Source organism: Polaromonas sp. P1_H6 (assembly GCF_056405195.1).
The window spans coordinates 221,710-272,231 of record NZ_JBFUCN010000004.1 but is presented as its reverse complement, the minus strand read 5'-3'; the positions used below and the strand labels follow the sequence as shown (position 1 = coordinate 272,231).

Below are 50,522 nucleotides of genomic sequence, written 5' to 3'. Positions count from 1 at the left end.
AACTTCAACAAGGATGCGGCAACTGACGTCTCCATCAACATCAGCTACGGCACTTCTGAAAGCGAAAGCAAAAGCAGCAGCCAAAGCAACAGCGCCGCCGGCAGCACCGTCGCTGCAGGCAAGAACCTGACCATCGTCGCCACAGGCGCAGGCCAGGCCAGCAACCTGACGGCGCAAGGCGCAAACCTGACCGCCGGCAACAACGTCACCCTGCTCGCAGACAACAAGGTCAACCTGCTGGCCAGCCAGAGCAGTGCCAGCCAGGAAAGCAGCAACAGCTCAAGCTCCAGCAGCGTGGGCGTGAGCTACGGCCTCATCTCGCAGAGTTTCAGCTTCAGCGCGAGCGCAAGCCAAAGCCAGGGCAACAGCAGCGGCAGCGACACCCGCTACACCAACACCCAGGTCAATGCCGGCAACACCGCCAGCATCATCAGCGGCGGCGATACCAACCTGATAGGCGCGGTGGTGGCAGCCAACACCGTCAAGGCCAACGTAGGCGGAAACCTCAACATCGCCTCCTTGCAAGACACCAGCACCTACACCAGCAAGCAAAGCTCAAGTGGCGCAAGTATCAGCTTTGGAAAGGATAGTGCGAGCGGTGGCAGCGTCACCGGCGGCGGCATCAGCGCCAGCAAGAGCAACATCGACAGCAGCTACGCCTCGGTCGTGCAGCAAAGCGGGGTCAAGGCGGGGGATGGCGGCTTCCAGGTCAATGTGGCGGGCAACACTGACCTCAAGGGCGCGGTCATTGCCAGCACGCAAGCGGCGGTGGATGGCAACAAGAATAGCTTCAGCACCGGCGGCACGCTCAGCATCAGCGATATTCAGAACAGTGCGGAGTACAAAGGCAGTGGTTACAGCGTTTCGGTGAGCGCGGGCTCTGGTCAAGATGCGAAGGGCAACACCATTTACACGCCCGGTGGCGGATTCGGCATTGGTAGTACCCAAGACAGCGTCAGCAGCACTTCTTCATCTGGCATCTCGGGTATCGCAGGAAACGCCGCAGTCAGAACGGGCGACGCCGAAACCGGCATCCAGAAGATCTTTGATTCCGAAAGAGTGCGAAAAGAGATCGATGCACAAGTGGCCATCACGGCCGAATTTGGGCAGCAGGCCTCCAGTGCCTGGGGCAAGTATGCCAACCAGAAGATGGTGGATGCCACGGATGAAGAAGAGCGGGCATGCTGGAGCGCGAACGGCCCTTGCCGCATAGCAGGGCATTCGATCATTGGTGCGTTGGGCGGTGGCGTTGAGGGTGCTTTAGGCGCGACAGGAAGCACGGCCTTGGCGCCTTACCTGAGCAAAGCAATCGATGACCTTGGCATTACGGGGCCGGCGCGAGACGCGCTGATCGCCGGCCTGAGTTCGACTATTGGTGGGGTGCTGGGCGGGACGGCTGGTGCCGCAGGGGCATTCAACGAAGTCACCAATAATTACCTGACGAGCAAACAGTGGGAGGAATTTGCAAACGAAATTGCCAACTGCAAGGCCAAACGCGGCGGTTGCACGTCGAGTCAGACGCAGGAAATCCGCGCCAAGTACCAAAAAATCAGCGATAAACAAAACATCGCGCTCGCCAATTGTGATGTCACAAAAAATTGTGCCGAACTTGGAAAAGATGTTGCAACCGGAACGGAGACGATGGTCCAGCTGATCAGCAGCAACAGCCTTCCAATTGGCGGTGCTGACAGGACGGACCTTGGTCAATTCTTGGGCCAACGCCTGGCCGGGGATCCCGCCTACCGAGCGCAAGTTAGCGGTGCTTTGCAGGTTGCTGCGTTTTGTAATGCCAAGCCGGATCAATGCACCGCTACGGCGATCAAAGCCGCAGCACTGGTGCTGGCCCCTGTTATTGGTGTCGCGTACGGTGCAGTGGCCATCGAACTGTTGGTATCTGCCGGGCGGCTCACCATCGCGGAGGCAGCCTTGCTCGTGAATCTGGGTGGCCCCGCGGGGTACTGCAACCTCAAACCTGACACCTGCCTGCTGATTGCAGATGTAGCCGCTGGGCTGGCGAGCGGCAGCGTGGCTCCTAGTGTTTTGCCGCCTGGTTCGATCAAAGCCGTCGCAACGATGGGCGAGGCTCTTGGTGGCAAAGCAGCTAGCAGCACTGTTAGCGGATATATCAGTGGAGCTAAAGTCTGCGAGAGCGCGTGTGCCATCTCGGGATTGACCAAGCAAGAGCAACTGATGGCCAACCTCATCAGGGACAGCTCTGATAACCAGGGTGTACTGACGGAGAAACTGTTGGAGTCGGTTGCCACCCGTACAGGTATGACCGTGTTGTCTGGTGGAAAATACGGTAGCAACAATGGCTTTGATCTTGTGCTTCAGGGCAAGGATGGTACCGTAACTATCATTATGGATGGCAAGCAGTTGGCTGAGAGCGGTGCGGTAAAACTAAGCACTGCGGGGGCAGGTGGGACTAATCAGATGTCAAGTGATTGGGTTAGGGAAGTAATTGAAAGAATTCGAGCAAAGAACCCCAATTCACCGGCCATTGCGGCGATCGAGGTAGCTAGAGACGGAGGCACCTTAATGACTGCTATCGGTGGAGTGAATCGCAGCACCGGACAACTACTTGTGTTTCCCGTGCTTGTATCTAACAAATCGCCATCTAATGTTTCACTAATTCCCAAGTAAGGTTTTCTATGCTCCAGCAATACACGTCCGACCAGGCAACCGTTTTGAATAATCTCGAAATTTCGATTCGGAATATTGGCGGACATGATGGAATTCCAAGAGGTGCAAAACTAATTGCTGAAAATCAAGGCAGCCGCCAAGGATGCCTGCAAGGTTTACGTAGCTTCCACGAATACAAGTCGATTCATGCATGGTTTTCACAGCAAGACATTGAAAGCCTCAAACGCCATGCCTACATCGCTACCAAGCTGTTTTACATTCACAGTAAGGAATTTGAGCCCCGCGGCATGACGAGAGAGAGTGAATATTTCTACGCTTTAGTGAGTGACCACGCGCCTTTGATTGATTGGTTCATGCGCCTGGAACCTACCTCTCCAGATGGGCTAAAAATGATCAACAATCTCGACGATCATTTCTATCGCCATTTTCAAATGACATTGGCCTTGCAAGGTCGCTGGAAGGACTTGACTGAAAGAGCCGAGCGATTTCTACGAGATATTCCGGTAAAAATGAAGTTGTTCGCAGTTGATCAGCGCTTCTATCTCGCACTTGCACAGGGAAATATAGAAGGTATGCGAGAAGCACTGATCGAACTAACCAGCCCTAAAGGTGCAAAAGCGCGAAACAAAGTTGAAGCGCAGAGCTTCGCTTTTCCCTGCGCCTTTATTGGGTGCTACGCCACCATGTACGCCAAGATCGCATGGCGGCATGGTTATGCACTTGAGCTTGATACGCCGCTCATTCCAAGAGAATGGTTGCCGACTCGACCGCTGGAAAAATATGAAGACCTGTATCCCTTCATGCGGGAATACGACACCGATAGCGCGTTGCCGCCACCAGGCAACGAGTAATCGATTCAACATTTGACCTGAACCTGTGGGGTGCCATCGAAATCTGAGCCGGGTTGAGACCGAATTTCCATCCAAACCTGAACCAAGCAGTCCCTGCTCTGTTAGTTTAAAAGCAGGGAAATCCAGAAGCGAAAACTACATCGTGACCAAAGAGTACGGATCAGGAGTTGAGGGAAAGATTGGATCAGGCTTCAACGCAATTCAACAAGTCACGGACACCGTGAAGATCGATTTCTTAACCGCTAGCCAATTGGCGACCGCATTCCTTGAGCGGCTATCTGTCGAGCCGGAGGGGGTGCCGTATGTTCTGCTCGACTCCTTTATCCGAGAAGATGATGAAGGGTGGTACTTTCCCTATCAGTCTGCTAGCTTTGTGTTGAATGGAAATTTTGGCGATTCCCTTATTGGAAATTGGCCGATATTCGTGAGTCGAAGCGGCGACTATGTCGGGCCTCGCCGACCTGGAATGCAGTGGGCGTAGGGGATTTGTGACATTCAGTTAGTGCGTCGGCTCCAGGTGACGCGCCTCATAAAGTCTTTCGCTGAGGCTGCGTCCTAAAGCGTAGACCCTATTCGGGCTGAAATACGCCGCGCAGGGGTCGCTTCATGATGGCCCGACTTCTCTATTTATAGGAGGCGCCGCAGCCCCCCGCCCTCCTGACAAACGTCACAAACTGTTCAAGCCGGGCCGCACGCCCGAAAGGCAGTATCAATCACCTTGTCAAAGCCATTAGCGAGGCGTATCTTGCAGTGCAAACACGCACCGCAGGGAGACAACGGTGATGAAGATGCTGAGCTTTCACGCCAGGTCGATTCGGGCCCACCTGTTCTGGACTTACGCCGCGCTTGTCACGGTGCTGGTGGTGGCGCTGATGGCGCTGGCGGAGCTGGCGGCCAGCCGCATCGTGTTTGACGGCGCGCAGCGCGAGCTGGAGCAGCTGGGCCGGCGCACGCAGGAGCAGCTGCTGCGTTTCCAGGAGCCGGCGCGCGCCTGGCTGGAGGCGACGGCGAACGACCCGCATGCGGGGCTGGAAGGCGACAACGATATTTCGGTGCTGCGCATGCAGATGTCGATGCAGCAGCGCTATCCGCAGATCGGCTCGCTGGTGTTCGGCTACCCGGACGGCAGTTTCCAGCAAAGCATGGTGCTGCGCACCGCGCGTGATCGGGCCTGGGCCAAGTCGCTGCCGGAGGCGCGTTTCGCGCTGCAGACCATACGTGTGGACGAGAAACAAAAGCGTGTCGAGCAATGGGTGTTCTACGACCAGCAGATGACGGCGATCGCGAGCGAGCGGCGGCCCTGGGGCGAGCGCTACGACCCGCGCGAGCGGCCCTGGTACCACGGGGCGAGCGACCTCAACCTGGGCACTTTCCAGGCGACCGATCCTTTTGTGCTGAAGGTGCCGGAGGAGTTCGGCATGGCGCTGTCGCGACCGCTGAGTGGCCCCCGGGGCGGTGTGGCGGCGGCGATGTTCACGGTCGGGGGTTTGTCGGATTTTTTGCGCGCGCGGGGTGAGGAAAGCCGGGCCGAGCTGATTTTGTTCGACGCGCAGGGCCGTGTCTGGGGATGGTCGCAGGCAGACCGGCTGCGCCGCCTGCTGGGTTCGGGCACGCCGGTGAGCCTGTCGGCTTTGAGCGACCCCTTGTACGGCTCGCTGCACAAGCTGGTGGAGCAGGGGGCGCCGCAGGACACACCCATCCATTCGGTCGAAGGCGCGGGGGGCCAGCGTTTCGCGGCGGTGGTGATGCCGATGGAAGGCGTGTTCAGCCACAAAGCCTATGTGGCGCTGGTGTCGGACCAGAACCTGCTGCTGGCACAGGTGCGGCGTATGCGCTGGATGCTGCTGGGGGTGGGCGTGGCCGGGCTGCTGCTGCTGCTGCCCATGCTGTTCTGGATGGCGAACCGGCTGGCGATGCCCTTGAGGAATCTGGTGCGGTCGGCCAAGCACATCCGGGAGTTCGAGTTCGACAGCGACATCCCGCAGGACAGTGACATTTCCGAAGTGCGCCGCCTGCAGGAATCGCTGGCGCTGGCGCGCATCGCGCTGCAGGGTTTCTCGCGCTACGTGCCGCGGCCGCTGGTGAAACATTTCATCGCCAACCGGCTGACGCCGCAAGCCGGCGTGGAGCAGCGCGAGCTGGCGGTGCTGTGCGCGGCGCTGGACGAGCACCACGCGACGGCGGTGACCTGGTCGCCGCATGCCGAGCATTATTTGCAGATATTCGCGGTGGAGGTGGCGCAGGGCAAGGGCATGATGGACCGCTATGAAAGCTGCACGGCGGTGGCGCTGTGGAACACGCCGCTGAATGTTTCCAACCCGGCGGGCTATGCCTGCGAGGCGGCTTTGCGGGCAGTGGATGCCATGCAGGCGCTGGCCGAGGGACTGAATGCGGCGGTGAAGCCGCCGTGCTTCGGCCTGGATTTCGGCAATGCCACGGTGGGCAACTTCGGCACCTGGGACCACCTGACTTTCACGGCGGTGGGCGCGCCGCTGGACAACGCGCGCGCGTTGGCACGGCAGGCGAACGCGCTGGGCCTGAGTGTCGCGGCCAGCCGATCGGTGGCGCTGGCCGCGGCGCGCTATTTTCGCTTCCGGCTGGCGGCGACGGTCCCGCTGGGCCCGCGCGGCGAGCTGCAGGAAGTGTATGAACTGGTGGAGCGGGTGGTGCACGAACCGGACACCAAACCGGGCCGGCTGGGTGCGGCGGTGGCGGAGGCATAGGCCTCGTCGCCGTTCTTGTTCTTCAGGCTGAAAGAGAGGTCTCCCATGAACGGTGGATCATCGATGTCGACGCGCAGGCACTGGCTGCGCCGGGGCGCGGGCCTGGCCGCCTCGCTCGGGGTGGCGACTATCGGGAGCATGGCGCGCGCCCAGGCCGGCAGGCCGTTCACCATGTCTTACGGCTGGGTGCCCTGGGCGGCGGGCAACTCACCGGTTACGCAGTACATGATAGGCAAGCGGCTGATTGAAAAACACGCGGCGGAGTTCGGCTACGACCTGACGGTGGACTACCGCAGCTACCCGGCGGCCGCGCCGCAGGTGGAGGCCCTGGCCGCGGGCCAGCTCGACATGGCGATGTGGGGCAACACGCCGACGATACGCGCCATCGTGGCGCAGCATCCTTTCAGCCTGGTGTCGGTGGCGGAGGGGCGGCTGCGCTTTTTGCTGTGCACGCGCAAGGATTCGCCCATCCGCAATGTGCAGGACCTCAAGGGCAAGACGGTGGGCACGCTGATGGGCGCTGACCCGTACAACGCGTTCACGCAGATCCTGCGTTACGAGCTGGGCAACCCGGACCCGGCTGCCCACGGCATCCGCATGGTGCACATATCGACGCTGCCCGAGGCGGCGCAGGTGCCATCGGGAATGGATGCAACGCTGGCCGTCTACCCGGCCTTTTTGAAGGCGCAGGCGACGGGCACGGTGGCGATCATGAATTCCTACGGGTATACGGAGTCGCATTACGACGGGCCGGAAGGCAAGGGCGCGGGCATCCTGCTGCCTTCGGTGAAGAACTCGCCTTTTTATCCGGACGGCTACTACCTGCACCGATCATTTCGCATCGTGCACAACAGCCTGCTGGAAAGACACCCGAACCTCGTGCTGGCTTTTTTGCTGGCGCAGCAGGAGGCGGTGGGCGTACTCAGCGAGTCGGAGCCGGCGGCCGTATCACAGCTGGTGAAGTCCTACTGGGGGCTTTCCCCGGCGGACGGCGCCAAGGTGGTCCGCGACGAGGTGGTGTTTCGCCGCGGCTGGGCCTGGTCGACCGAAGGCGATGCGCTGTCTTTGCTGGCGACGTCCAAGATGATTGCCGGCGCCAAGATCATCGCGGAGCCGCTGAGCTGGGCGCAGGTCAAGGGCGTGTTTGTCAAGACCGCGCCGCTGGTCAAGCAGGCCTATGACAGGCTGGGCGCGAAACCCGTGCTCGCGGAATTCCAGAGCGCCAAGGTCGGTGACCTGCGGGGCCTGCCTTCGTGGGAGCTGGGACGCTGGAAGGACAGGGTCTAGCGGTCGCCTGTTTTTTCGGAAGGCGAAAAAAAGCCCCTGCAGAAGAGGTCACTGCAGGGGCTTGAACTGCCTGAGGCAGCCTTGTCTGGGATGAGAACAAGGAACGCCAGAGCGTCCCGGCCATTGTAAAAATCAGGCCGGACCGGGCAAGCCGGTAATGTGTTTCTGCGGACATTTGTTGTTGATCAGCATGGCGATTCCTGTAGGGGCGCCTTTATGCAAACGCTCGCTTCACCCAGTCACCCGAAGACTCCCCCTGGCCGTTGCGCGGCAAGACATAAATAGAGAGCATTTCCAGCAAGCTTTGCCCGTGCGCAGACAAAGTCGGCTTTACATCCTGGCGTTCTCGCAGACACTGCGGCGACGTTGCCCGGTGATGCCGCTCACATCCTGTGAGCCCGCACCCGGCCTCGGCGAAGCAGGGGACCCCTTATGAGTGCCAGAGATTCTTTTGAATTCAATGCCTTGCACAGAGGAATTGGTGTTCGCGTGCTGTTGGTGGATTTCCACGAACTCGTCGTCGAGGACTTTCGAAGCCGCCTGAAAATGCTGTCCGCCTCGAGGCTGGTTACGCGTGTGGACAGCACGGCGCTGATGGGCGCGCCATGGGTGCTTGAGACCTTCCGGCATCGCGTGGTGTTTGTCTGCCTGCGCGAACGGCACACGCACGGCGAACGCGGCAAGGCCATGGAGAACTTCCTGGCGCAATTGGCCGCCTTCCCTGCTACCTTGGTGATACCGGTCATCAGCCAGCGGGCTGTGCTTGACCATTTCCGCCACCATCTTTCCCGCGTCAGCCCGATGTACCTTGGCACTTCTTTTCTGCAGGAAGACCTGCTGCATGTCCTGGGTGCATGCGCTTTCCCAAGGACCGTTGTCCGGCGCGAGACTTCCCTGCCGCAAGCCGGTGAGGAGTCGGGCTTCGCCAGGCGCGCCATCGAAATCTGAGGCCGGTGCGGGGCCACCCCGGCGGTTCTTGACTCAACCCCAGCGCAAAAAAGGCGGCTTGGCAAGATGCTTAATACCCTATAAAGTCAATTTAAATATCTCATTAATATATTTATATCTTGAGAATTTAAATCCTTTGTTTTAAGAATCGCTGTCCCCACCTCTCCGTCGTCACGCTTTTGTCTGGCCGCCACTGCTTTCCAGGGCTGCTGCTGGAGCCTGGTACACCTGTCACTTCCGATGGCTGAAGACGTAAGCTCATCCCACTGAACCTCACTGGACCTTTCACAGGCCTGCAACATGAAAAACATGAAACGAATCAAGGTAATTGACTCCCACACCGGTGGCGAACCGACCCGGCTGGTGGTGGATGGCTTTCCCGACCTGGGCGCCGGCGGGATGGCCGAGCGGCGCGAACTGCTGGCACGGCAATACGACGACTGGCGCGCCGCCGCTGTGCTGGAGCCGCGCGGTAGCGACGTGGTGGTGGGCGCCTTGTTGTGCAAGCCGGTGGACCCGGCCAGCGCAGCCGGTGTAATCTTCTTCAATAACACCGGCTATCTGGGCATGTGCGGCCACGGCACCATAGGACTGGTGGCCTCGCTGGCCTACCTGGGCCGGATCGCGCCCGGCGCGCACCGTATTGAAACGCCGGTCGGCACGGTCACGGCCACGCTGCATGAGGACGGCTCGGTGAGCGTGCGCAATGTGCCCGCCTGGCGGCACCTGCACCAGGTGGCCGTCGACGTGCCGGGCCACGGCGTGGTGCACGGCGATGTGGCTTGGGGCGGAAACTGGTTTTTCCTGGCGAGCGAACACGGCCAGCGGGTGGCCAGCGACAAGCTGGAGGCCCTGACCGCCTACAGCGTGTCGCTGCGCGAAGCACTCGCGGCACAGGGCATCACCGGTGCCGGCGGCGCGGAGATCGACCACATCGAGCTGTTCGCGGACGACGATGAGGGCGCCGACAGCCGCAACTTCGTGCTGTGCCCCGGCAAGGCCTACGATCGTTCGCCCTGCGGCACCGGCACCAGCGCGAAGATCGCCTGCCTGGCGGCCGACGGCAAGCTCGCGCCCGGTGAGATCTGGCGCCAGGCCAGCATCATCGGCAGCCGCTTCGAGGCTAGCTATTCCCTGGAGGACGGCCAAGTCATCCCAACTTTGCGTGGACGCGCCCACATGAGCGCCGAAGCAACCCTGCTGGTCGAGGACGGCGATCCTTTCGCCTGGGGCATACGCCCGTGAGTGCCGATTGCGCCTTCACCACCTGCGGCACCTTGTGCCTGGCCATCGGCCATGAAAGCCCAGGTGTCACCACGGCCCCGGCCACGGACCGCCTGCTGGCGACACAACTGAATGGCGCAACCTTGCCCTTCGATGCCGCGCCCTACGGCATGCAGCGCTTTCTGGCGGCTGCATGAATGCCGCGGCGGGCGCTCCTGAGACAGCCTGCAGCATACGGCCCCATCTTCGCGATACCTTCCATCCCCGCAAGAGGCGCGGCCTGGCCTGTTCACCGCCAACGATCAGGCGCAAGCCCGTCGATCGCGGGACGTCAATTTTCAAAAACCCACGGAGATTGCCTTCCTGCGGACAATGTTTCGCCCAATTGTTTTTGAGCGGCCTATGCTTGATTGTTCACCTCCCGGTGATCGCCATCGATGGCTGCCGATGGCTGCATGTGAACCGGCCAGCCTTTCAGGGAGATCGCTATCCATGATGTACTTTATTGAACTCAATCAATTCCTGCCGGATGACGATGCGGTGGTCCAGGCACTCAGGGCGCAGATGGGTCCCCGCAAAGGCGACACCATACATTGGGCCGAGTGGCGGGCCGACGGCTCCAATACCCGGTCCTGCCCAGATATGGCCCTCATCAACGCGGCGCGCCTGGACTGGAGGCAGCTCAAATCCCTGGTTGACGAGTGCAACGCTGAAACCATTGTGCTCACGGGGCGGCGGGATCCGGTGCTTTCCTTGCCGCTGCTGCCGCGTGTGACGGCTCTGAATGAGCTGTTGCGTTTCATGCCCGGCCGCGCATCCGCAACGCCGCAAAAAAGCCGCGCTCCCCAATATCGCTCCGTGACATGGGTCGATACGACGCCCATGCCTCCTTTGCCGACCAAGGCACTGTTCTGATCCGTGTTCTGTGTGAAACCAAAAAGCCGCAAAGTGCTTTGCCGGGACTGCCCGGTGTTAAAGGGGTAGGAATGTCTGGCGCCTATATTTATCAGTTGCTGACGGGCCTGGGCATTGGCGAGCGCTGCGCGCTTCAAATGCTGTCCCGCGTGAAAATGACCGCATTCGATGCCGGCGATGTCATCTGGCCGAAGGGCGGCCAGGTCGCCGCCTGGACCTATATCGTCTCCGGCCTGGTGGGGGCCAGCGTGCCCTTGCAAGAGGGTGGCTGCATCCAGGTCAACATTTACGGCCCGCGCACCTGGTTTGGCGAAGAGCCCATGCTCAACCGCTATCCCTCGTGCCTGGACTATGTGTGCCTCACCCCGGTTCGTGCGGTGTGTGTGCCGGCCACCGATGCGCTCGGGGCATTCCAGGATGAACCGGAGTTTTCCCGCTACATTGCCCTGCTGATGGCATGGCGCAGCCGGCAGCATTCGGAAATGATCGTGCTCATGAAGCAGGGCAGCCCGCCGCTGCGGGTGGTCATGGGCCTGGCGCTGTTTGCTGAAGCGCTGTATTACAACTCCTCGCGGCCCCCCACGCACGGGCTCGAAGGAACGTCCGTGGAGATTCCGGTCAAACAAACCGTCATCGCGTCCGTCTGCGGTGTGTCGCGCAGCGTTTTCTCGGAAGCCGTGCACCACCTTGTGGCGGCCGGCTGGTTGCGTGTCAACTACGGCATGCTGGAGTTGCGTTCGCTGGAGACCTGGTTGCGCTTTTCCCGCAAGCACCGCCAGGCCCGCATGAACATCACCAAGCCCACGCTGGAAGAGCTCATCATGCTGATACAGGACGCCGCCTTGCCCTGAGGCTTTCCTGGCTTCGGCGCCAACACGGGTACCGGGTCACGCGGCTTTCCGCCGCGGCATTGCCTCCCCGCGAACGGATGCGCGCGCGGGGTTTCTCCTTTTCCATGCACTTGACCGCATCCGGCCGCGAGGGCGTTCCTCATTCCCGACCGGCCGGCATTCGACAGGCGAAAACGACGCGTAGAAAACGTAAGAAAACGTCATAAAACTGCCCGCAAGAAGACAATCCCGCGCCGAATTTTTCTGTCCCACTACTAAGCTTGACCCGGCGAAAAGTACAAGCAAAAAACTATTCACCTGAGGTGAATCGACCATTTGGTTTGTGAAATAACAAGAAAACCTGAGAGAAGCAAAACCCTTAGGTTGCAGCCGACTCAAGTGCGACGAGGCACGGGGCGTTGAATCGACGGAGTGCTAGCCAACGGCACGAAAAATTGGGCAGTCAATGGACACATTTACGACAGTTTCGCCATCGGGCGAACCGCAGCCCGGGGCTTCAGGGCAGGGCATGGAACTGCAGGCATCCGCGTCGCTGGACACCGGGCTCGCTTGCCTCGTGATGCTTTCCCAGTTTCACGCAGTGGCGGCGGATCCGGAAAAACTGCGCCACGAATTCAGCCGCGACGGTCGGGCCCTGGACATTGTCGACCTTCTCAATGTCGCCAAAAGCCTGGGCCTGTCGGCCGCGCGCAGGCGCCCCTCTCCCGACCGCTTGGCAATGGCCGTCCTGCCGGCCATCGCTGCCGGAAAGGACGGCGGGTTTTTCATCATCGCGCGGATCGATGAGGACAAGGCCCTGATCCAGGATCCCGCGGCCCAAGGGCCGCAAGTTGTCGACAGGGCGGCACTTGATGAGCGCTGGTCGGGCGACCTGATCCAGGTGACCTCCCGCGCCTCGCTGGCGGGCGAACTTGCCAAATTCGACTTCAGCTGGTTCATTCCCGCTGTCGTCAAATACCGGCGCCCCTTGCTTGAAGTGCTGCTCGTATCTTTTGTGCTCCAGTTTTTCATGCTCGTCACGCCCTTGTTTTTCCAGGTGGTGATGGACAAGGTGCTGGTGCATAACGGCTTGACCACCCTGCACGTCGTCTGCATAGGCCTGCTGGTCATCTCGGTGTTCGACGTGGTGCTCACCGGCTTGCGCAGCTATGTGTTTGCTCACACCTCCAGCCGCATCGACGTGGAACTGGGTGCCCGCCTTTTCAGGCATTTGATCGGCCTTCCCATGGCCTACTTCACCGCCAGGCGCGTGGGTGATTCCGTCGCCCGCATCCGTGAACTGGAAACCATACGCTCATTCCTGACCGGGAACGCCATCACGGTGGTGCTCGATTTGATGTTTTCCGTGGTGTTCCTCGCGGTCATGCTGTATTACAGCGTCTGGCTGACGCTGGTGGTGGCGGTGTCGCTGCCCTGCTATGCGCTGCTTTCGGTGCTGTTCACGCCGCTCCTGCGTACGCGGCTTAACGAAAAATTCAACCGTGGCGCCGAAAACCAGGCCTTCCTGGTCGAAACCATAGGCGGCATAGATACCGTCAAGTCGATGGCCGTGCAACCGCAATGGTCTCAAAAATGGGACAGGCAGCTCGCCGCCTATGTCTCCGCTGGTTTTCGCACCGCCACCATAGGCACCCTGGCCAACAACGGCGTGTCGCTGGTCAGCAAGCTGGTCACCGTGGCCACCATCTGGCTGGGCGCCCAACTGGTCATGGAAGGCAAGCTTTCAGTCGGGCAGCTCATCGCCTTCAACATGCTTGCAGGTTACGTCGCGTCGCCCGTGATCCGCCTCGCGCAGCTGTGGACGGAATTCCAGCAGGTCGGCATCTCCATGCAGCGCCTGGGCGATATCCTGAACACCCGGCCCGAGATCGCCGGCAACAAAAGCGCCATGCCCGCCATCGAAGGCACCATCGAATTCGACGCCGTGACCTTCCGCTACCGCCCCGATGCGCCACAGGTGCTGCGCGGCATCAGCTTTCGCGCCGCCGCGGGCGAAGTCATCGGCATCGTCGGCCGCTCGGGCTCCGGCAAGAGCACGTTGACCAAGCTGGTACAGCGCATGTATCTGCCCGACCAGGGGCGTGTGCTGATAGACGGTGTGGATCTTGCCACCACCGACGCCACCACCATACGCCGCCAGCTCGGCGTGGTGCTGCAGGAGAACATGCTGTTCAACCGCAGCATCCGCGACAACATCGCGCTGGTCAACACCGGGCTTCCGCTGGAGGCCGTCATTGACGCCGCCAAACTCGCAGGCGCCCATGAATTCATCATCGAACTGCCCGAAGCCTACGACACCCTGGTGGGCGAGCACGGTGCCACTCTGTCGGGCGGCCAACGCCAGCGCATCGCCATCGCTCGCGCACTCATCAGCAACCCGCGCATCCTGATTTTTGACGAAGCCACCAGTGCGCTGGACTATGAGTCCGAACGCATCCTCAAGGACAACATGCGGGCGATTTGCGCCGGCCGCACGGTGCTCGTTATCGCCCATCGCCTCTCCACCGTGCGCGATGCCGACCGCATCATCGTCGTCGACAAAGGGCAGATCGTCGAGCAGGGCTCGCACGAAGAACTGCTGACCGTTCCGGGCGGGCAGTACGCGCATCTGCATGCGATGCAGGGAGCATGAGTATGAACATCCTTAAGCAGCATTTGGGAGCGATCAGCGAGCTGCTGGGCCGCTACCGAAGCATTTTCGCCCTCGCCTGGAAAGACCGCAAACTGTCGGACGCCCGCGGCTACAGCGCCGCCGAGGCACAATTCCTGCCCGCCGTGCTCGCGGTGCAGGAAACACCCACGCCCCCCGCGCCGCGTGTCTTCATGTGGCTGCTGATCGCTTTCGCCTTTCTCTCCGTGATCTGGAGCGTGTTCGGGAAAGTCGACATCGTGGCGGTCGCCAGCGGCAAGATCGTTCCCAGCGGCTACACCAAGGTGGTACAGCCGCTCAGCGCGGCCGTGGTCAAGGCCATTCATGTGCGCGACGGTCAGGCCGTGAAGGCCGGCGACCTGTTGGTCGAACTCGATGCCGCCACCGAGGATGCCGACATCGAGCGTGCCCGAGCCGAACTCGAGGCGGCGTTGTTGCAGTCCGCGCGCGCCGGCGCCTTGCTCGATGCGATGACCCGCGGCGTGACACCCCTCCTGGCGTCACAGCCCGGGGTGCCGGCTGATCGGCTGCGCGAGGCGGTGCGCATGCTGGAGGGGCAGTACGGCGAATACGCGACAAAGCTGGCGCGCAGCGAGTCGGAAACCGCCACCCGCGAGGCCGAGCTGCGCGCCAGCCGGGAGCAGGTGCTCAAGCTCGAGGCCACACTTCCTTTGATGCGAAAACGCTCAGAAGACCTGGATGGCCTGGCTCGGGACGGCTATGTCTCGCGACACAATTTTCTCGAACGCCGGCAAGCTTACCTTGACCAGTCCGGCGAACTGTCGGTCCAGCGTGAGCGCGTGCGGCAACTGCAGGCCTCCGTGACTGAGAGCCGGCGCCAGCGCGAGGCATTTCAGGCCGAGGTCCGCCGTGCCACGCTCGACAGTCTCAAAGAAGCCCAGCAGCGCACCGCCACACTGGAGCAGGAACTGAACAAAGCCCAGTCTCGCGGCACCCTGACCCGGCTGCTCGCGCCTATCAGTGGCACGGTGCAGCAGCTTGCTTTGCACACCGTGGGCGGCGTCGTTACGCCTGCCCAGCAGCTGATGGTCGTTGTTCCTCGGGAGCACCCTCTCGAAGTGGAGGCCATGCTGGAGAACAAGGACATCGGTTTTGTGCGCCCCGGCCAGGAGGTCGTCGTCAAGCTCGAAACCTTTCCCTTCACCCTCTACGGAGCCATTCCGGGCGTGGTCACCGATGTCTCGCGGGATGCCATCGCAGACGAAAAGCGCGGCCTGCTCTATGCCGTGCGTGTGCAGCTCTCGCGCACCCGCATCACGGTGGACGGGGCCGAGGTTCCGCTAGGCTCCGGCATGGTGGCCCATGCCGAAATCAAGACCGGCCGTCGCCGCGTGATCTCCTTCTTCCTGAGCCCCTTGTTGCAGGGCGTGCAGGAGGGATTGCGCGAGCGCTAGGCGCGGTCAAACGGCAGAAGCGCAGAAATGCGCGAGTAAGTCTGCAGCGAGCCGGGTTACGACCTTGCGCTATCAAGAAACTCTACGCCCGAGATGCCCAGACGCAGGGTTAAGGGCTTGCCTCCAAAACCGTAACGCCGATTCGCACGAACGTTCCCATGGCGTTCCCATGACCCACGGTTGATTCAAAGCCTGCGTGCGGTCCCGATTCCGGATGGCCGGCACACATTTGCAGCGACCCATGCATGGCGCCTCGATGTTGATCGATTTTCAAAGTAATCAACAAAGATTGTCCGTAGAAAGACTATGTCGGAAAAACTTCGTAACCGCTATCGATAAGCTGAAACCTGCTTTGACTTTCTCGCTTGCTTCCCTGGATTTTGTCGCTGTATGCAACACATGTTTCCAGGATTTGCGCGCGATGGGTCTATTCGGGAAGTGCGTTTGTATTTCAGGTTTTCGTTTAGTGGGACGGTCATTGTGAAAAAAATATCTGAGAAAAAAATCCTGACGGGAATGGCCAATTTCGCAGATGGCGCCTCCAGCATGAAGTGCAACAGCCTGGCAGTGGCCGGCAACGTCCATGTACGCCGCTGACCAATTCACCTGTCCATCTCGCCGCGTGTCCCGCATGAAAGCACTGCTCGCCCTTGCGCTGCTGCCTTTGGCTCTCTGCGTTTCCGCGCATGCACAGAACGAAGCCGTCTCACCGGCATCCAGGGCCACCGACACGGCAGGTATCCAGCTTTCAATGACGGCGCTTTGCGCCACCTGCGGCGTCCTGCACGCCCAGGTCGATCAAGCCGTCCCCGCTTCGCCAAGCAACGAAAGCCTGGGCTTGCGCCAGCTGTTGCAGATGGCCGTCGAGACGCATCCCAGCATCGCCAGCGCGCGCTTTGATCAGCAGTCCGCGCAAAGCATGATCGAAGCCGCGCGCCAGCAGTTCCTGCCTGCCCCCGGCGTGCAGACGGATTCATTGTCCGGGCGCAGCGCCACCACTTTTCGCCTCACCCAGCCTTTGTGGACGGGCGGCAGGCTCACCGCCGACCTGCGGCTTTCCGAGCTGCGCGAACTGCGTGCCCGCGAAGCCATTTCAGATGCGCAGGTCACGCTGGCCACACGCGTGGCAGGCATCGCCCAGTCCTATCTGCTAAATGCCGGTCGCCGCATCGCCCAGGAGCGCAACGTCGAAACACTGAACGGCCTGCTGCGCATGATTGAGAGGCGCAGCCAGGCGGAAGTCTCCGCCACGTCGGACGTCAACATGGTGCGGACGCGTCTTGCGCAGGCCCAGGCCGATCTCGAATCCTTCCGTGCCCTCGAAAACTCCGCCCTGGCGCAGCTGGGCAGCGCGGTAGGGCGGCCCCTGGCGCCAGGTTCGCTCGAGCTGCCGCCCGCACCGCCCCGCTCACCCATGCTTGCGCGCCTGCTTGAGCGCGCCGTGCAAGACAACCCCCATCTGCGTCTCGCTGAAATCGACACACGCCTGGCCGCCATCGAGATAGACCGCACGCGTTCCGCCATGTGGCCAACGGTGTCCTTGCGACTTGAGCGCCAGGTGGGTGAATACCTGGGTTCCGCTGCGGCCGGCAACCGTGTTTTTGTGTCTGTGCAATACGCCCCAGGCTCCGGTCTGTCGCTGGGCTCCCAGATCGAGGCCGCGGAGCAGCGCCTGTCGGCGGTCCAGCGCGCAGCTGAAGCCGGCCGGCGGGATGTCACCGAGCGTGTGGAGGCCGAATGGCGCGACCTTGAATCCACGCAGAGGCGCCTGCCCGAGTTGCAACGCAGCCGCGAAGGCGCCGTCGAGGTGCTCGCCTCCAACCGCCGCCTCTTCGTCACCGGCCGCCGCAGCTGGATCGACCTGCTCAATTCCGTGCGCGAGATCGCGCAGGCCGAGCAGGCTGAAGCTGAAGCCCGGGCCGGCGGCGTAGGCGCCTATTACCGCCTGGGCCTGCTGCTCGGCATCCCGATGTGGTCCCCAGAAAGCGAGCTCCCGTGAACACTCCGCCCCCGGTCAATACGCCATCGTCCGCCGCGCAGAGCGTGCTCTGGCTGGCCCGCCGCCTGCCCGACATCGTCAAGGACTTGCGACCCCTGCAATCGCACATGATGGTCGAACTTGGAAGCCGTCTGGCCGGCGCTCAGGAACACGGCCTCACACGCGACGGCCTGAAGGGCTGCGTTGACTATGCCTTTGCATCCATGGGTGCGCGTTCGCAGCCCTGGGGCGAGGGCAGCGCGGCGGCCAGGCTGCCCGCCGTCGCCGTGCACCCCGACGTCGGCGTCTTCATCCTGCACCAGCACACGCCTGCCGGTGGCTGGTTGCTCGAAGACGCTTCCGGCAACCGCCACGTCACGGTGCTTCCTCCAGGGGCGCTGTACACCGAAATCCAGGCAAGCCACGCCACAGGCCACGGCCTCTACCGCACGGCGGGCGAACTGTTTCGCGGCGCACTGCGCGACAACCGGCGCTACTTTATCCACGCGGCCATCGCTTCCGTCCTTATCAACCTCTTCGGCCTGCTGACCTCTCTGTACAGCATGCAGGTCTACGACCGCGTGATTCCCACGCAAGGACTGTCCACGCTTTATGCGCTGACGGCCGGTATCGCGGTGGGCATCCTGCTGGAGCTGATCGCCAAATTTGCGCGCGCCACCATCACCGAGCATTCCGTCCGCTCCATGGACCTTAACCTTTCACACAGCATCTTCGAGCGCTTGCTGCGTGTGCGCATGGATCAGTTTCCCGCCAGCGTTGGAACCCTGTCTGCCCAGCTGCGCAGTTACGAAATGATCCGTTCCTTCGCTTCCTCGGTCACGCTGTACCTGTTGGTCGATACGCCCTTTGCCATCCTTTTCCTGGCCGTGATCTACCTGCTGGGCGGTCCCCTGGTCGCCGCGGTGCCAGTGGTGTTCTTCATCGTGGCGTTGACCGTCGGCTTTCTTTTTCGCAGCGGCATGGAGCGCCATGCTCTCTCAGGCCAGGCTGCGTCCAACCGCAAGCTGGGCTTGCTGGTCGAGGCGGTCGAAGGCGCGGAATCCATCAAGGCCAGCGGCGCGGGCTGGCAGTTTCTGGCCCGCTGGAACGGCTTGACCCGCATCAATATTGACGAAGACATGCGCTTGCGCCACTTGGGCGACTCGGCCACCTACTACGCCGGCTTCCTGCAGCAGATCAGCTACGTGCTGCTGGTCGCCACCGGCGCTTATGTCGCTTCCACGTCAACTTCTCTCACCTCCGGCGGCATCATCGCCTGCTCCATCATTTCAGGCCGCGTGCTCACACCGGCGGGCATGTTGCCCGGCCTCATGGTCCAGTGGGCCAACGCCAAGTCAGCCATGCGCAGCCTCTCGCACATCTTCACCCTGGAGCAAGACAACCACGCCGTTGAGCGCCCCCTGGCCATAGACCGCCTGCGCGGTGAAGTCACCGTGCAGAATCTCGAATTCGGCTACCGCGGCCATGCCACCGTGCTGCAGCTGGAGAACCTGCTCATCAAACCCGGCGAGAAAGTCGGCCTGCTCGGCCCCGTCGGCAGCGGAAAAAGCACGTTGCTCAAGCTGCTGTCCGGCATGTACATGCCCTCCAAGGGCCGCGTCTCCCTCGACGGCATCGACCTGCAGCACATCTCCCGACCTCACCTTAGCGACCGGCTGGGTTACCTCCCGCAAGACGTGCGCCTCTTCGCCGGCACCCTGCGCGACAACCTCACCACCGGCGTTCTCGGAAAAACCGAGCAGCACCTGCTTGCCGCCTGCGAACTCACGGGGCTGCGGCAGGTGATTGCCGCGCACCCCAAAGGTTTCGACATGCCCATCGCCGAAGGCGGAACCGGCGTATCGGGCGGGCAAAAGCAGTTAATCGCTCTCACGCGCATGGTGCTGGCCGCATCCGATGTGTGGTTGCTCGACGAGCCCACGGCGTCCATGGACGAAACCCTCGAAGCGCGCACCATCGCCGCATTGCGCGCCAGCGTGCAGGTCGACCAGACGCTCATCCTCGTGACCCACAAACCTGCGCTGCTTCAGCTGGTGGAACGTCTGGTCATTCTCTCGCCCACCGGCGTCGTCCTGGACGGCCCCAAGGCGCTGGTGCTGCAGCAGCTTGCCGCCCGATCCCGCCCCACGCCCGCGCCCGGCGGCCGTCCCGGTGCGCCACTGGAGGCCGTTGCATGAAATCCGCCTACCCCACGCCACCGGCCCTGCGCTCGGCACAGCGCCTCATTGCCCTGCTTATCCTCATCATCGGGTGTTTTTTGGCGTGGAGCTTGTGGTTCGATGTCGAGCAAATCGCGCGCAGCACCGGCCAGGTGATCGCCAGCTCACGCACCCAGCTGGTGCAGGCCGCCAACGACGGCGTCATCGAAAAATTCCTGGTGCGCGAAGGCAGCCACGTCAAGAAGGGCGACGTTCTTGTCATGCTCGAGCGCGAGCAGGGGCAGGCCTCACTCAGCGACAGCCGCGCCAAGGTCGCCGCCCTCAAGGCCGCGCTGGTGCGCCTGCATGCCGAAGTCCTGGGCCGGTCGCTGGTGTTCCCACCCGAGGTGCAGGCATTCCCGGCTTTTGTCAGCAACCAGACCGAACTCTTCCAGCGCCGCCAGCGCGCCGTCAACCAGGAAGCCGCCGCCCTGCAGTCCATGCTGGCATCCACACGCGACGAGCTTTCCATCAGTGAGCCCCTGCTCAAGAGCGGCGACATCTCTCGCGTTGAAATCATCCGCCTGCAAAAGCAGGTCGCCGAACTCGAAGGCCAGATCACCAACCGGCGCAACAAATACTTCCAGGATGCCCAGGCCGAGATGACCAAGGCCGAAGAGGACCTCGCCACGCAAGAGCAGGTGCTTGCCGATCGCGCCACCACCTTTGAGCGCACCGAAATCCGCGCGCCCGCCCATGCCACCGTGCGCAACATCCGCTTCACCACACTTGGCTCGCGCGTCAAGGCCGGTGTCGGCCAGCCCGGAGAGCATCGCGCTCTGGCATGAACGCATGACCCGCTTTTGTCATGCACCCATGCCGCGTTCCGTCAAGGGCGTGACACGGGGCCGCGCGGTGCGGCAGCTGGGCCTGGTCTGGAGCGGCTCCAACGCGCAGGCCATGGCGCAACGCCGCAACATATGCCTGGCCGACCTGGAGCCTTTGCTCTCGGTGCGCGGTGTGCAGTGGCACAGCCTGCAGCTGGGTCCGCCGGCGGCCGAAATCGCCACCTCGGCCTGGCAGGGCTCCATGGTCGACTGGAGCCACCACCTGGCGGATTTTGGCGACACGGCGGGTCTGATGAGTTGCCTTGACGGCGTGGTGAGCGTGGACACGGCCTGCGTGCACCTGGCGGCCAGCCTGGGCCGCCCGACCTGGATGCTCTCGCGCTTTGACGCCTGCTGGCGCTGGATGGCGCCGCGCGAGGACAGCCCCTGGTACCCGAGCCTGAAGATATTCAACCAGGAGACCCCGGGCGAATGGGCCCCGGTGGTGCGGGCCTTGGGCGCCCATTTGAGCGCGGCAGCTTGAAAGTGCCGGCTGGCTTTGATCTGAAAACTGAAGGAGAGTCTCCATGAACAAAATCGATGGTGAAGACAACTGGATTCTTTTTGTCATTGGCGCCGCATTCGCGGTCTTCGTGGCCTGCAAGTTCTCCGGCTATTTCGGGCTGAGCCGGGAAGTAGCGGGGTCGGTGTTCTCCTGGATAGCCGTGCTGATCGTGCTCGGCCGTCTTTCCATGGCGGTGAAAGGCGATTTCCCAAGGCTGCGGCCGGAAAACACCTGGCCCATCCTGATGGGGCTGATCTGGGTATGCTGGTGGCCGGCCATGGACTACCGGGTGGCCCACAGCATGGCGCAATCGGGGGGGCTCGCACAGGATTTTCCGTGGTGGGTGACCCGGTACGCCAAGTGGGGAGGGCTGGTGGGCATTGTTACCCTGGGCTATCTGGCCAGGAAGTTATTTCGCCGCTTTTGACGCATCCCGCGGCGGCCAGGGATGCCCGGTGCTGCCGCGGACGCTGGCTTATTTTCTGAAAAACATCTCGTCGAACCTTCTTTTGTGCAGGGTTCGCTGTTCCTGCTGCCAGCGCAGGCGGAATTTTTCCGCCTGGATTTCAAACTCGGCCGCGCGCAGGCGGTGCGACCTGGCGAGGCTGTTCAGCTTGATGTAGCAAGCCTGCCAGTAGGTGGCTTGCCCGGCTTCGGATTTGCACTGCCTCTTCATGAGCCGCCAGCCGACGATGGCGATGACCGCGTACAGCGCGAGCGGCAGATAAATCGACAATCCGTTTCCTGCGTTGATGGCTTCCATGTTATTCACCCCATGATGTTTTCCCCGGCGTCGCGGCTGTCTTGCGGCGACGGGTTTTGACTTCCGCCTGCTTGTGTATCGAACTCCACGTGGATCGCGCCAATGCCCGGGTCCACATGGTCTGGAGACTGGGCAAGGGGCTTGCGGCGCTGCGGGTCGTGCCCTGAATGTCGCGCGTACAGCCCTGGTTTTCTGTAGCTTTGATGATCTCGCAATGTCGCCAGAAAGACATTGTTTGCTCATGCTTTTTTTGCATCGCTTGCTGTGTTGCCTGCATCGCGCCAATCCAGCGCGTGCCACCGAGGCAGCCCGCCGCGGACACATCCACGTCATAAAACCGGGCGAAGCTGGTTTCCTCCTCCTATTGGAGGATTGATCAGGCCGATTTGGCTGCGCACAATGCCTGCAGGCCTGACGCACCCGCGCATTCGCGCGCACAAACGGGGGAGCTGCCTGGGAAGCTTCACCACACGGAGGACATTCCATGGACATCCTGAGCAGCCAGAACAACTACGCCAGCCTTTCCGTGCGCGACCTGCTGGACGCGCGCAACCAGTTCCATGTGCACATGCTCAACAAGCGCAACGTCGTGGGCACGGCGGTGGGCTTGTACCTGATACGGCACAGCGATCCCTGGCCGGACGCGAAGAACCCGCTCAAAAAATCCACGGCGAAGAAAAAAGTGGAGCGTACCTTCGCCAACTCCGAGGTACGCCCCTATTCCTGGCCCTGCATCCTGGTGATGGTCGATGAGTGGGTAGAAGAGAAAGCCTTCGCCAGCAGCAAGCTGCATCCGCAGGACATGGTGCCCAAGATCCTGTATCTGCCCGATGGCCGTGTCGTTCCGGTCTGCGTCGTCAAGGTCGAGCCGCAGGCGCCGGGACGCAAGCAACTGCCCTCGTGGATCTGGCCGGAAGCGGCCATAGGCGGGGGCTTTCCGCTGTTGATCCGCAACCAGGGCCTGCTGCGCACGGCCAGCGCCGGCTGCCTGGTCAGCGACGGCCACACGATTTTTGCGCTGACCAACCGCCATGTCTGCGGCGAGCCAGGCGAACCCGTTCATGCGCGCCTGCGCGGCGAGGAAGTCGAGGTCGGCCATGCCTCCGAACGCCAGCTGACGCGTTTGCCCTTCACCGAGGTCTATCCGTCGTTTGCCGGCAAGCAGACCTACCTGAACCTGGACGTCGGCCTGGTCGAGGTCGACGACGCCAGGGACTGGACCAGCAGCGTCTACGGCCTCGGCGAGGTGGGTGCTCTCGCGGACCTCAACGAGCAGAACCTGGGTTTGCAACTGATAGACCACCCGGTGTCCGCCTTCGGCGCAGCCTCGGGCCACCTGGAGGGGCGCATCAAGGCGCTGTTTTACCGTTACAAATCCGTCGGCGGCTATGACTATGTGGCCGACCTGCTGATCGCGCCGCAGGATGCCAATCACCAGACACAGCCGGGCGATTCGGGGACGGTCTGGCACCTCAAAGTCGAGGCGGGCAAAGACGGCGAGGCGGAAAACGGCAAGCCCACTTACCGCCCGCTGGCCGTGGAATGGGGCGCACAGACCTTCAGCGTCGACGGCGGCGCCTACAACTTCGCGCTGGCGACCAACCTCAGCAATGTCTGCAAGCTGCTGGACGTGGAACTGGTGTCGGCCCACAACACGGCGGCCCAGCCTTACTGGGGAGCGACCGGCCACTACAGCATAGGCAATGTCGCGGTCGGCCAGGTCAAGGACAAAAAGCTCGCCAAGCTGCTTGCGGCCAACGCGCTGCGCGTCAGCTTTGACCGCGCCGACATCGCGCCCGGCAAGATCAACGAGGCGCTGAAAGACACGACGGGTTTTATCGCCCTGGCGGACGTGCCCGACGTGATCTGGAAAAAGCAGCCCGGCAAGGTCAAGGGCGGGCGCGACACCGGCTTCAACAGCGGGCCGGAACACCCGACGCACTACGCCGACATCGACGTGCCCGGCCCTGATGACGGGCCCACGCTGCGCGAGCTGTGCATGCAAAACAGTGACAGGGTGACGGTGGAATACTGGCAGGGCTTTTACGACAGCGTGGGCTCTACCGCCTCCAAGTCGCGCGGTTGCCTCCCCTTCCGCGTCTGGCAGTTCTATGACGCCATGGTCGCTTACGTCGAAAAAAAGGACTACGCGAGTTATGTGGCCGCGGCGGGGCTGCTGGCGCACTATGTGGGCGACGCCTGCCAGCCGCTGCACGGCTCCTTCCTGGCCGATGGCTACCAGGACCAGGTGACGGAAGGAGTCACCAGCACCGGCAAGCCCAAAAAGGAATGGCCCGCCAAGGGCGTGCATTCGGTCTATGAGACCAAGATGATTGACGCCAAGGCGGAAGAATTGTTCGAAGCCATCGACAAGGTGCTGGGTAAACCGGCCGTCAAGCTGGCGAAGATCGACGAAGGCCGCAAGGCCGCGATCGCCACCGTCAAGCTCATGGACGACGTCGCCAGGCTGATCGCGCCTGCGGAGATCTGCGACGCTTACGTCGAACTCGGCGAGGGCGCCTCGCGCTCGGTGATAGACGGCCTGTGGGAGCAGTTCGGCGGCAACACCGCCAAGGTCATGGCCCTGGGCATACGTAACCTGGCGCATATTTGGGAAAGCGCCTGGATCGCCGGCGGAGGTGAAAGCGCCAAGAGTTCGGACATGGTGGAGTTCTCCGAGGCCGACATCCGCAAGCGCTACGTCAACCCCAAGTTCGTTCCCTCGCTGGACCTGGACGGCCTGGCTACGGTACTTTAATCAGCGTCAGGCAGCGGAGAGGCGCGGTTCCTGCGTCAGGCTGTAGCAGGTGAACACGCGGTTCAGCGCCGGCAGGGGCGCGACTTCCATCTCGCCGGCGGCCGGCTCCATGATGACCATGGCCACGGTGGCCGAGAGGTTGTCGTGGCTGCCCAGGCGCGGCGGGCGGCAGACGGAATAGGGCAGGCCGAAGTCGTCGAAAAAAGCGTTCTTCAAATCCTGGCGGCTGAGTTTGTCGTGGGTGTTCAGCAGCTTGCGCACGCGCCAGTCGCGGTAATGGCTGTCGGGCGACTGGGAAATGCCCAGGTCCACGAGTTTGCTGAGCGCGACCGGGCTCATCCAGTGGTTGGCATGCACGATGAGGTTGTCGGCGCCGGGGTAAATCGGAAACGATTCATTCGTCGTGCATTCGAAGTCGATGCCGAAACCCTGGGCCATGCCCAGCATGATGTTGTTGGAGCAGGACTTGGGCGTGGCCGCGACGGCTTTCATGGCCAGTGAAAAAATCTCCTGCTCCAGCACCTTGCGGCGTATCAGCGACAGCGGCACGCCCAGCTGTTTGAAGTCGCGGTCCGATTCAAGGTAATTGGCGGTGATGGACACACCCGCGCTGTTGAAGCCGCTGCGGGCCAGCCCGCCGGCCTCGACAAAGGTCAAAAAATCGGGGCCGTTGTCATTGCGCACGCGCAGCACAACGGAGGTCTCGACACACTCGGCGCGCCAGTCCCAGTTCTGCCCGTGCAGCAGGTTTCCGTTGGCGGACCGCTCGGGCAGGATCAGGGCGCCCGTGCAGCCGTCGCCCGGTTCCGCGTCGGCTTGTTTGACTTTTTCGGCGCGCGCCTTGGCCAGAACCTCGGTGCGGGCGTTGATCATCACGATGTCCTGGAAGTCGACGCCCGCACCCTCGGCGATGCCGCGCATCTCGTCGATGTAGTGGGGGGCGAAGTCGCCGATTTCCTTGGCGAAGAAGTCGATCAGCCGCGCGCGCGCTTGCTCGCTGTAGCCCAGGTTGACCAGCGTCTGGCCATACAGGCGCGCGCTGCCGCGCACCCGGCCTGCGGCCTGGCGGCCGTACTGCAGGCCGCGCTCATGCGGGCTGCCGGAAACCGAAATAAAGGGGAATTGCTCGATGTTTGCCATGTTCTGTGCTGCCGTAAAAAGTGCCGGGAAGTTAAATGACGGCCGCCGCAAGGCGTACCTGTCCCTGCCTTGTGCGCTGCGCGCGCATCAAGGCCATTGAGAAAAGGGAAACGCCGAACGCTTACTTGGCGGCCAGCTTCGTATTCCAGAGCAGCGGTTTGCCTTCCCACACCGTGAAGCCGGCCACGCGCTTGCGCACGGCCCAGGAATCGGTCACGTTGTAGAGGATGACCAGCGGCGTCCTGGCGATCATCATCGCGTGCAACTGGTCGAACAGGGCCTGGCGCTTCTTCGGGTCGGCTTCGGTGAAGCTCTGGTCGATCAGCTTTTGCGCGGCCGGGTCGTCCCAGACCTTGCGCGGCTGCTTGGCCTTGGGGCCCGAGAACTGCTCATAGCTCAGGGCCGGGTCCAGGCGCGAGGAATAGGTGAAGGAGCTCAGCTGGTAGTTGCCGCTGTTGTAGCGGTCCAGCTGCGTCGCCCATTCCAGCACCTCGATCTGCGCGTTGATGCCCACGGCCTGCATCATGGCCTGGCTCATCACCGCAACCGAGAAGCTCGGCACATGGGCGCGCTTGTTGGCCTGGATCACGATGGGCTGTCCCTTGTAGCCGGCTTCCTTCAGCAGCTGTTTGGCCTTGGCCGGGTCGTGGCGGTAGCCCTTTTTTTGCGCGGCAGTGTAGAAGGCCGAAGTGTCCTGGATGGCCGAGTTGTTGACGCGGGCCAGGCCTTCGGACGCGGCCGCGACGAGCTGGTTCATGTCCAGCGACAAAGCGATGGCCTGGCGGATGCGCTCGTCCTTGAGCAGCGGGTCGTTGGTCTGCATCAGCAGCGTGTTCTTGCCGGCATCGACGGCGGCGACCACGTTGAGGTTTTTGTTCGCCTTGAGTTCCTGCACGTCGGAAGAGGTGATCTGGCCGGCATCGATGGCACCGGACTGCAGGCCGGCCTTGGAGGTCGACATGTCGGGCACGGTCAGGAACTTGACCTGCTGGACCAGCGGCTTCTTGAGGCCGAGATAGCCGTCGGGCTTGGTTCCGGGGGGCGACTGGTAGTCGGCGAAGGCGCTCAGGGTCACGTACTCGCCGCGCTTCCATTCCTCGAACTTGAAAGGGCCGGTGCCTATCGGCTTGTCCCAGCTGCCGTCTTCCTTGACGGATTTTTTGTTCAGGATGGCCGTCATGCCGCAGTCGGTGCGCGCCAGGTTGTCGAGGAAGACGGCCGAGGGTTTGTCCAGCTGCATGACCACCGTCTGCGCATCGGGCGCGGTGACGGAAGTGACTTTGACGCCGGAGCGGCCGTCAAATTCGCTGAGGCAGCGCCAGTCGGTCTTGGGATCGGTGTAGCGCTTCCAGCTCCACAGCACGTCGGCCGAGGTCATGGGCTCGCCGTTGTGGAATTTCACGTTGGTGCGCAGTTTGAAGATGTAGGTCAGGCCGTCGGGGCTGGTGACGATGGAGCGCGCCAGCAGCGGGCCGACCGTGCCGTTCTCGTGGTACGCGACCAGGCCTTCGACGATATTGAGCACCACGCCGTCAGTGGTGTTGTCGCGGTTCACGCCGGGATTGGTCGAGCGGATGTCGGCCGGCTGCGCAACCACGATTTGCGCCGTCTGGGCCTGCGCCGCGGAACAGGCCGCCAGCACGGCGGCACTCAGGAATTTCAATCGCAGGGAAAGCATGGGAGGCTCCTTAAAAATCAGGCTGGAAGCGGATGTATGGGGTTGATGGCGCCTGCCGGCGCATCGGGTTCGTCAAAACGCCACTTGAGCTGCATGCCGCCCTGGCCGGTGGGCGTCAGCGCGGGAATCGCCGACAGCAGCTTGCGGGTGTAGGCGTGCTGCGGGTTATCGAAAACCTCGTCGCGGCTGCCTTGTTCGATGATCTGGCCGGCCTGCATCACGATCACGCGATCCGCCACCTGCTCGACCACACCGAGGTCGTGGCTGATAAAGAGGCAGGCAAAGCCGTGGCGCTCCTGCAGCTCGGCCAGCAGCGCCAGCACCTGGGCGCGCACGGTCACGTCGAGCGCCGACACCGGCTCGTCGGCGATCACAAAGGCCGGTTCACGTATCAGCGCGCGGGCAATCGCCACGCGCTGGCGCTGCCCACCCGAGAGTTCATGCGCATAACGCTGCGCGTGCTGCGGCTGCAGCCCGACTTCGTCCAGCATCTTCGCCACGCGCGACTGCCGCTCAGTGGATGAAAGACCGAGCACCAGCCGCAGGCCTTCGCCGACCAGCTGTCCAATGCTCATGCGCGGGTTCAGCGAGGAATACGGGTCCTGGAACACCATCTGGCAATTGAGCCGGTAATCGAGCCAGCCCGCATCGCTGCGCGCAATCGAACGGCCGCGAAAGCGGATGTCGCCTTCGGTGGGCTTGATCAGCCCGGCAATCGCGCGGCCCAGCGTGGTCTTACCCGAGCCCGAGCCACCCACCACCGCGACGATTTCGCGCGGCCGCACCACCAGGTCTATGCCGTGCAGCACGCGCTTGGCGGTGGACTTGGCAAAGAGGCGGCGCTTGCCGGGGTAGTCGAAAACCAGCTTGCGCACTTCGATGACGGGCTGCTCGTCGGCAATCGTGCGCGCGGCCTGCCGGCGCGGGATGGCCTCCAGCAGCTTGCGCGTGTAGTCCTGCTTGGGGCCGGCCAGCAGGGCGGCGGTGTCGCCGGCTTCGACGACCTCGCCCTGCTGCATGACGATCATGCGCTGGGTGTAGCGCGCGACCATGGGCAGGTCGTGGCTGATCAGCAGCACGGCGGTGTTGTGTTCGCGCGTGAGGCCGACCATGAGCTCCAGCACGTCGCGCTGCACCAGCGCATCCAGGGCCGTGGTCGGCTCGTCGGCGATCAGCAGTGCGGGCTCCAGCAGCATGACCGAGGCCAGCATCATGCGCTGGCGCATGCCGCCCGAAAATTCATGCGGCCAGGCGGCCAGCGCGGCCTGCGGGTCGGTGATGCCAACGCGCGTGAGCATGGCCAAGGCCTTGTCGCGGCGCGCGGCCGGCGAGAGTTCGGGCCGGTGCAGGGCCAGGCCTTCGTCGAGCTGCCTGCCTATGGTCATCGACGGGTTGAGCGAAGTCATGGGCTCCTGGAACACCATGCCTATGCGCGCGCCGCGCAGCTTGCGCAGACGCGCGTCGCCGGCCGCCGCCATGTCTTCGCCTTCAAACAGGATGCGGCCCGCGCTGCGCACCAGCGGCGGCGGCGTGAGGCCCATGATGGCGCGCGCCGCCTGGGTCTTGCCGCTGCCGGATTCGCCGACGATGCCGACGATTTCGCCGGGTGCGACGGTGAAGGACACATTGCGTACGATTTCACGGCCGCCCTTGCCGATGGAAAGGCTCAGGCCGGAGACATCCACCAGGTTTGTCATTCGATGCCCCTCATGCGCGGATCGAGCAGGTCGCGCACCGCGTCGCCCAGGAAGTTGATGCCCAGCAGCGTGAGCGCGATGCACAGGCCCGGGAAGATGGAAAGATAAGTCGCCTGCGCCATGAAGGGCCGGGCCGCGGCCAGCATATTGCCCCAGGTCGGCGCCGGCGGCGGCACGCCCAGGCCGAGGAAGGACAGCGAGCTTTCCGCCAGGATGACCCAGCCGAACATCGAGGTGGCCAGCACCGTGAGCGGTGCCACGCAATTGGGCAGCACGTGGCGGAACATGGTGTAGAGCTCGGAGTTGCCCAGCACGCGTGAAGATTCGATGAACTCCTTTTCGCGCAGCGACATCACCGTGCCGCGCACGATGCGGGTGACGGAGGGCGTGTAGGCCAGGCCCAGCGCCAGGATGATGCCGTACTTGTTGGCGCCGAAGACGGCCAGCAGCGCCAGCGCCAGCAACAGGCCGGGGAAGGCCAGCAGGGCGTTGATGAAGGCCATGATGATGCGGTCGGTCCAGCCGCGCACAAAGCCGGTCAGCACGCCGATCGCCGTACCTGCGGTGATGGAGAGCAGCACCGTCAGGAAACTGATCCACACGCTGTTGGAGGCGCCGGCCATCAGGCGCGAAAGCTCGTCACGGCCGAACTCGTCGGTGCCCAGCCAGTAAGTGGCGCTGGGCGGCTTCAGGCGCGCCAGGAAGTTGATCTTGAGCGGCTCGTGCGGCGTCCAGAAGAAGGCCAGCACGGCGGCCGCGAGGATCAGGCCCACGATGAAGAGGCCTATCAGGGCCTGCGGGGTGAGAAACTTTTTCATTCCGCGAGCACCCTGGGGTCGAAGATCGGATAGCAGAGATCGATCACCAGGTTGGTGACGACGTAAATCACGGCGACCAGCAGCAGGCAGCCCTGGATGACGGGGTAGTCGCGCGCGAAGATGGCGTCAACCAGCAGGCGGCCCAGGCCGGGAATCGTGAACACGGTCTCGACCACGGCCACCCCGCCCAGCAGGTTGCCCAGCACCAGGCCGATCAGCGTCCAGGTCGGGCCGAAGGAGTTGCGGAACGCATGGTGCACCAACACCGCGCGCTCCGACAGGCCCTTGGCGCGCGCATGCGTGATGTAGTCCAGCCGCAGCACTTCCAGCGTGCTGGCCCTGGCCATGCGGATCAGCACGCCGATCTCATGCAGGAACAGCGTGAGGATGGGCATCAGCAGATACAGCAGGCCGGATTTCCAGTCGCTCATGATGGAGACATAACCGACCACCGGCAGCCATTCAAGCTTCAGGCCGAAGAACAGCAGCAGCAACAGGCCCAGCCAGAAGGTGGGAATCGACACCAGCAGGGTGGCTGTGCCGACCAGCATCAGGTCGGGCAGGCGGTTTTGTTTCCAGGCCGCGATCATGCCGGCCGGCACCGCGACCAGGGTGGCGAAAAGCACCGCGACCAGCACGATTTGCGCGCTGACCAGGAAGCGGCTCAGCACCAGCTGCAGCACGGGTTCGCCGGTGTTGATGGAAACGCCGAGGTCGCCGCCCAGCACGTGGCGGCCCCAGATGCCGAACTGCACCGGCCAGCTTTTGTCGAGGCCGAGCTGGGCGCGCAGGTCGGCCAGGCGCACCGGGTCGGCGAGGTCGCCGAGCAGCAGCTGGGCCGGGTCGCCGGGGATCAGCCGTATCAGCACAAACACCGCGACCGCCACGATCAGCAGGGTCGGTATCGCCATCATGAGGCGGGCCAGCGCGAAACGTAGCATGGTCGGGCTTTCAGGGCTGGGGTGTGGAGGGCATCAGGCTGTGCGCATGTCGGCCAGTACGCCCGCGAGGAAGTCCTGCACCGTGTCGACGCAGGCCAGGCCGTTGTGGGGGACGTTGTCGACCAGGTCCAGGGTGACGCTGACGCCGGCCTGCGCAAAGGACTGGCGCAGGGTTTCCAGCCGCTCGGGCCGCGTGCGCCCGGCGTCGTTGGCGCCGGCCATGTAGAACTTGCCGCCTTCGCGGTGGGTGATCTCCCAGGTTTCCATGTCGGCCTTGCCGACCACCATGTGCACCGGCAGCGCCCTGAGCGCGGGCAGGTTCAGGGGCTTGCCGAAACGCTTTTCGAAATCGCGCACGCCCACCCACCAGTCCTGCTGGAAGTCCAGCAGCGTGACCGAGCCCGGCGCGCCTATGGACAGGGCCCAGAGGCGTTCGGGATGCAGCAGGCCGAAGCGGTTGACGAACTGGCCGCCGCCGGAATAGCCAAAGAGCGCGAATTTGGAAAAATCGCAGCCGAACTTGACAGCCACCTCGTGGACCATGCTCAGCAGGATCTGGTCGTAGCGGATGTCGGCTTCACGCAGGTGCTTGAAGCCGTCGCGGTTGCCGTCGCCCTGCGGGCCGGCCGGGAACAGCGGGCACAGCACGATGCAGTCGTTCCACTTGGCGAAGGCGGCGAAGGCGTCGCGGTATTCGGTGAAAGCGCGGCCCGTGCCGTGCACCACGACCACCAGCTGCATGGGCTGCTTCGAATTGCCCAGGTGCGGCGGAACATAGGTGCAGTAGGAAAAGCGCGGGTCGGTACGCGACGCAAAAATCGTGCTGTGGCCCAGGTCGTAGATCGCGGCGGCACGCTTGTCGCCGAAAGACGGGCTTGACGCCGCTGCGGCATTCGAGGAGAGCACTTCAGACATAAATCACCACCCACAAAAAGAGATTTAAAGCGGCCTGCTGGCCAAGGGTGATGCGCCGTGATGGAGGAGGGCATGAGTCCGTCACACAACCCTGTTAAGGCGGATTGTTCTCCATCCAGTTTAAAAAATATATCTATATTATGTTGTGAGATGATAAAGTTATTCTTTTGTATTGAAGCGAGTCGCGCGTGAGCACCATCCGCTTTTTGAGGACCTTTCTCGCCGTGGCGCAAGGCGGTTCTTTCGCCGCGGCGTCCGACCGCGTCGCGCTCACGCAGGCCGCGGTCGGGCTGCAGATGCGCGCGCTGGAGACCGAACTCAAAGCGGTGCTGTTCGAGCGCTCCGGGCGCGGCGTCGTGCTGTCGGACGCCGGCCGCGCGCTGATCGCCCATGCCGAAAAAATCATCGGCTACTACGACCAGATGCGCGAGGGCCTGGAAGGCGAGGGTGAGATCGCCGGCACGGTGACGGTGGGCTCCATCGTCACGGCCATGGGGCTGCTGTCCAACACGGTGGTCCGCATGAAGCCGCTGTACCCGCGCCTGAATGTGCGGCTGGTCATGCAGGAGTCCAGCGGCCTGGCGCGCAGTGTGCAAAGCGGTGAACTCGATGCGGCCATCTTCGTCGACGACTCGCCGCAGGAGCGCAGGGGCATGCGCTGGACGCCGCTGTACACCGAGCCGCTGACGGTGGTGGCGAGCTCACAGGTCGCGCCGCCGGGCAGCGATTTCAAAAAACTGCTGCGTGAGCAGCCCTTCCTGCGCTTCGACAGGCGCACGCCCAGCGGCATACGCATAGAGCAGACCCTGCGCAAGCTGGGCCTGGCACCGCAGGACTTCCTGGAGCTCAGCTCGCTGTCGGCCATCATCGAGCTGGTGCGCCAGAACGTGGGCATCACCATCGTGCCGCACGTCAAGAACGCCGACTGGGCCAATGACGCGCTGCTGCGCGTGCTGCCGCTGCCGGGCCGGCCCCCGACGCGGCTGATCGGCATGCTGGAGCAGGGCCAACGCGAGCACATCACCTCGGTGATACGCCAGCACCTGGTGCAGCTGCTGGCCGAGAAAAGCGCGGCGCCGGCCGCAAGCCCTTCACTAGCTTCGGCCAGGCCGCGTCAGAAACTTGCGCAACCGCGCTGAACTTTTTCACGGCAGGCCTCTCAGACTCCCTTTTAACGGAGGGAATCCCATGGCTTTTGCCCAGAACGACCAGCTGACTTCACGCGCACTGTCGGTGCTTCGCATTGTTTCCGCTTATTTGCTGATTCAGCACGGCACAGCCAAGCTGCTGGGCTTTCCCCACGTGGCCTATTTCGACGGGCTGCAGGTGATGTCGCTGATTGGCTTTGCCGGCATCCTGGAACTCTTTGGCGGTGCGCTGTTGCTGATCGGCCTCTTCACGCGTCCCGTGGCCTTTGTGCTGTCGGGCCTCCTGGCATTTGCTTATTTCATGGGCCATGCGTCCAAAGGCTTTGTGGCATCGCCCATGCTGAATGGCGGCGAGTCGGCTGTGTTGTTCTGCTTTGTCTTCCTGTTCTTTGCCGCTGCCGGCGGCGGCGCCTGGAGCGTGGACGCGCTCCGTTCGCGGAAGTAAGACACCGGCGCAAGCCGGGGCTGCTTCACGAGGCCTTGTCTGCTGTTTGTCTGATCGCTGGCGAGCCTGAACCCGCGGTCTGCCGCGAGGTCAGCAGGCATAGCGCGGGCGCTATGGTGAAAACGGCGAACAGCCATTGAGCCGCGCCGGCCGTCCCCGGCAAACCGCCGGGGCTGCTCAGCCCGCCCAGGTTGGCCAACATGCCGGCCAGCGCCGCGCCCATGGCCGTGGCAAACAGCTCCACCGTCATGATGGAAGAGGCCGCAAGGTCTTCTTCGCCCTGCGGCGCGATCTGCAGCACACGGGTGCTCAGGTGCGGCCAGGCGATGCCCACGGCAAAGCCCACGGCCACCATGGCGATGCAGATCGGGGCCAGCACTTGCCAGCTGCCGTCGCTGGGCGAGGGCATCAGCACCGCCATGCCCACCAGGCCCGCGAGTGCCAGCACCGGTGCGACGCGGATCGCCAGCCTGGCCCGGCTGCCGGTAGCGCTGGAGCTGATGAGTGAACCCAAGGTCCAGCCCGCCGACATGATGGCGGCGAGGTAGCCGGAGGCGAGCGGCGTCTGCGCATGCAGCACCTGGAAAAACAGCGGCGAAAAAATCTCCGTGGACGTGACCATCATGGCCAGCAGCGCCATTGCGAGGTAGAGCGCGCCCAGCGTTCCGGGGCGAAAGGCGTCTTTAGGCAGCAAACGCTTGGCGGCGCGCTTGTCGACCATGACCAGCAAGGTACTGAGCGCTATCGCGACTGCCACGCCCCCGGCATTCCAGGCCACCTGCGGGCTGACGCTGCCGGCGGACACCGCAAACACCGCGCCGGCCAGCAAAAAGAGCTGCGCCCAAGGCACCGGCGATGCCGGGCTGCTGGGGGTGTTGCGCCGCGGAATCACGCTGACGGCCAGCAGCGTGAACAGCGCCGCCGCCGGAATCAGCGCGCCAAAGGCCATGCGCCAGGCGTCCATCTGGGCAAACACACCGCCTATGGCCGGCCCGACCAGTGTGGCCACGCCCCACATGCCCGACAGCAGGCCAATCGCCCGGGACCACAAGGCTTCGTCATACAGCAGGCGGATCATGGCGTAGGGCAGGGCCAGCAGCAGGCCGCCGCCAAAGCCCTGCACCACGCGCCCGCCCAGCATGACGGGCATGGACGGCGCCAGCGCGCAAGCCAGCGAGCCCAGGGCAAAGATCGCGGCGCCGAGCACATAGGCAAAGCGCGGCCCGAGCTTGCCCAGCACCTGCGTCGCCATGGCGGCGCTGATGATGGAGGCCACCACAAACAGCGCTGTGTTCCAGGCATAGAACTCGAGCCCGCCGATGTCGCGCACGACGGACGGGAGAATGGTGGTGCCTATGTAGAGGTTGATGGCATGCAGGGCCACGCCACCGACCAGGGCCAGCGTGCGCACGGCGTTGACGCCGGTCAGCAGGGCTGCCCAGCCCGTGGGTGGGCTGTTCATGCCAGCGCTTCAGGCCCGAAATGCAGGCCGTCGAGCTTGTCGGGGTTGCGCATGATGTAGATGTTGGTGGCCTTGCCTTCGTCGTTGTAGGCGAAGGTGATGGCCGCGGCGATTTCGCCGTCGTTCGCGCGCAGCTGGATGGCGCGGCCGCCGTTGATCTCGCAGGGCAGCCACTCGTAGGCGGCCCAGTAGCGCGCCAGCTGGGTGGCGATGAGGGTGAGCACGCTGCCCTTGCCCTGAAACACGCCGTCGATGGAGCTGACCTTGCCGCCGCTGTCGGCGCACACGGCGATGTCGTCAGACAGCAGCCCGGCGAGTGCCTCGGTGCTGCCGGCGCTGATGGCTTCACGGAAAGCGCTGAGCAGGTCGTCCTGCACCTTGGGCGGCGTCACGTGCCGCACCTTGCCCTGGGCGATGTTGGTGCTGGCGCGTGAGACCAGCTTGCGGCAGGCGGCTTCTTCCATGTCCAGCATCTCGGCGATGTCGGGATAGGGTGTTTCAAAAATCTCGTGCAGCAGGTAGGCCGCGCGTTCTTTTGGCGTGAGCCGCTCCAGCAGCAGCAAAAAAGCCATGCTCAGGGACGAGGCCAGCAACGCGTGGGTTTCGGGCGTTTCGTCAGTGCGGGTCTGGATCGGTTCGGGCAGCCAGGTGCCGACATAGTCGACCCGGCTGCGCTGGGCGTCGCGCAGCATGTCTATGCAGTGCCGCGTGCAGATGGTGGTGAGCCAGGCGGCCGGCGTCGCGATGCTGGCGTGGTCGGCCGCCAGCCACTTGATGAAGACGTCCTGCACGGCGTCTTCGGCATCGGCCCGCGAACCGAGGATGCGGTAGGCCAGGCCGAACAGATGCCTGCGCCTTTCTTCAAACACGGCGGTGGGGTCGATGTTTTCCATGACGAACCTTAGTGTGCAGAGACCTGGATGCGGTTCCAGAGGTTGATCTGGCCGATGTTAGCGGTCAGCGCGCCGATTTCCTTGTCGGTGAACGATTGGCGCAGGCGGCCGCGCAGGCTGGCGTAGTCGGTCTTGTGGTCGAGCGTGGTCAGGGCTTCCGTCCAGGCCAGGGCGGCTTTCTCGGCTTCGCTGAAGTCGTTGACGTGGGCCCAGACGACGAGGCGGTCCAGCCTGTCGTTGCTTTCGCCGTCTTCACGGGCTTCGCGCAGGTGCATCTTCACGCAGAAGGCGCAGCCGTTGATTTGCGAGGCGCGCAGGTGGATCAGGTGCTGAAGTTTTTTGTCGAGTCCCTGGGCGGCTATGGTTTCACTGACCTTGAGCAAGGCGGGGAAAACGTCGGGAATGGCGAGGTCAATGCGGACGGGAGCGGTGTTGGCAGCGGTAGCGGCAGTGGCAGTCATGGTGGTTTCCTTTAAAAAACGTTTAAAAGTTGGATGTCACACCGTATTGACGATCCAGCTTTGCCGTTTGTGACGCCACCCCCAAAAAAGATGAAATCCATGAAAAATCGCCTGAATCCCAGGGGGAGTCAGGCGATGTTCGGGGACATGGAGTGAATTGATGAATCGACTAGCGAGCCGCCAGCAAGGCATTCATGGCCGAGTAGTCGAGCTTGGGGCCCAGCAGCGGCGACAGGTCTTGTTTGAGCAAGGCCTCGACGCTGGTCCGGGCGTGTTCATAGGCCACCTGGAAAGGGGCAGGCCCCACGCTGAGGCGCCGCACGCCGGCCGCCTGCAGCGCGGCGACGGCCGGCAAGCCGGGCATGGCCATCAGGTTGAGCGGCATGCTGACGGCCGCGCAGATTTCTTCCACTTCGGGTATGGCCGTGAGGCCGGGCACAAAAGCGCCGTCGGCGCCGGCCTGCTGGTACAGCTTCAGGCGGGCGATGCTGGCCTGGGCCGGGGTGCTATCGACTTTCAGCTTGCGCAGGTAGACGTCGGTGCGGGCATTGACGAACAGCGGCGTGCCTTTGAGCGCTGTTCGGATGGCGCGTATTTTTTCCATCAGCAGCGCAGGCGCGCCGCTTCCGTCTTCGAGGTTGATGCCCACAGCACCGGCCGACGCCACCGCGGCTGCCAGCCGTCCCACCTCGGCCGGGTCGGTGCTGTAACCGTCTTCCATGTCGACAGTCAGCGGCACCTTCAGGACACGGGTGATGTTGCTGACCGCATGCAGCAGTTCGTCCGGCGGCAACGCGCCGCCGTCGGCATAACCGCAAGCCCAGGCGAGCGAAGCGCTGCTGGTGGCCACGGCCGCGGCGCCGGATGCTTCAAAGAGTTTTGCGCTGGCTGCGTCCCAGGCGTTGGGCAACAGCAGGATGTTGCCGGGTGCCTGATGGAGTTGCAAAAACTGCGGGTGGTGAAGGGCTCGCATGGTATCTCCGCTGGGGAAAAGAAGAAGGGTGTACAGCTTAGCAAGCCGCGTCGGCATTAGCGGCTGTTAGCGGCCATTTCCAGACCTATATATCTCGGCGGAATTCGACCTCAAAACGGGCCAGCCCTGTGTATTCAAATGTCACCGTCTGATCGGCCGGCACCGTCAGCACGCCGGCATAGGAGCCGGTGATGACGGCCTGTCCGGCCTTCAGGCCCGGGCCGCGCTCGCGCAGAAAATTCGCCAGCCAGTAAAGCGGCGCGCGCGGGTGTCCGTTGGGGTGTTTGGCCTGGGCTGTTTGCCGGGGTCCGTTGCCGGCCTGCCAGCTCAGTTCAAAGGCCGCGGCCTCGGGCGCCGCCAGCTCAGGTCCCAGCCACAGGCCGTTGTTGACCAGGCCGTCGGCCAGCATCTCGGGGAAAGGCAGGCCGCTGGGGTCGGCATAGCGGCTCGCGCAGATTTCGAGTGCGGCATGTACCGCGCCCACCGCCGCATCGATCTCGGCCTCGGTATAGGGCTGCTCACGCGCGGGCAAATCTTTGGCCAGCACGAAGGCAAGCTCGGGCTCGACTTTCACGCTGTCCTCCCTGTCTGCGGGAAAAGCCACGGTACAGATAGCGGCGCGGCTGATGGCGGGCCGGTAGATCGGCGCCATCACGAGCTTGCCGGGGCTGGGCGGCGAGGCCTTCCAGCCGCCCACCGCCTGGCCCAGGCCGAGGGTGACGGCCTGCTGCACCTGCCAGGCGTCTTCGAGGTCCAGCGGGCGGCAGCTTTCGGGCAGGCGCGGGCCGGGCTGGCCGCTGTTTCGCCGGGCGGTCAACTCCGTGGCGGCCTGCGTGATCTGTTCAGGGGTGAGGGGCATATTGATCAGGGAGTGGGGTGGGGCTGCCCATGAGGGCGGGGGCATTTCAGTGTAGCGGCGCCGGCGGCCTTCCGTCCCCTGTAGTATTGGCGGCCTGGGCCCGATTTTGGGCGCACCGTTCCCTTCCGCAAACCCCATTCCTTCATCATGAAAAACTCCTTGAGCCTTGCTTCCGCCCTGCCTGTTGATGCCGCCGATGCCCTGCTGGTCGGGCGCGTGTGGGTAGAGGGCACCGGGCCCGTGCTGGCGCTGGTCACGCCCGACAGCGTCTTCGACCTGTCCAGCGTGGCCGCCACGGCCAGCCAGCTGCTGGAACTACCCGGTGTGGCCAAGGCCGTGCGCGCCGCCGCGCCCTCGCTGCCGCGCCTGGCGGGCACGGCCGAGGTGCTGGCCAATTCCGCGGCCGATGCGCGCAAGCCTGCGCTGCCCTGGCTGCTGGCGCCTTGCGACCTGCAGGCGCTCAAGGCGGCCGGCGTGACTTTTGTCGCCTCCATGCTGGAGCGCGTGATTGAAGAGCAGGCGCGCGGCGACGCCAGCAAGGCCGAGGCGGTGCGCAAGGCCGTGGTCGGCGTGATCGGCGACAACCTCAGCAGCATCAAGCCCGGCTCGCCCGAGGCGGACAAACTCAAGGAAGTGCTGATCGCCCAGGGCGTGTGGTCGCAATACCTGGAAGTCGGCATAGGCCCCGACGCCGAGATCTTCACCAAGAGCCAGCCGCTGAGCGCGGTGGGCACTGGCGCTGAAGTCGGCATACACCCGCACAGCCACTGGAACAACCCTGAGCCCGAGATCGTGCTGGCTGTCAATTCGCGTGGCGAGACGGTGGGTGCGGCGCTGGGCAACGATGTCAACCTGCGCGACTTCGAAGGCCGCAGCGCGCTGCTGCTGGGCAAGGCCAAGGACAACAACGCCTCCTGCGCCATCGGCCCCTTCATCCGCCTGTTCGACGACAAGTTCAATATTGCCCACGTGCGCCGCAGCGACCTGAACATGACGGTGACCGGCCCCGAGGGTTTTGAGATGAAGGGCGGCAGCTCGCTGAGCAAGATCAGCCGGGACCCGCTGGACCTGGTGGCACAGGCCATAGGCGCCAACCACCAGTACCCGGACGGCTTCATGCTCTTCCTGGGCACCATGTTCGCGCCCACGCAGGACCGTCACGGCCCCGGCCAGGGCTTTACCCATGTGGTCGGTGACGTGGTCACGGTGGCCACGCCGCAGCTGGGCAGCCTGGTCAACCGCGTCACCACTTCCGACAAGGCCGCGCCCTGGACCTTCGGTATCTCGGCGCTGATGAAAAGCCTGGCGAAACGAAAGCTGATCTAAGGCAAGGAGGTAACCGGCATGCACACTTCCGCACTCGTGTTGTTTTCCGGCGGGCAGGACTCCACCACCTGCCTGGCCCTGGCGCTGTCCAAATACGAACGCGTCGAGACCGTGGCCTTTGACTACGGCCAGCGCCACAAGGTGGAACTGGAGGCGCGCCTCAATGTGCTGCGTGAAATCAAGCAGCAGTTTCCGCAGTGGGCCCACAAGCTCGGCGAAGACCATTTGCTGGACCTGGCGGTGCTGGGACAGGTCAGCGACACCTCGCTGACCCGCGACGTGGCCTTCAAGATGGAAAGCTCGGGCCTGCCCAACACCTTTGTGCCGGGGCGCAACCTGCTGTTCCTCACGCTGGCGGCGGCGCTGGCCTACCGGCGCGACCTGCAGGTGCTGGTCACCGGCGTCTGCGAAACCGATTTTTCAGGCTACCCCGACTGCCGCGACGACACCATGAAGGCCATGCAGCTGGCGCTGTCGCTGGGCATGGACAAGCGCTTCCTGATCGAAACGCCGCTGATGTGGATAGACAAGGCGGATACCTGGCGGCTGGCGCATGACATTGGTGAGAAGTCAGGCGAGCCGGGCGGCGGCGAGGCGCTGGTGAAACTGATCGTGGAGCACACCCACACCTGCTACCTGGGTGATCGTGTGCACCGCCATGCGTGGGGTTATGGGTGTGGGACGTGCCCGGCTTGTGAGCTGCGGGCGCGGGGCTTTGAACGGTATACGGCAAGCGCCACCTGAGTTGCTCTTGCTCCTTCCCCCGCTGGGGGAAGGCTGGGATGGGGGCTGTTTGATCTGGCCGGCAGGTTGATGAATCGCACGCCGCTGGCCCCCATCCCCACCTTCCCCCAGCGGGGGAAGGAGTCAAATCAGGTCCGCACCAGGCTTTCGACGACACACCGCGACACCACGGGCGGCTCCTCGCCAATGTGAAACGCCAGCTTGCGCTCCCGCAGCGCCACGTCGCTGGCGGTGACGCGGTCGAAGCGGCGCAGGTGTTCGGTCCAGGATTCGTCGACGATCTGCTCGACAAAGCGGCCGGGGCGGTTCACGTCGCGCAGCAGTTCCCACTCGAGCGCGCCCTGGCGCAGGCGGCTGCGGCGGCTTTCCTGCATCAGCGCGCGGAAGTCGTCGGCGCGCGCCGGGTCCACCAGGTATTCAATCGTCACCACCACATTGCCCACGCCGGGCGGCTCTTCGGCCACGGGCGCCTTGAACTGGCGCGAGGGCGTCATGTCTTCCTCGATGCTGAGGTCGGACACCAGGTGCTTTGCCACCAGCATCACAGCGGTGCCGCTGGCGGCGGCGACTAGCAGGCCGGTGGAGACCCTGCTCAGCGTGGCCACCTGGCCCCACAGCGCGGCGCCGGCGGCGCTGGCGCCCATGATGGCCATCTGGTACATCGACATGCCGCGGGCGCGCACCCAGTCGGGCAGCGCCAGCTGGGCCGAGACGCTGAGCGAATTGGCGCAGGTGATCCAGGCCATGCCGTTGAGCGCCATGGCCGGTACCGCCACCCAGGCGTTGGGCGCATAGGCCATGGCCGCCATGGAGACCGACTGCAGCATCGTGGAGCGCATCACCAGCACGTCGCGCGGCATCATCTGGCGCAGCCGCGGCAGGTTGAGCGCGGCGACGATGGCGCCGGCGCCCATGGAGGCCAGCAGCAGCGTGAAGGTGCCGGCATCGCCGCCGTGCAGGCCGCGCGCCACCAGCGGCAGCAGGGCCAGCAGGGCGGTGGAATGGAAAAAGAAGATGGCGATGCGCAGCAGCACCGCGCGCAGGCGCGCCGACTGGCCGACGAACTGCAGGCCCACGCGCATGGCGCTGACCAGGCGCTCGCGCCCCAGCGGGCTGGGCGCGTGGTCGCGCCGCCAGCGCATGATGACAAAGCCCGAGACTACCGACAGCACGGCGTTGAGCACAAAGACGTATTCAGTGCCGGCGCCGGCGATCAGCGCGCCGGCCACCAGCGGGCCGACGATGCGCGAGGCGTTCATGGAGACGCCGTTGAGCGCCAGCGCGGCGGGCAGCTGCACGCGCGGCACCAGTTCCGGCACGATGGCGGCGAACACCGGCCAGCGCATCGCCAGGCCCACGCCGTTGGCAAACGTCAGCGCCAGCAGCAGGGCGGGCGTCATGACACCCGAGATCACCGTGATGGACAGCAGCGTGGCCACGCCGGCCACCCAGAACTGCGTCATGATGAAGTAGCGGCGCCGGTCCAGGATGTCGGCGAGCGCCCCGCTGGGCAGGCCCAGCAGGAACACCGGCAAGGTGGAGGCCGACTGCACCAGCGCCACCCAGATCGGCGAGGTGGTCATGGAGGTCATCATCCAGGCCGCCGCCACGTCGTTCATCCACATGCAGATGTTGGCGACCAGCCAGGTGCTCCACAACATGCGGAACACCGGGCGCTTGATGGGCGCCCAGGCGGAGAGGTCTGTGGGCTCCGGCGCAGCCGGCTTGGACATTTCTTCAGGCATTCGCGGCGCTTCCTCCAGGGAGCTGGCTGGCTGTCAGGCGGTACAGGGCAGCTGAGCCCGGGGGCTGCTTCTCCAGCGTCCACTGCTTGTCGTGGAAGGCGGCGACATTGGGCCGGTGGGCAATGGAGATGATGGAACCCCCTGACGATTTCACAAGCGCGAGCAGGCGCTCGTACAGCGTTTTTTCGGCGGCTTCGTCGAGTGCGCTGGTGGCTTCGTCGGCAAAAATCCAGCTCGGTTTTTTCAGCAACACGCGCGCAATCGCCAGGCGTTGCTGCTCGCCGCCGGAGAGTTTCTGGCTCCAGGCATCTTCCTCGTCAAGCCGCGCGGCCAGGTCGGGCAGCAGGGCTTCTTCAAGTGCCTGCTTGAGGGCCTCGTCGCTGTAAGCCGCGGCGGGCTCCGGGTAGGCCAGCGCATCGCGCAGGGAGCCATTGGGGAAATAGGGGCGCTGGGGAATGAACATCGCGTTTGCAGGTTTCGCGATGTTGCCGTTGGCAAAAGGCCATATACCGGCGAAGGCGCGAAACAGGGTTGACTTGCCGCTGCCCGATGGGCCCTTCAGTAGGATGTGGTCGCCGGGGTGGGCCTTCAGCGACATGTCCGCCAGCAGCGCGGCACCCGTGGGCAGCGTGAGGTTGAGGCCGGTGGCTTCAAGCTCGGTTGATGGTGTGGTGACAAGCGCTTCATTGTCTTTTGTCTGCGCGATCATGCTGTCTTCAAAACTGGTCAGGCGGTCGGTGGTGGCGCGCCAGCTGGCGAGCGTGTCGTAGTTGTCCACAAACCAGCTCAGCGAATCCTGGACCTTGCCGAAGGCAGAGGAAATCTGGATAAGCTGGCCGAGCTGGATCGCCCCGCTGAAGAAGCGAGGTGCGGCGACAAAGAAGGGAAAAATTACGGCGGCCTGGCCGAAGAAGCTCTGGAACCAGATGAGTTTTTTGTTGGCGCGTATCAGGTTCAGGTAATTTGCCAGCACTGTCGAGAATCGCCCGTCGAGCTGGCCGCGTTCCACAGCCTCGCCATGATCCAGCGCGATGGGCTCGCTGTATTCCCGAACCCGTACCAGATGATGGCGAAGGTTGGCCTCGTAGCGCTGCTGCATGAAGTTGAGCTTGATCAGCGGCCTGCCGATGTAATGAGCCAGCACACTCCCGACCAGGCAATAGGCGACCGCGGCCCAGACCATGTAGCCTGGGATGCTGTAGCTGCTGCCGCCCAGGGTGAACCCAAACGGACCGGACAGTGTCCAGAGGATGCCGACAAAACTGACCAGCGTCACGACCGCGTTGAGCACGCCCATCGTCAATGAAATCGTGGACGTGGTGAAAGAGTGCACGTCTTCCTGGATCCGCTGGTCCGGGTTGTCGGGGCTGGCGTTGATGTCGATGGCAGCCGAATAACGCGCGAGCTCCATCTTGTAGAAAGCCTGGTGTGACAGCCAGCGGCGCAGGTAGTCGCGTGTCATCCAGGCGCGCCAGCGCATTTGAAGCAGCTGGGTCAGGTAGAACTTGTAGACGGCAATGATGATCGCGCCAAAGGCGAGGTAGCTGAAGCGGCCCATCTGCTGCCAGAAGACAGTCTGGTCGCGTTTTTCAAGCGCGTCGTAAAACACGCGGTACCAGTCGTTGAACTGCACCGCCATGTAGACCGTGCCGAGGTTGAGCAGCACGATGGCCAGCAGCAGGCCGCGTGCTTTCCATTTTTCTTCGGAGCGGAAATAGGGCGCGGCCAGCGCCACTACGCGCCCCACCAAACGCCGGAAAGCGCTGAGTTTGGCGAACAGGCCGGAGGCGGGTGTCTGGGTCATGGTGGACATCTTTTTGTTTTCAGATTCAGGAAAGCTGGTTCGAAACGCCGCTGGCCACATGGCCCGAGGGCACGTGCTGGGCGGCGGAATGGACGTGGCCGGTCTGGTCGTCAAAGAAGAAGTCGGGCTCGAACTCGCGCAGGAACTCGCCCTTGGCCAGGCCGCCCAGGAACATGGCCTCGTCGACCTCGATGTTCCACTCCATCAGCGTGCGGATGGCGCGTTCGTGCGCCGGGGCGCTGCGCGCGGTGACCAGCGCGGTGCGTATGCGCATGTGCGAGGTGCCGACCTGCTGCAGCCGGTGCAGCGCTTCGAGCAAGGGCTTGAAGGGGCCGGCCAGCAGCGGCTGCGAAGCCTTGTCGCGCTCATGCTGCTGGAAGGCGGAAAGGCCCTGGGCCTGGAACACGCGCTCGGCCTCATCGGAGAACAGCACCGCGTCGCCGTCGAAGGCGATGCGCACTTCGTTGGGGTGGGCGTCACTGGCGCGCACCGAATGGGGGTAGACCTGCGCGGCCGGCACGCCGGCGGCCAGCGCGTCGCGCACGTCGCTCAGGTGAGCCGACAAAAACAGGTTGGCGTGCAGGGGCTTGAGGTAGCGCCAGGGCGCTTCGCCGCGGTTGAAGGTGCCGCGCTCAATCTTGAGGCCGTAGTGCTGGGCCGAGCGGAATACGCGCATGCCCGAGACCGGGTCGTTGCGCGAAAGGATCACGACTTCCACACGCTGCGCGGGCGCCGCGGGGCTGGCGGCTTCGCCGGCGCTTTCGGGGGCATCGTTGAAGGCCAGCAGCTTTTTGACGAGCGAGAAGGCGACGCCGGGCTTGGCCGGCACGTCCAGGCGTTCGAGCTGCAGCTTCATGTAGGCCGCGTCTTTTTTGACGCCGGGCGGCGGTGCGGCCGTCATGCCGGTTTCAAAGACGAGGTTTTCTTCCTCGAAATCAAACAGCGCGCGCGACGAAATCGCCACCACGAGCTGACCATCCAGGGTTGCTGCCATTTTTTTGTGCCTTGTCTGGGTTTTAAGAGGGGGTTTCCAGCTCGAGTGTGCACCATTGCCCGTAGGCCGGCGCTTCAACAGGCCACTCGTCGGCCCTGGTGATCTGACGCGTGCCGCGCGCGATCAGTTCCACGGCACGTATGACACCGGCGTGCGTGATCCACAGGGTGTCTGCCTGGCCCCGCAATTCATCGAAGGCCGAGGCGACACGTGCCATGACCTGGCTTGTGCTTTCACCGCTGCCGCCCACGGCGTATTCGGCGAAGCCGTCTGTCCAGGATTGCAGTTCTGTGGGGGCGATGTCCCGCCAGGCTTGGCCTTCCCAGGCGCCGAAGTTGATTTCCTGAAGCCGTGGGTCGCTGCTGCAGGCCAGGTCGGGCCGGAGTTCGCGCAGGGCTTGCGCGAGTTGAGCGCATCGCTGCAAGGGGGAATGGGCAACGCGGGTGTCGGCTGGAAGCAGCTTGGCCAGTGCCTGTGCGCATTCTGCGGTGGCGGCAACATCGGCTGCCACCTCCTGCCGGCCGTAGCAGATGCCGGGATCTATCAGGGGGTTTGCGTGGCGGACCAGCCAGAGTCTCATGGCTTGGTGGCCGTCCTGGTCACAGGCTGATCGCGAGGCCGAAATAAAACGCGATTTCGCACACCTGCTGGGTGGCGCCCAGGCAGTCACCGGTAAAACCTTGCAGCCGGCGTTTGAACATCCGCCCCATCCACAGCAGGGCCAGGAGGGCAAAGCTGCAGGCGACGATCAGGTTCAGGGCGTCCAGCGCAAGGGCGGCCAGGGCGAGGGCGACAAAACACCAGGCAAAGCCGACCAGCAGGGCGCCCGGCGAGATCTGGTCGGCCAGCGGTTTGGACTTGGAGGCGGCCGTGTCGCCGGCGTGCGGCAGCAGGTAGATCAGCAGCAGCGGCAGGCCGCGCGAGACGACGTGGCCCGTCCACAGCGCGGCGCAGATGTACCAGCTCGCAAAGGGCGCTTCTTCCCAGCCGGTGGGCGCGCCCTCGACCGAACCGAGGATGGCCAGCAGCGAGACCTTGGCGAGCACGGCCAGCACCAGGGCCATGGCGCCGAAGGCCCCGACGCGCGAGTCCTTCATGATCTGCAGCGCGTGCTCCCTGTCGTGGCCGCCGCCCAGGCCGTCGGCTGTGTCGGCCAGGCCGTCTTCATGAAAGCCGCCGGTCAGCAGCACGGTGGCGGCGGTGGACAGCGCGGCGGCCACCAGCGGCGTGAAGGTGGTGTCGGGCAGCAGGGCCTGCACCAGGGCGTACAGGGCGGCGGCAAAAGCGCCGGCCAGGATGCCGACGCCGGGGAAGTGTCCGGCGCTGGCGCGCAGCAGTTCGGGGCTGTAGCCCACCCAGTCGGCCAGCCGCCCGGTGATGGGGATGCGGGTGAAGAACTGGACGGCGAGCAGGTACTCGCGGATGAACTGGGCGATGGCGGTCATGCGGTGCCCCTTGCGGTTCAGGCGTCTTCGCGGCCGCTCACGCCGGCGGAGTCAAAGCTGGCCATCTCGTTGAGGAAACCGGCCGCCGACTGCAGCAGCGGCCAGGCCAGCAGCGCACCCGTGCCTTCGCCCAGGCGCAGGCCCAGGTCCAGCAGCGGATCGGCCTGGAGGTGGGCCAGCAGCAGGCGGTGGCCGTGTTCTTCCCCGCGGTGGCAAAACACCATGTAGTCCTGTACGGCGGGCGCCAGGGCCCTGGCCGCCAACGCGGCGGCGCCGGCGATGAAGCCGTCAACCAGCACGACGCGGCGCTCGCTCGCGGCCTGCAGCATGGCGCCGGCCATCATGGCGATTTCAAAGCCGCCCAGGGCGGCCAGCGCATCCAGGGGCTGGGTGGCGCCGGCATGGCGGGCCAGTGCCTGTGCCAGCACCTGGCGTTTGTGCGCAAGCTGGGCGTCGTCCAGGCCGGTGCCACGGCCCGTGGCCTCATCTATGCCGACGCCCGCCAGGCGCGCGAACAGCAGGGCGGCGGCGGAGGTGTTGGCAATGCCCATCTCGCCGAAGGCGACGGCATTGCCGGGCAACTGGCGCACGATGTCCATGCCGGCCTGCAAGGCGGCGCGCGCCTGCGCGGCCGTCATGGCGGGCTCGTGGCGGATGTTGCGTGTGCCGGGCGCGATCTTGCGCTGCAGCAGCTGCGGGTGCGGCGCGAGTTCGGCCGCGACGCCGGCGTCCACCACTTGCAGCGCAAAACCGTGCTGGCGCGCGAAGACATTGATGGCGGCGCCGCCGGCCAGCATATTGCCGACCATCTGCACCGTGACGGCCTGCGGGTAGGCGGAAACGCCTTCGGCGGCGATGCCATGGTCGGCCGCGAAGACCACCATCTGGGGTTCGCGCAGCGTGATGGTTTCACTGCGCTGGACCAGGCCCAACTGCAGCGCCAGGCTTTCGAGCCGGCCGAGCGCGCCCAGCGGCTTGGTCTTGTGGGCGATCTTGTGCCGCAGCCTGGCCTCCAGCGGGAGGTCGGCGGTGGGCTCAATCGCGGGCAGGATCAGGGGTGGAAAGTCGGGAGCGTTCATCGGTGATCAGCTTGAGGCAGGCGGGGCAGAAGCAGGACGGCGCGTTGCCTTCGGCCCGCGCGGGACGTTCACTGGGAACAGGCATGAGGTGAGGCAGTTTGACGCACCAGCATTCGGCATCACCCGCCACCATGCCGCAGCGCAGGCCGGCGCCGCAGCGCGGGCACACCGAGGTGTTGGCCGGGGCGGGCTTTGCCGGGGGTGCGCCTTGTGCATTCATGGCGGTTGTGCCGGGGTCAGCTTTGCAGGAAAAGCCGGTAAACCGGGTTGGCGGTTTCCTCGACGTGGGGGTAACCCAGGGTGTCGAGGAAGTCCTTGAAGGCTTTGTTGTCGGCCTTGGGCACCTGCAGGCCCACCAGGATGCGGCCGTAGTCGGCGCCCTGGTTGCGGTAGTGAAAGAGGCTGATGTTCCAGCCCGGCCGCATGCTCGAGAGGAACTTCATCAGCGCGCCGGGCCGCTCGGGGAAGATGAAGCGCAGCAGGCGCTCGTCTTTGGACAGCGCGCTGTGCCCGCCGACCATGTGGCGTATGTGTTCCTTGGCGAGCTCGTCGTGCGTGAGGTCCAGGGTCTTGAAGCCGTGCCGCGAGAAATTGGCGGCGATCTTGGCGCTTTCTCCCTTGGCCGAGGTGGTCAGGCCGACGAAGACATGGGCTTTGGCGTCGTCGTTGATGCGGTAGTTGAACTCGGTCACGCTGCGCGGCCCGCCGGGCAGCTCGCCGATGACTTCGCAAAAGCGCCGGAAGCTGCCGCGCTCTTCGGGAATCGTTACGGCGAACAGGGCTTCGCGCTCTTCACCGACCTCGGCGCGCTCGGCGACGAAGCGCAGGCGATCGAAGTTCATGTTGGCGCCGCACAAAATCGCGGCGTAAGTCTCGCCCTTGGTCTTGTGCGTGGCCACGTACTGCTTGACGGCGGCCACGGCCATCGCGCCCGAGGGCTCGACGATGCTGCGGGTGTCGACGAACACGTCCTTGATGGCGGCGCAGACCGCGTCGGTGTCGACGGTGATGAACTCATCGACCAGCTCGCGGCTGATGCGGAAGGTTTCCTCGCCCACCAGCTTGACGGCCGTGCCGTCGGCGAACAGGCCCACGTCGCTCAGGGTGACGCGCTTCTTCGCGCCGACCGACTGCAGCATGGCGTCGGAGTCGTTCATCTGCACGCCGATGACCTTGATCTCGGGGCGCACGGCCTTGATGTAGTTGGCCACGCCGGAGATCAGCCCGCCGCCGCCTATGGCCACGAACACGGCGTCCAGCCGGCTGGAGCCCAGGCTTTGCAGCTGCATGAGGATTTCCATCGCGATCGTGCCCTGGCCGGCGATGACATCAGGGTCGTCGAAGGGGTGGACGAAGGTCAGGCCCTGCTTCTTTTCGAGCACCACGGCGTGCGCGTAGGCGTCCGAATAACTGTCGCCGCGCAGCACGACCTCGCCGCCCAAGGCGCGAACCGCGTCGACCTTGAGTTGCGGCGTGGTGGTGGGCATGACGATGACGGCGCGCGTGCCGAGCTTTTGCGCGCTGAGCGCCACGCCTTGCGCGTGGTTGCCGGCCGAGGCGCAGATCACGCCTTTCTTGAGCTGGGCCGGGCTCAGGTGCGCCATCTTGTTGTAGGCCCCGCGCAGCTTGAAGCTGAACACCGGCTGCTGGTCTTCGCGCTTGAGCAGCACGGTGTTTTTCAGGCGCAGGCCCAGGTTTTTGGCGGGCTCAAGGCTGGATTCCACGGCCACGTCATAGACCCGTGCCGTGAGAATCTTTTTCAGGTAGTCGGCGGGGGTGAGCGGCTTGCCCGATGGGGCTGTTTTGGGGAGGCTTTTGGCGGTTTTGGTCGGGGTGGGCATGTTTTTCTCGCAGCCTGACATCATAGTGGCGCGAGAAAAAGCGCCGCAATGAGCCGGCACGCAATCCGGTGACCCAAGAAAAAAGGCCCAGACCTTGCGGTCTGGGCCTGTAAATCCACCCTTAGAGGAGGTGGAGGAGACAACCAGTGGCACCAAATACCTTGTGACGCCGTGGGCGATCAGTATTGATGCGATGATTTCAGTATAGCGGAGCGATGTTGCGCTGCACAATATCTTGTGGCGCAAACTCGACATTTTTCACGGTTTAGTTATAAATTTTATGCATAAGGAGTGGGGTTTATGGAATGCACGGTGAGCTGGACGGGCAACAGCGCCAATACGGGATCGCGCTCGAACATGAGCTTCCTCGCCGAAACCGGCAGCGGCCACACCCTGGTGATGGACGGCGCGCCCGACGCGGACAAGCCTGAAAACGGCGGCGCCAACCTGGCGCCCCGACCCATGGAGACCGTGCTGGCCGGCACGGGCGGATGCACGGCTTATGACGTGGTGCTGATCCTCAAGCGCGGCCGCCAGGACGTGCGCGGCTGCTCTGTCAAGCTGAGCGCCGAAAGGGCTGCCGTGGACCCCAAGGTGTTCACCAAGATCCACATGCACTTCGTGGTGACGGGCAAGGGCCTGGCCGCCAGCGCCGTGGAGCGCGCGGTGGCCATGAGCCACGACAAGTATTGCTCAGCCACCATCATGCTGGCGAAGACCGCGGACATCACCACCAGCTTCGAGGTACTGGAGGTTTAAGGGCCTTGCGGCCCAGGCTGCGGCTTTAGGCTTTAGATGTAATGCGCCGTCGTCGTCATGACGCGCGCGGCCGAGCGCATCAGCGCCTTGACCGGTTCCGGCAGCTGTAAGGCGCCGGCCTGTTCGGCGTCCCTCGCGTGCAGGGCCTCGTCGTCTTTCATCTGCGCCACGATGGCGCGCGACTCGTGGTCGCCCTGCGGCAGGCGTTCCAGGTGGCCGGCCAGGTGGGCCTCGACCTGGCGCTCAGTCTCAACGACAAAGCCCAGGCTCAGGCGGTCGCCCAGCCGGCTCGCGACCAGGCCGAGGCCGAAGGCGCCGGCGTACCAGAGCGGGTTGAGCAGCGAGGGGCGGGCGCCCAGTTCGTCCAGCCTGGCCTTGGTCCAGGCGAGGTGGTCGCCTTCCTCGCGGCTTGCCTGCAGGAAATGCTCGCGCAGCGCCGGGTCGCGGGTGCCCAGCGCCTGCGCCGCGTACAGGGCCTGCGCGCAGACCTCTCCCACATGGTTGACCCGCATCAGCGCGCCGGACAAGGCCTTGTCCTGCAGCGCCAGCTCGGTCTTTTCGCCGGGTACGGTAGGGCAGGCGCGGCTGGCGCGGGGGGCGGCAAAAAGGGTGCGCAATGCGCCGTCGGCGGCATTCAGGGCGGTGTCGAGTGCGGTGGTCATGGCGCCATGTTAGCGCCGGACTCCCGGCATGCAAACGCCCATGAGAAAAGCCCCTGTGAGGGGCTTTTTCGTGACGGGCCCGGATTGGATCCGGGCGGGGTTCCGGTTTAGAACGTGTGGCGGATGCCCAGGGCGA

At 64.0% G+C, this 50,522-nt stretch carries 46 protein-coding genes (1 of these 46 running past the window's edge); 24 read left to right on the top strand and 22 right to left on the bottom strand.

The genetic code is table 11. The features are described from left to right. The 18 genes from AC1D1F_RS06100 to AC1D1F_RS06015 all read left to right on the top strand — a co-directional run. On the top strand, positions 1-2,643 hold a 2,643-nt coding region (locus AC1D1F_RS06100), incomplete at its 5' end, for a hemagglutinin repeat-containing protein (protein WP_477700671.1). 8 nt (positions 2,644-2,651) lie between these two features. After that, positions 2,652-3,494, top strand: coding sequence for an Imm49 family immunity protein (locus tag AC1D1F_RS06095; RefSeq protein ID WP_477697449.1), 843 nt, complete (start codon positions 2,652-2,654; stop codon positions 3,492-3,494). 142 nt (positions 3,495-3,636) lie between these two features. Next, positions 3,637-3,975 carry a hypothetical protein gene (locus AC1D1F_RS06090; protein WP_477676744.1) on the top strand — a complete coding sequence of 113 codons (339 nt, stop codon included), beginning with the start codon at positions 3,637-3,639 and terminating at the stop codon, positions 3,973-3,975. A 298-nt stretch (positions 3,976-4,273) separates the two neighbouring features. Continuing rightward, entirely contained in the window at positions 4,274-6,217 is a 1,944-nt protein-coding gene (locus AC1D1F_RS06085) for a hypothetical protein (RefSeq protein WP_477697450.1), read from the top strand. 45 nt (positions 6,218-6,262) lie between these two features. Further along, a complete protein-coding gene (locus AC1D1F_RS06080; protein WP_477676742.1) occupies positions 6,263-7,504 on the top strand; it encodes an ABC transporter substrate-binding protein in 1,242 nt (413 codons plus the stop codon). A gap of 432 nt (positions 7,505-7,936) precedes the next feature. Then, the gene (locus tag AC1D1F_RS06075; protein WP_477676741.1) at positions 7,937-8,452 is read left to right on the top strand and encodes a hypothetical protein; all 516 of its coding nucleotides are present in this window, start codon (positions 7,937-7,939) and stop codon (positions 8,450-8,452) included. Positions 8,453-8,761: 309 nt separating this feature from the next. Further along, entirely contained in the window at positions 8,762-9,697 is a 936-nt protein-coding gene (locus AC1D1F_RS06070) for a 4-hydroxyproline epimerase (RefSeq protein WP_477676740.1), read from the top strand. Next, positions 9,694-9,873, top strand: a complete 180-nt coding sequence (locus AC1D1F_RS06065) for a hypothetical protein (RefSeq protein WP_477676739.1) — start codon at positions 9,694-9,696, stop codon at positions 9,871-9,873. The genes AC1D1F_RS06070 and AC1D1F_RS06065 overlap by 4 nt, the downstream gene beginning before the upstream one ends. A gap of 295 nt (positions 9,874-10,168) precedes the next feature. Further along, positions 10,169-10,591: a hypothetical protein gene (locus AC1D1F_RS06060; protein ID WP_477697105.1), complete on the top strand. Its 423-nt coding sequence runs from the start codon at positions 10,169-10,171 to the stop codon at positions 10,589-10,591. A gap of 71 nt (positions 10,592-10,662) precedes the next feature. Then, positions 10,663-11,442: a Crp/Fnr family transcriptional regulator gene (locus AC1D1F_RS06055; protein WP_477676737.1), complete on the top strand. Its 780-nt coding sequence runs from the start codon at positions 10,663-10,665 to the stop codon at positions 11,440-11,442. A gap of 508 nt (positions 11,443-11,950) precedes the next feature. Continuing rightward, a complete protein-coding gene (locus AC1D1F_RS06050) occupies positions 11,951-14,074 on the top strand; it encodes a type I secretion system permease/ATPase (protein ID WP_477697106.1) in 2,124 nt (707 codons plus the stop codon). Between the two features lie 2 nt (positions 14,075-14,076). Further along, entirely contained in the window at positions 14,077-15,507 is a 1,431-nt protein-coding gene (locus tag AC1D1F_RS06045; RefSeq protein ID WP_477676735.1) for an HlyD family type I secretion periplasmic adaptor subunit, read from the top strand. Positions 15,508-15,897: 390 nt separating this feature from the next. Next, entirely contained in the window at positions 15,898-16,104 is a 207-nt protein-coding gene (locus tag AC1D1F_RS06040; RefSeq protein WP_477676734.1) for a hypothetical protein, read from the top strand. A 34-nt stretch (positions 16,105-16,138) separates the two neighbouring features. Then, a complete protein-coding gene (locus AC1D1F_RS06035; protein WP_477676733.1) occupies positions 16,139-17,506 on the top strand; it encodes a TolC family protein in 1,368 nt (455 codons plus the stop codon). After that, positions 17,503-19,683 carry an ATP-binding cassette domain-containing protein gene (locus AC1D1F_RS06030; RefSeq protein ID WP_477697107.1) on the top strand — a complete coding sequence of 727 codons (2,181 nt, stop codon included), beginning with the start codon at positions 17,503-17,505 and terminating at the stop codon, positions 19,681-19,683. Before AC1D1F_RS06035 ends, AC1D1F_RS06030 begins: the two co-directional genes overlap by 4 nt. Beyond that, on the top strand, positions 19,680-20,492 hold the full coding sequence (locus AC1D1F_RS06025; RefSeq protein WP_477697108.1) for a hypothetical protein: 813 nt from the start codon (positions 19,680-19,682) through the stop codon (positions 20,490-20,492). The genes AC1D1F_RS06030 and AC1D1F_RS06025 overlap by 4 nt, the downstream gene beginning before the upstream one ends. A 28-nt stretch (positions 20,493-20,520) precedes the next feature. Beyond that, positions 20,521-21,015 (top strand): glycosyltransferase family 9 protein, encoded by a 495-nt coding sequence (locus tag AC1D1F_RS06020; RefSeq protein ID WP_477676982.1) that lies wholly within the window; start codon positions 20,521-20,523, stop codon positions 21,013-21,015. A 43-nt stretch (positions 21,016-21,058) separates the two neighbouring features. Next, positions 21,059-21,463 (top strand): hypothetical protein, encoded by a 405-nt coding sequence (locus tag AC1D1F_RS06015; protein WP_476952561.1) that lies wholly within the window; start codon positions 21,059-21,061, stop codon positions 21,461-21,463. 48 nt (positions 21,464-21,511) lie between these two features. Here AC1D1F_RS06015 and AC1D1F_RS06010 read toward each other — a convergent pair whose 3' ends face one another. Further along, a complete protein-coding gene (locus tag AC1D1F_RS06010) occupies positions 21,512-21,799 on the bottom strand; it encodes a hypothetical protein (protein WP_477676981.1) in 288 nt (95 codons plus the stop codon). Positions 21,800-22,283: 484 nt separating this feature from the next. Here AC1D1F_RS06010 and AC1D1F_RS06005 point away from each other — a divergent pair, with 484 nt between their 5' ends. Beyond that, the gene (locus AC1D1F_RS06005; protein WP_477676979.1) at positions 22,284-24,557 is read left to right on the top strand and encodes a Nal1-like putative serine protease; all 2,274 of its coding nucleotides are present in this window, start codon (positions 22,284-22,286) and stop codon (positions 24,555-24,557) included. Between the two features lie 6 nt (positions 24,558-24,563). Here AC1D1F_RS06005 and AC1D1F_RS06000 read toward each other — a convergent pair whose 3' ends face one another. The 6 genes from AC1D1F_RS06000 to AC1D1F_RS05975 all read right to left on the bottom strand — a co-directional run bounded on the left by AC1D1F_RS06000 (position 24,564) and on the right by AC1D1F_RS05975 (position 31,746). Beyond that, positions 24,564-25,697 carry a C45 family autoproteolytic acyltransferase/hydolase gene (locus tag AC1D1F_RS06000; RefSeq protein WP_477676978.1) on the bottom strand — a complete coding sequence of 378 codons (1,134 nt, stop codon included), beginning with the start codon at positions 25,695-25,697 and terminating at the stop codon, positions 24,564-24,566. 121 nt (positions 25,698-25,818) lie between these two features. Next, complete coding sequence (locus AC1D1F_RS05995; protein ID WP_477676977.1) at positions 25,819-27,375, bottom strand: ABC transporter substrate-binding protein; 1,557 nt, start codon at positions 27,373-27,375, stop codon at positions 25,819-25,821. A gap of 17 nt (positions 27,376-27,392) precedes the next feature. Next, entirely contained in the window at positions 27,393-29,072 is a 1,680-nt protein-coding gene (locus AC1D1F_RS05990; RefSeq protein ID WP_477676976.1) for an ABC transporter ATP-binding protein, read from the bottom strand. Beyond that, the gene (locus AC1D1F_RS05985) at positions 29,069-29,890 is read right to left on the bottom strand and encodes an ABC transporter permease (RefSeq protein WP_477652357.1); all 822 of its coding nucleotides are present in this window, start codon (positions 29,888-29,890) and stop codon (positions 29,069-29,071) included. The genes AC1D1F_RS05990 and AC1D1F_RS05985 overlap by 4 nt, the downstream gene beginning before the upstream one ends. Then, the gene (locus AC1D1F_RS05980; protein ID WP_477676974.1) at positions 29,887-30,831 is read right to left on the bottom strand and encodes an ABC transporter permease; all 945 of its coding nucleotides are present in this window, start codon (positions 30,829-30,831) and stop codon (positions 29,887-29,889) included. The genes AC1D1F_RS05985 and AC1D1F_RS05980 overlap by 4 nt, the downstream gene beginning before the upstream one ends. Positions 30,832-30,864: 33 nt before the next feature. After that, complete coding sequence (locus AC1D1F_RS05975) at positions 30,865-31,746, bottom strand: alpha/beta hydrolase (RefSeq protein ID WP_477697007.1); 882 nt, start codon at positions 31,744-31,746, stop codon at positions 30,865-30,867. Positions 31,747-31,934: 188 nt separating this feature from the next. Between AC1D1F_RS05975 and AC1D1F_RS05970 the strand changes: the two genes are divergently transcribed. Together AC1D1F_RS05970 and AC1D1F_RS05965 are read left to right on the top strand one after the other, a co-directional pair. Beyond that, on the top strand, positions 31,935-32,885 hold the full coding sequence (locus AC1D1F_RS05970) for a LysR family transcriptional regulator (protein ID WP_477697008.1): 951 nt from the start codon (positions 31,935-31,937) through the stop codon (positions 32,883-32,885). A gap of 49 nt (positions 32,886-32,934) precedes the next feature. Next, the gene (locus AC1D1F_RS05965; protein ID WP_477678123.1) at positions 32,935-33,339 is read left to right on the top strand and encodes a DoxX family protein; all 405 of its coding nucleotides are present in this window, start codon (positions 32,935-32,937) and stop codon (positions 33,337-33,339) included. Positions 33,340-33,364: 25 nt separating this feature from the next. On the opposite strand, the gene AC1D1F_RS05960 is transcribed toward AC1D1F_RS05965, so the two are convergent. From AC1D1F_RS05960 to AC1D1F_RS05940, 5 genes are all read right to left on the bottom strand, one after another. Further along, on the bottom strand, positions 33,365-34,801 hold the full coding sequence (locus AC1D1F_RS05960) for an MFS transporter (RefSeq protein WP_477678124.1): 1,437 nt from the start codon (positions 34,799-34,801) through the stop codon (positions 33,365-33,367). Beyond that, a complete protein-coding gene (gene sigJ / locus AC1D1F_RS05955) occupies positions 34,798-35,694 on the bottom strand; it encodes an RNA polymerase sigma factor SigJ (RefSeq protein WP_477678125.1) in 897 nt (298 codons plus the stop codon). The genes AC1D1F_RS05960 and sigJ overlap by 4 nt, the downstream gene beginning before the upstream one ends. A gap of 8 nt (positions 35,695-35,702) precedes the next feature. Next, positions 35,703-36,155 carry a carboxymuconolactone decarboxylase family protein gene (locus tag AC1D1F_RS05950; RefSeq protein WP_477678126.1) on the bottom strand — a complete coding sequence of 151 codons (453 nt, stop codon included), beginning with the start codon at positions 36,153-36,155 and terminating at the stop codon, positions 35,703-35,705. Between the two features lie 169 nt (positions 36,156-36,324). Then, positions 36,325-37,128, bottom strand: a complete 804-nt coding sequence (locus tag AC1D1F_RS05945) for an isocitrate lyase/PEP mutase family protein (protein ID WP_477678127.1) — start codon at positions 37,126-37,128, stop codon at positions 36,325-36,327. Between the two features lie 85 nt (positions 37,129-37,213). After that, a complete protein-coding gene (locus tag AC1D1F_RS05940; protein ID WP_477678128.1) occupies positions 37,214-37,987 on the bottom strand; it encodes a 2-keto-4-pentenoate hydratase in 774 nt (257 codons plus the stop codon). A gap of 147 nt (positions 37,988-38,134) precedes the next feature. Here AC1D1F_RS05940 and AC1D1F_RS05935 point away from each other — a divergent pair, with 147 nt between their 5' ends. After that, complete coding sequence (locus tag AC1D1F_RS05935) at positions 38,135-39,313, top strand: fumarylacetoacetate hydrolase family protein (RefSeq protein ID WP_477678129.1); 1,179 nt, start codon at positions 38,135-38,137, stop codon at positions 39,311-39,313. Between the two features lie 18 nt (positions 39,314-39,331). Then, on the top strand, positions 39,332-40,057 hold the full coding sequence (gene queC, locus AC1D1F_RS05930) for a 7-cyano-7-deazaguanine synthase QueC (protein WP_477697009.1): 726 nt from the start codon (positions 39,332-39,334) through the stop codon (positions 40,055-40,057). A gap of 128 nt (positions 40,058-40,185) precedes the next feature. Here queC and AC1D1F_RS05925 read toward each other — a convergent pair whose 3' ends face one another. Genes AC1D1F_RS05925 through ilvA form a run of 8 tightly spaced genes read right to left on the bottom strand, consistent with a single transcriptional unit; the run spans position 40,186 to position 48,965 of the window. Next, positions 40,186-41,802 carry an MFS transporter gene (locus AC1D1F_RS05925; protein ID WP_477697010.1) on the bottom strand — a complete coding sequence of 539 codons (1,617 nt, stop codon included), beginning with the start codon at positions 41,800-41,802 and terminating at the stop codon, positions 40,186-40,188. Further along, entirely contained in the window at positions 41,795-43,606 is a 1,812-nt protein-coding gene (locus AC1D1F_RS05920; protein WP_477697011.1) for an ABC transporter ATP-binding protein/permease, read from the bottom strand. Before AC1D1F_RS05920 ends, AC1D1F_RS05925 begins: the two co-directional genes overlap by 8 nt. Positions 43,607-43,631: 25 nt before the next feature. Then, positions 43,632-44,600 (bottom strand): 5'-nucleotidase, encoded by a 969-nt coding sequence (locus tag AC1D1F_RS05915; protein WP_477652372.1) that lies wholly within the window; start codon positions 44,598-44,600, stop codon positions 43,632-43,634. A 22-nt stretch (positions 44,601-44,622) separates the two neighbouring features. Further along, positions 44,623-45,180: a histidine phosphatase family protein gene (locus AC1D1F_RS05910; protein WP_477678946.1), complete on the bottom strand. Its 558-nt coding sequence runs from the start codon at positions 45,178-45,180 to the stop codon at positions 44,623-44,625. A 19-nt stretch (positions 45,181-45,199) separates the two neighbouring features. After that, positions 45,200-46,045: an adenosylcobinamide-GDP ribazoletransferase gene (locus tag AC1D1F_RS05905; protein ID WP_477697012.1), complete on the bottom strand. Its 846-nt coding sequence runs from the start codon at positions 46,043-46,045 to the stop codon at positions 45,200-45,202. Between the two features lie 17 nt (positions 46,046-46,062). Then, on the bottom strand, positions 46,063-47,124 hold the full coding sequence (cobT, locus tag AC1D1F_RS05900) for a nicotinate-nucleotide--dimethylbenzimidazole phosphoribosyltransferase (protein ID WP_477678944.1): 1,062 nt from the start codon (positions 47,122-47,124) through the stop codon (positions 46,063-46,065). Then, positions 47,081-47,344 carry a cysteine-rich CWC family protein gene (locus AC1D1F_RS05895; RefSeq protein WP_477678943.1) on the bottom strand — a complete coding sequence of 88 codons (264 nt, stop codon included), beginning with the start codon at positions 47,342-47,344 and terminating at the stop codon, positions 47,081-47,083. Before AC1D1F_RS05895 ends, cobT begins: the two co-directional genes overlap by 44 nt. A 16-nt stretch (positions 47,345-47,360) precedes the next feature. Next, on the bottom strand, positions 47,361-48,965 hold the full coding sequence (gene ilvA / locus AC1D1F_RS05890) for a threonine ammonia-lyase, biosynthetic (protein ID WP_477697014.1): 1,605 nt from the start codon (positions 48,963-48,965) through the stop codon (positions 47,361-47,363). Between the two features lie 300 nt (positions 48,966-49,265). Here ilvA and AC1D1F_RS05885 point away from each other — a divergent pair, with 300 nt between their 5' ends. Continuing rightward, positions 49,266-49,724, top strand: a complete 459-nt coding sequence (locus AC1D1F_RS05885; RefSeq protein WP_436157545.1) for an OsmC family protein — start codon at positions 49,266-49,268, stop codon at positions 49,722-49,724. A 32-nt stretch (positions 49,725-49,756) separates the two neighbouring features. Here the strand turns inward: AC1D1F_RS05885 and coq7 are convergent, their stop codons facing one another. Continuing rightward, complete coding sequence (gene coq7 / locus AC1D1F_RS05880) at positions 49,757-50,386, bottom strand: 2-polyprenyl-3-methyl-6-methoxy-1,4-benzoquinone monooxygenase (protein ID WP_477697015.1); 630 nt, start codon at positions 50,384-50,386, stop codon at positions 49,757-49,759. A 107-nt stretch (positions 50,387-50,493) separates the two neighbouring features. Further along, on the bottom strand, positions 50,494-50,522 hold the 3' end of the coding sequence (locus AC1D1F_RS05875; protein ID WP_477697016.1) for a porin. The gene runs 1,243 nt beyond the window's last position; 29 of the gene's 1,272 nt are visible here — the last part of the coding sequence; its start codon lies off the right edge, out of view; it ends in the stop codon at positions 50,494-50,496.

What these genes read in the sequence shown, in the direction of transcription:
- coq7 (WP_477697015.1), bottom strand. Translation starts at nt 50,386, where the DNA reads ATGACCACCGCACTCGACACCGCCCTGAATGCCGCCGACGGCGCATTG.
- AC1D1F_RS06010 (WP_477676981.1), bottom strand. Translation starts at nt 21,799, where the DNA reads ATGGAAGCCATCAACGCAGGAAACGGATTGTCGATTTATCTGCCGCTC.
- AC1D1F_RS05915 (WP_477652372.1), bottom strand. Translation starts at nt 44,600, where the DNA reads ATGGCAGCAACCCTGGATGGTCAGCTCGTGGTGGCGATTTCGTCGCGC.
- AC1D1F_RS06055 (WP_477676737.1), top strand. Translation starts at nt 10,663, where the DNA reads ATGTCTGGCGCCTATATTTATCAGTTGCTGACGGGCCTGGGCATTGGC.
- AC1D1F_RS06000 (WP_477676978.1), bottom strand. Translation starts at nt 25,697, where the DNA reads ATGGCAAACATCGAGCAATTCCCCTTTATTTCGGTTTCCGGCAGCCCG.
- AC1D1F_RS05895 (WP_477678943.1), bottom strand. Translation starts at nt 47,344, where the DNA reads ATGAATGCACAAGGCGCACCCCCGGCAAAGCCCGCCCCGGCCAACACC.
- AC1D1F_RS06005 (WP_477676979.1), top strand. Translation starts at nt 22,284, where the DNA reads ATGGACATCCTGAGCAGCCAGAACAACTACGCCAGCCTTTCCGTGCGC.
- AC1D1F_RS06025 (WP_477697108.1), top strand. Translation starts at nt 19,680, where the DNA reads ATGAAATCCGCCTACCCCACGCCACCGGCCCTGCGCTCGGCACAGCGC.
- AC1D1F_RS06015 (WP_476952561.1), top strand. Translation starts at nt 21,059, where the DNA reads ATGAACAAAATCGATGGTGAAGACAACTGGATTCTTTTTGTCATTGGC.
- AC1D1F_RS05985 (WP_477652357.1), bottom strand. Translation starts at nt 29,890, where the DNA reads ATGAAAAAGTTTCTCACCCCGCAGGCCCTGATAGGCCTCTTCATCGTG.
- AC1D1F_RS05910 (WP_477678946.1), bottom strand. Translation starts at nt 45,180, where the DNA reads ATGAGACTCTGGCTGGTCCGCCACGCAAACCCCCTGATAGATCCCGGC.
- AC1D1F_RS05920 (WP_477697011.1), bottom strand. Translation starts at nt 43,606, where the DNA reads ATGACCCAGACACCCGCCTCCGGCCTGTTCGCCAAACTCAGCGCTTTC.
- AC1D1F_RS05990 (WP_477676976.1), bottom strand. Translation starts at nt 29,072, where the DNA reads ATGACAAACCTGGTGGATGTCTCCGGCCTGAGCCTTTCCATCGGCAAG.
- AC1D1F_RS05975 (WP_477697007.1), bottom strand. Translation starts at nt 31,746, where the DNA reads ATGTCTGAAGTGCTCTCCTCGAATGCCGCAGCGGCGTCAAGCCCGTCT.
- cobT (WP_477678944.1), bottom strand. Translation starts at nt 47,124, where the DNA reads ATGAACGCTCCCGACTTTCCACCCCTGATCCTGCCCGCGATTGAGCCC.
- AC1D1F_RS06020 (WP_477676982.1), top strand. Translation starts at nt 20,521, where the DNA reads ATGCCGCGTTCCGTCAAGGGCGTGACACGGGGCCGCGCGGTGCGGCAG.
- AC1D1F_RS05960 (WP_477678124.1), bottom strand. Translation starts at nt 34,801, where the DNA reads ATGAACAGCCCACCCACGGGCTGGGCAGCCCTGCTGACCGGCGTCAAC.
- AC1D1F_RS06070 (WP_477676740.1), top strand. Translation starts at nt 8,762, where the DNA reads ATGAAACGAATCAAGGTAATTGACTCCCACACCGGTGGCGAACCGACC.
- AC1D1F_RS06035 (WP_477676733.1), top strand. Translation starts at nt 16,139, where the DNA reads ATGAAAGCACTGCTCGCCCTTGCGCTGCTGCCTTTGGCTCTCTGCGTT.
- AC1D1F_RS06075 (WP_477676741.1), top strand. Translation starts at nt 7,937, where the DNA reads ATGAGTGCCAGAGATTCTTTTGAATTCAATGCCTTGCACAGAGGAATT.
- AC1D1F_RS05905 (WP_477697012.1), bottom strand. Translation starts at nt 46,045, where the DNA reads ATGACCGCCATCGCCCAGTTCATCCGCGAGTACCTGCTCGCCGTCCAG.
- AC1D1F_RS06040 (WP_477676734.1), top strand. Translation starts at nt 15,898, where the DNA reads ATGCAACACATGTTTCCAGGATTTGCGCGCGATGGGTCTATTCGGGAA.
- queC (WP_477697009.1), top strand. Translation starts at nt 39,332, where the DNA reads ATGCACACTTCCGCACTCGTGTTGTTTTCCGGCGGGCAGGACTCCACC.
- AC1D1F_RS05935 (WP_477678129.1), top strand. Translation starts at nt 38,135, where the DNA reads ATGAAAAACTCCTTGAGCCTTGCTTCCGCCCTGCCTGTTGATGCCGCC.
- AC1D1F_RS06095 (WP_477697449.1), top strand. Translation starts at nt 2,652, where the DNA reads ATGCTCCAGCAATACACGTCCGACCAGGCAACCGTTTTGAATAATCTC.
- AC1D1F_RS06050 (WP_477697106.1), top strand. Translation starts at nt 11,951, where the DNA reads ATGGAACTGCAGGCATCCGCGTCGCTGGACACCGGGCTCGCTTGCCTC.
- sigJ (WP_477678125.1), bottom strand. Translation starts at nt 35,694, where the DNA reads ATGGAAAACATCGACCCCACCGCCGTGTTTGAAGAAAGGCGCAGGCAT.
- AC1D1F_RS05995 (WP_477676977.1), bottom strand. Translation starts at nt 27,375, where the DNA reads ATGCTTTCCCTGCGATTGAAATTCCTGAGTGCCGCCGTGCTGGCGGCC.
- AC1D1F_RS05945 (WP_477678127.1), bottom strand. Translation starts at nt 37,128, where the DNA reads ATGCGAGCCCTTCACCACCCGCAGTTTTTGCAACTCCATCAGGCACCC.
- AC1D1F_RS05925 (WP_477697010.1), bottom strand. Translation starts at nt 41,802, where the DNA reads ATGCCTGAAGAAATGTCCAAGCCGGCTGCGCCGGAGCCCACAGACCTC.
- AC1D1F_RS05980 (WP_477676974.1), bottom strand. Translation starts at nt 30,831, where the DNA reads ATGCTACGTTTCGCGCTGGCCCGCCTCATGATGGCGATACCGACCCTG.
- AC1D1F_RS05950 (WP_477678126.1), bottom strand. Translation starts at nt 36,155, where the DNA reads ATGACTGCCACTGCCGCTACCGCTGCCAACACCGCTCCCGTCCGCATT.
- AC1D1F_RS05965 (WP_477678123.1), top strand. Translation starts at nt 32,935, where the DNA reads ATGGCTTTTGCCCAGAACGACCAGCTGACTTCACGCGCACTGTCGGTG.
- ilvA (WP_477697014.1), bottom strand. Translation starts at nt 48,965, where the DNA reads ATGCCCACCCCGACCAAAACCGCCAAAAGCCTCCCCAAAACAGCCCCA.
- AC1D1F_RS06080 (WP_477676742.1), top strand. Translation starts at nt 6,263, where the DNA reads ATGAACGGTGGATCATCGATGTCGACGCGCAGGCACTGGCTGCGCCGG.
- AC1D1F_RS05885 (WP_436157545.1), top strand. Translation starts at nt 49,266, where the DNA reads ATGGAATGCACGGTGAGCTGGACGGGCAACAGCGCCAATACGGGATCG.
- AC1D1F_RS06060 (WP_477697105.1), top strand. Translation starts at nt 10,169, where the DNA reads ATGATGTACTTTATTGAACTCAATCAATTCCTGCCGGATGACGATGCG.
- AC1D1F_RS05940 (WP_477678128.1), bottom strand. Translation starts at nt 37,987, where the DNA reads ATGCCCCTCACCCCTGAACAGATCACGCAGGCCGCCACGGAGTTGACC.
- AC1D1F_RS06045 (WP_477676735.1), top strand. Translation starts at nt 14,077, where the DNA reads ATGAACATCCTTAAGCAGCATTTGGGAGCGATCAGCGAGCTGCTGGGC.